Below are 54801 nucleotides of genomic sequence, written 5' to 3'. Positions count from 1 at the left end.
TATCGCGCGGTGCGGTCCGGGGAAGAGGTCGAGATCATGGCCCCAATGGCAGACGGCTGAACCGGGGTTTCACCCCGGACCCCAGGATATTTTGACACGGCTGATGGACCTAGAGCGCGAGTAGCCGGCGGATGTCGTCAGGGGTCGCGCCGTCCTGACGAAAGGCGCGGATGGCGCGGGCATCGTCGCGTTTGGCGAGGCGTTTCCCAGCGTCGTCGCGGATCAGGCGATGATGGTGGTAAACTGGTGTCCGATACTGAAGTAATTTTTGAATTAATACATGTATGTATGTTGAATCAAAAAGATCTTTCCCTCGTGTGATCAGGTTGATCTGCTGCGCGGCGTCATCCACCACCACCGCGAGGTGATAGGAGGTGCCCATGCCGCGACGGGACAGGATGACGTCACCGATACCGTCAAGAAATTCGTCGCGGGTCAGGGCATGGTCATGGCCAGGCATGATCTCGCGATCGCGAAAGCTGATCCGCTCCAGGCCAAGCGCTTCAAAGGCCCGCGCCACGTCAAGCCGGATCACGTCATCCGGGCCAGCATCGGACATCGGGCGATGGCGACAGGTGCCGGGATAGATCAGCCCGTCCGGGCCTGCGGGCAAGCTGCCCTCTTGCGGGGCTGACAGGGCGGCGCGGATATCGCCGCGGCGGCATCGGCAGGGATAGCTCAGCGGGGCCAGCCGATCCAGCGCTGCGTGATAGGCCGCCATCCGGTCGGATTGGCGCATCACTGGCAGGGGCCAGTCGAGGCCAAGCCAGTGCAGATCCTCGTAGATCGCGGCCTCGAACTCGGGTTTGCAGCGGTCGCGGTCGATATCCTCGATGCGCAGCAGGAATTTTCCGGGTGTGGCCTTGCGTTCGGCCGCGAATGCCGCATAGGCGTGGCCGAGGTGCAAAAGCCCTGTGGGCGAGGGGGCGAAGCGGGTTACTGTGTCGCCAGCCATGCGCGGAAATCGTCCTTGGCGCGCTGCGTATAGGCCGGATAGCGGTCCTTGCGGCCCCTGCGGCCACCGCGCGCCTCGTCCAGCGGCGGGAAGAGGCCGAAATTCACGTTCATCGGCTGAAAGGTTTTAGCCTCGGCGCCGCCGGTGATGTGGCTGACCAGCGCGCCCATCGCGGTGGTATGATGCGGCGGCGGCAGGTCGGCGCCCTTGGCCTGTGCGGCCGCCATCCGACCCGCAAGCAGGCCCATGGCGGCGCTTTCGACATAGCCCTCGACACCCGTGACCTGCCCGGCAAAGCGCAGGTTCGGACGCGTCCGCAGGCGCATCCGGTCATCCAGCAGCGTGGGGGAGTTGAGGAAGGAATTGCGATGGATGCCGCCAAGCCGGGCGAAGCTGGCGTTTTGCAGGCCGGGGATCATCCGGAAAACCTCGGTCTGCGCGCCGTATTTCATCTTGGTCTGAAAGCCGACGATATTATACAGCGTTCCCAATGCATTATCGCGGCGAAGTTGAACGACTGCATAGGCTTTTTCGGCGGGGTTGTGGCTGTTGGTCAGGCCCACGGGCTTCATCGGACCATGGCGCAGGGTTTCGCGGCCGCGTTCGGCCATGACCTCGATAGGCAGGCAGCCGTCGAAATAGCCCGCCGTCTCGCCTTCGCGAAATTCCGTTTTGTCGGCGGCCAGAAGCGCGTCGATGAAAGCCTCGTATTCCGGTTTCGTCATTGGGCAGTTGATATAGGCGCGCTGCTCGGCCAAAGTCTCGCCCTTGTCATAGCGCGACTGTTCCCAGGCAACCGACATGTCGATGGTTTCGGCATGAACGATGGGGGCGATGGCGTCGAAGAAGGCCAGTGCCTCGGTTCCTGTCAGCCCCCGGATCGAGCCCGCCAGCGCGTCCGAGGTCAGCGGGCCGGTGGCCACGATCCAGTTGCCGTTTTCGGGCAGGTCGCGGACCTCGCCCGGCACGATCTGGATCAGCGGATCAGCCTGAAGTGCCGCGGTGACGGAAGCCGAAAAGGCATCGCGGTCGACGGCCAGGGCGCCACCGGCAGGTAGCCGGTGGCGGTCGGCCATGGCCATGATCAGCCCGCCCGCCGCCCGCATTTCCCAATGCAGCTGGCCCACGGCATTCATCTGGTCGTCATCCGAGCGAAAACTGTTCGAGCAGACCATCTCGGCGCAATCGCCGGTCTTGTGGGCAAAGGTCGCGACCTGCGGGCGCATCTCGTGCAGCAGGACGGGCACGCCGGCACGGGCGATCTGCCAGGCGGCTTCGGATCCGGCAAGGCCGGCGCCGATGATGTGAACGGGTTCCATGCGCGTCCTTCCTTGGTCTGCGGCTCAGGTAGCAACGGCGATGCGCTGCCGCAACCCCGCAAGGCTGGTCGGGGGTGCCCAAGGCCTGCTATCAGGTGAGGGTTGCGGCAGGCAGGACAAGATGAACAGCACCAATTTCCCCGGCGCGGTCGAGATCTTTCAGATTGACGGGTTTCGGATCGAGGTTCCGGTCGAAGCCCTGTCGCCCCCGCTGCGCGAGCGTCTGCAATCGGGCCAGTTCGAGGTGTCAGAGCGCGCTTTGCTGACACGGTTCATCCGGCCCGGCGACCGGCTGCTGGACCTTGGGGCCGGGTCCGGGCTGGTAAGCCTGACGGCGGCGCGGATCCTTGGTCCGCAGGCGGTCACGGCGGTCGAGGCCAATCCGCAGATGCACCAGGCCCTGCGTCGTAATTTTCGCCTTAACGGAGCCGATGGCATCCGGCTGATCAAGGGCGCGGTCGTTGGCGCGGATCATCCGGGCGACACGGCCACCATGCATATCAATCCGGGCTTCTGGAGCGGCTCTGTGCATCCCAATCCCCGCCTGCGCAGCCAGCCCACCGAGGTGCCGGTCAGGCGGCTGCGGCAGCTTCTGCGCGGCAGCGGGGCAACGGCGATCATCATGGATATCGAGGGGGCCGAGCGCGAGGTGCTGCGCGACCCGCTGCCGCCGCATCTGCGGCTGGTCGTCGTGGAACTGCATCCGGTCGTCTACGGGCCAGAGGGCATGGACGAGATCACCCGGCTGATGCTGGATCAGGGATTTGATGCGCATCACAACCGCAACTATCGTGGGGTTTCGGCTTTTCTGCGCATGGGTTCGGCGGACAACACCGGGCAATGAAAACGGGCGGCCACGATGGGCCGCCCGTTCAATCCGAAAGCCATCGCAAGCGGTGCGGGGCTTATTCTTCTGCCGTGGCCTCGACGGCTTCCTCGTCCGCGTCGCCCGAATCATCGCTGGAACGCAGCGCCGAGGGGGCGGCGATGTTGGCGATGGCGAAGTTGCGGTCGATGGTAGCCTTGGTGCCGGCGGGCAGGGTCACGTCGTGGATGTGGATGCCGTCGCCGACTTCCAGACCCGACAGATCGACGGTGATGTGATCGGGGATGTCACCCGCGGTCACGACCAGCTCGACCTCGGGACGAACCGTCACCAGCGTGCCGCCCTTGCGCAGGCCGGGGCACTTGTCCTGGTTGATGAATTCGACCGGGATGAACAGGTTCACTTTCGAGGTCCGGCGCAGGCGCATGAAGTCGATATGCGTCGGCAGGTCCTTGACCACGTCCTTCTGCACGCCGCGGCAGATGACGCGAACGTCTTCCTGGCCTTCGACCTTCAGGTTCCACAGCGTGGACATGAAGCGACCGGCGCGCAGCTTGGTCAGAAGCGAGTTGAATTCGAATTGAACGGTAACCGGGTCCTTGTGGTCACCATAGACGATACCGGGCACCTTGCCTTCACGGCGAGCTTGACGGGCGGCCCCCTTGCCTGACCCCGCGCGTGCCTCGGCCACCAGATCAGGGATCTCTTTGGCCATTGCTTTATTCCTTACATTGCGTTTGGCGGCCGTCCTCCAAGGGTGCACGACCGAAGCCGGGCCTATAGCGCGGGTTGGGCCGTTTGGAAAGCGGAAATCTGGCGGTTCAGGGTCGGAACGCAGGCGCTCTGTATCTGCCAAACCGCCACATCGACCTGCCAGAGTGCGAAATCATGCGATTTCGGGCTTGCGGCGTATCCTGTAATCGTTATCAGCCGCTCAGGGCTTGACGGCGCGGCGGCGCCTGATCGGGGGATTCGCAATGAGTTTCGTGGATGATCTGCGCCAGTCGAGGGCGCCGGCGGCAGGGCTTGTCGCCATTGGCCTGTTCTGGGGTGCCTTCGCGGGCTGGCTGCCGGATATCAAGATGCGCGCGGGCGTGTCGGATGCGCAATTCGGTGCGCTGATGATGCTGTCTGCAGTGGGTGGCATGACGGCCATGTCCATCGCCCCGCGCCTGCGCAAGCATTTCGGTCATGGGCTGCTGCCCGCCAGCGGGCTGGCTGTGGCCGTGGTCGCGCTGTTTCCAGCGCTGATCGGGTCGCGATGGGAATTGGGTCTGGTCCTGCTGGTTCTGGGCATGACCATGTCGCTTTGCGACATCCTGGCCAATATCCGCATTTCGGAAATCGAGGCCCGCGTCGGGCATTCGCTGATGAACCTGAACCACGCGCTGTTTTCCTTTGCGCTGGCGCTGTCGGCCGGGATGGTGGGTGTGGCGCGGCAATTGGGGATCAGCCATGGCGTCACCGTCATCATCGTCTCGCTGGCGATCTTCGCGCTGGTGCCGCTGATGCGTCGCCGCCGCCCGCGCACGGCTGACCCCGATAATGACGCCAGCAAATCCAGCATGCCCGCGCCCTGGCTGATCGTGCTGCCGGGTGCCGCGATCCTGTGGCTGTGCTTTCTGGCCGAAAACGGCACCGAAAGCTGGGCGGCCATCCATATCGAGCGCACGCTGGAAGCCGAGGGCGGTCTGGGCGCATTCGGGCCCGCCATGTTCGCCCTGTCGATGGGCTGTGCGCGGTTGGCGGGGCAATGGCTGGCCGTGGTGCTGGGTGAAGTGCGCCTGATCGCGGTTTCGGTGATCTTCGCGACGATCGGGGCGTTGCTTCTGGCCTTTGCGCCCGGTCTTGGGCTGGCACTGATGGGGGCGGCGGCCCTGGGGCTGGGGGTGGCGGTGGTGGTGCCCACCGCCAACAGCCTGATCGGCCGGACCGTGCCCGATACGCAGCGCGCCAGCGCCATCGCACGGGCCTGGATGATCGGCTTTACCGGCTTTTTCATCGGCCCGCCCGTGATGGGTCTGGTCAGCGAGACCATGGGCCTGCGCGTGGCCTTTGGCCTGATCGCGCTGCTGGTGGCGGCGATCCTGCCCTGCCTGTGGCTTCTGGCACGGCGGCTAAGGCCGGCCGGGGCCTGACGGCAGGGCCGGCCGGATCAGCCCTTCGGCCCAGAGCCCGGCCAAAAGCCGGGCAATGTCGCGGGCCAGGCGCCGCCGGGGCTGATCGGGAAAGATCTCGGCCAGAATTTCGGCCATCCCCGCCGCGCTGCCCGGATGTTCCAGCATCATCCAGACAGCCAGCGCGGTGCGGTCCAGGGTCCAGATCGTCGCGCCATCCTTGCGGGCAAGAAACCCTGCCGAGCCGCGCTGATGAAGGATCGTCCCCTCGATCCGCTGCCATGATCGCGCCGGATCGACCGGAATTTCCCGAACCAGCGGTTGCTGGACCAATTGCCGCGCGGGGCCGACAGGCAGGCCCTCGGGCAGCATCCGCTCGCCGCCAAAGGCCCGGCGCAGCAGTGATACCGCATCTTCCAGATCCGAATAGACCAACCGCAGCGCCGGGCCCGCGGCGGCAAGGGTCTGGGCCCGTGCCATGGCCTCGGCGCTGCTGCGATTGACGGCGACGTTCTGCAACAGCATCAGCCGCGTCATGCTGCCCGGATCCAGCCATTCCAGCCGTGCCGGGCCGTCATCGTCACTTCGGTCCAGCGCGATAACCGCGCGCAACGGTGCCATCGCGCCATGTGGCACCTGATTGGGGGGCGCGAGATAGCTGTAATCGGCATCCGCCGGCCCTCGGTATCGGGCGACATGATCGACAAGCCGCGCGCTGGCGCGGGGTGGCAGCGGCAGGCGCAGGCGGGTCGCAAGGCCAAGCGCAATGGCCGTGCCATCGGGGGCGACGGGCAGGATATCGTCGCAGAAGATCGCGATATCGGGTTCGGCCGACAGCCGCGCGATCAGCGTGGACTTGCCGCTGCCCGCCTCGCCCGTCAGGGCGATCAGCCGGCCGCCGATCACCGCGCCCCCGGCATGCAGACCCGACAGATCGGGGCGGCAGGACAGGTAGGATTCGATCAGATCGGCATTGATCGCACAGATCGTGCCAGCCAGGCCCAGCCCCTCTAGCGGCTGATCCAGATGCCTCGACCACAGCGCATAGCTGCCACGCGGCCCTGTCTTGACCAGGGCCAGTTCCGGCATGCTGATCGGGTCGGGGCAGGCCGTTGCCGGCCAGCCACCCTGTGTTGCGGCAAGGCCACCGATCAGCGCCGGGTCGTCGGGGATCAGCACCGGCGCATCGGTGCCCTGCCAGCGCAGCCGCAGCCGCAGCCGGGGGTGCGGCGCACCGCCCGGCACGGCGCCCTGTTCGTCAGTTTGGGGTTTCGCCTGCATCTGACGCCTGCCTGCCTAGCGCGAGGGACGGTTGCGGCGGATCACCCGCCTGCGGCGAACCGGCCGCGACGGCCGCGAGGCATGCGCCCTGCGCCGCACACGGGCGCGGCGACCCCGGCGGGGACGGCTGGGGCGCGAGGCCTTGCTGCGGCCGCGACCCGCCCGGCCGGGGCGGCTGGCCCCGTCGGCATGCGCCGCGTCGATCCCGACGATGACCGGCGCCAGATAGGCAGCGCCCAGCCCAAGGCCCAGATTGCGCAGCAGGCGCCGCCGGGCCAGTTTGATGTCGTCACGATGTTCATCGCTCATGGTCTTGCCTTTCCCTTTGCTCAGCAGCATTCAATCCGCTGCAAAGGGAAGACGGGCGAGCCGGTGAAATATTCCCGACGAGGTTGCCGCCCTGCGCCGCAGGGTCGGGGCGTCAGGCGTAGCTGTCAGAAAAACCCTTCGGTATCAGGACATTATGCCTGCCGATCTTTTTCACATCGCGTTCACCACACAGCGCCATGCTGATGTCCAACTCCTTGTGGATCACCTCCAGCGCCTTGGTGACGCCGGCCTCGCCCATGGCGCCAAGCCCGTGGATGAAGGCCCGCCCGATCCAGGTCGCATGCGCCCCAAGCGCCAGCGCCTTCAGCACGTCCTGACCCGAGCGGATGCCGCTGTCCAGATGGATCTCGATCTTGTCGCCCACGGCCTCGACGATCTCGGGCAGCATGCGGATCGAGGACAGCGCGCCGTCCAGCTGCCGGCCGCCATGGTTCGACACCACGATTGCATCGGCCCCGAAATCGGCGGCGATGCGGGCGTCCTCGGCGTCCAGAATGCCCTTGAGGATCAGCTTGCCACCCCACATGTCGCGGATCTTGGCGACCTTGTCCCAGTCAAGCTGGGGGTCGAACTGTTCGGCGGTCCAACTGGACAGGCTGCCCATGTCACCGACGTTCTTGGCATGGCCGACGATATTGCCGAACTGGCGGCGCTTGGTGCCCAGCATGCCCAGACCCCACCTCCATTTCGTCGCCAGATCAAGCATGACTGGCAGCGTCAGCTTGGGTGGCGCAGACAGCCCATTTTTCAGATCCTTGTGGCGCTGACCGAGAATCTGCAAATCCAATGTCAACACCAGCGCGCTGCAATTCGCTTTCTTGGCGCGTTCGATCATGCCGGCCAGAAAATCCTGATCGCGCATGACATAAAGCTGGAACATGAAGGGTTTCGTGGTGTTTTCCGCCACATCTTCGATCGAACAGATCGACATCGTGGACAGACAGAAAGGCACACCGAATTTCTCGGCCGCCTTTGCCGCCAGAATTTCGCCATCGGCATGCTGCATGCCGGTCATGCCGACCGGGGCCAGGCCGACCGGCATCGAGACGGGCAGCCCCACCATCGTCGACGCCGTCGAGCGGTTCGACATATCGACCGCGACCTTCTGGCGCAGACGGATATCGGCAAAATCCGTCGTGTTCTGGCGGAAGGTCTGTTCGGTATAGCTGCCCGATTCGGCATAGTCATAGAACATCCGGGGCGTGCGGGCCCGGTGCAGGCGCTTGAGGTCCTCGATACAGGTGATGACGGGCATGGGCGACACTCCTCAGCGTGCGGGTTCGGAACATTCTGGCGTTGCGGCGCCAGTTTGGCAGGCATCGGCCGGCGCGGTGGATTCGCTGCGCAGGGCGTCGGCGCGGCGGCGCAGATCGGCGGCCCGCGCGGCAAGGTCGCGGCCATCGGCAGGATCGGCGATCGTACCGGCACGGGCCTGTGTCGCGGCACCCCGGGCCTGAACCGCCTGGCGCAACGGGTCGGCATTGTCGGTGATCGGCCCGGCATGATCGGGCAGCGAGGGTTCCGCCAGAATCTGCTGCGTGGGCAGCAGGCGCGGGTAATCGGCCGCGTCATCGGAGCAACCGGCGGCGGCAAGGCAAACTGTCGTGATCATCAGCGCGCGAAACATGGCATCACATTACGCCGCCCGACAGGGGTTCACAACGGGGCCGCGGCACCGCATTAAGGGGCATGGCACGCACCCAGGGTTCCCGCGCTGAAATCACCGGTCCGCTGATCCGTCAGGCGGCGCTGCGGCTGTTTGCGCGGCACGGATATGCGGCGGTCTCGATGCGCCAGATCGCCCGCGAGGTCGGCGTTCAGGCCGGCGCGCTTTATGCCTATACGCCCGACAAGCAGGCATTGCTGTGCGATCTAATGGAATCGCATATGGCGCGACTTCTGGGCAGCTGGCACGACGATCCGGCAGGTCCGCCGCTGATCCGGTTGGAACGGTTCGTCCGTTTTCACATCGCCGACAGCCTGGATCACAGCGACGCGGTTTTCCTGTCCTATATGGAGCTGCGCAATCTGACCGATGAAAATCATCGTAAAATCAGTTCTATGCGTCGTGAATATGAGAAAATGCTGGAAGTTATCCTGCGTGATGGCCAGCAATCCGGCGATATCCGTGTCGAGGATACCCGCCTTAGTGCGATGGCGCTGATCGGCATGCTGACAGCGGTGACGAACTGGTATCGTGACGGTGGCCGGCTGGACCGCGACAGGATCGGCGATATCTATTGGGGCCTGGCCAGGGGTGCTGTCGGGGCCTGAGCCGCCGTCCGCTCCTATGCCTGGTGACAAGACGAAAAGGAAAGTCAGATGGGTCTTGATATCCTGTGCCTGGGCGAGCCGATGATGGAGTTCAACCAGCAACCCGACGGCAGCTATCGCGCGGGTCATGGTGGCGACACGGCCAATTGCGCGGTCGCAGCCGCAAGGCAGGGTGCGCGGGTCGGGATGCTGACGCAATTGGGCAAGGATGCCTTTGGCGAATCTTTCCTGAACCTGTGGCGGGCCGAGGGGGTCGACATCTCGGCCGTGCGGCAATTGCCCGATGCCCATACCGGGATCTATTTCGTCACCCATGGGCCGGACGGGCATGAATTCAGCTATCTGCGCGCCGGATCGGCGGCCAGCCGGATGGGGCCGGCGGATCTGCCCGACCAGGCTCTGACCTCGGCGCGGATTCTGCATGTGTCGGGGATCAGCCAGGCGATCTCGACCAGCGCGGCCGATGCGGTTTTTGCGGCGATCGAACGGGTCAGGTCGGCAGGTGGCCTGGTGTCCTATGACAGCAATCTGCGGCTGAAACTGTGGCCGCTGGATCGTGCGAGGGCGGTCATTCACGCCGCGATGGCGCAATGCGACATCGCGCTGCCGGGCATGGATGACGCGCAACTGCTGACCGGCCTGACCGATCCCGAAGCGATTGCGGATTTCTATCTGCATCTGGGCGCAAAGGTCGTGGCGCTGACGCTTGGGGCCGATGGCTCGCTGGTGGCCACCCCCGACCGGCGCGAGCGGGTGGCCGGGCGCAAGGTCCGCGCGGTGGATGCGACCGGGGCGGGCGATACCTATGACGGAGCTTTCCTGGCGCGGGTCGCGGCCGGCGACGATCCCTTTGCCGCCGCACGCTATGCCAATGCGGCGGCGGCGCTGGCAACCCAGAACTATGGCGCGATCGAGCCGATGCCCCGGCGCGAGGCGGTCGAGGTCTTTCTGGCCGCCGTCGACTAGGGCCACCGACCAGGGCCGTCGACCAGGGCCACCGACCAGGATCGCCAGTCGGGATCGGGGCCGGGATCAGGCGGCCGTCTGGCACTTGCCCGGCGCTTCAGATGGGCCGATAATCCGCGCCATGAGTCTGCCTCCCGGTTTCCTTGATGAATTGCGCAACCGCGTCCCGATCAGCCGTGTGATCGGGCCTCGGGTCGTGTGGGATCAGCGCAAGTCGAATCAGGCGCGGGGCGACTGGTGGGCGCCTTGCCCGTTTCATCAGGAAAAATCAGCCAGCTTTCATTGTGATGACCAGAAGGGCTTTTATTACTGTTTTGGTTGCCACGCCAAGGGCGACGCCCTGACCTTCCTGCGCGAACTGGACGGGCTGGAATTCATCGAGGCCGTCAAGGTCCTTGCCACCGAGGCCGGGATGCAGATGCCCGAACCCGACCCCCGCGCGCGGCAGCGGCAGGATCGCCGCACGCAACTGCTGGAGGTGACCGAGGCCGCAAATCGCTGGTTTCGCCTGCAATTGAACACCGGCGTGGCGGCCGAGGCGCGCGACTATCTTGCGCGGCGCGGGCTGGATCAGGCGGCGCTGGACCGCTTCGAGATCGGCTTTGCGCCCGACAGCCGCGTCGGGCTGACCGCCGCACTGCGCGAAAAGGGGCTGGACGAGGCGCTGATCCTGGAAGCCGGCATGTCGGCCAAGCCCGACGATGGCCGTCCGGCCTATGACCGGTTCCGCGACCGGATCATCTTTCCCATCCGCGACGCGCGCGACCGCATCATCGGTTTCGGCGGCCGGGCGATGGCGGCGGATGCGCGGGCGAAATACCTCAACAGCCCGGAAACGCCGCTGTTCGACAAGGGGCGCAATCTTTACAATATCGCGCCTGCGCGGGCGGCGGTGGCCAAGGGCGCGACCCTGCTGGTGGCCGAGGGCTATATGGATGTGATCGCATTGGTGCGGGCGGGGTTCGGTGGCGCCGTGGCGCCCCTTGGCACCGCGATCACCGAGGATCAGCTGCGCCTGATGTGGCGGATCAGCCCCGAGCCGGTGATCATGCTGGATGGTGACGCGGCCGGCCAGCGCGCGGCGCTGCGGCTGATTGACCTGGCGCTGCCGATGACCGGGCCGGGGCAGGCGCTGCGCTTTGCCGTTCTGCCGGCCGGGCAGGATCCCGACGATCTGATCGCCGCCGAAGGTGCTGCTGCCATGGCGCAGATTATCGGCGCCGCGCGGCCTCTGGTCGATCTGCTGTGGACGCGCGAAACCGAGGGCCGGGTCTTTGACAGCCCGGAACGCAAGGCTGCGCTGGATCAGGCGCTGCGCAAGGCGATTGCGGTCATTCCCGACGAATCGACGCGCAACCACTATGCCGCCGAGATCCGCGACAAGCGGGCGGATCTGTTCGGGTCCGGGCGCGGAGGCAGGCAGGGGCGCGGTAACGGGCCGGCGGATCGGGGGCAGGGCGGCTGGCAGCCTGGCGGCCGTGGCAAGGGGCGGGCGCCGGTGACGCAGGCCCGGCCACAGACCCGCGCCTTGGCCCTGACGATGCGCGACGGCGGCGATGCGCTGCTGGAAGGTGCCGCGCTGATCATCTGCGCCGCCCATCCGGTGCTGGCACATGACCACGAGGCGCGGCTGGAACGGCTGACGCCCTCTGATCCGGACCGGGCCGCGCTGCTGCATGATCTGATGGCCGGTGGCACAAGCAGCGAGGCCGGTCAACGCGCCCTTGAAAGCCTGAAATCCGATGCCCATCTGGGCCTGATCCCGGCCGTGACCGACCCCGACGACCCGCAAAAAGCCGAAACCATCCTTCTGGGTGTGTTGGAACAATTGGAAGTGCGGCGTGCGGCGCGGCTGGAATTGCCCAGGGCTGAAACCGAAATGACCGGCGATGCCGACGAGGGGCTGACATGGCGCGTGACCCAGATAACCCGTGCCCGTCAGCGCGCCGACAACCCCGAGATGGAGGATCTGTCCGATCTGGGTGAAAATCGCGACGAACTGTCAGCGCAGCTGAACGATTTCGTCTCGGGTGAAATCTGGCGGAAGGGCAGGAAATAGGCCGTTTCACCGATTCGACCGGGTGATTCGCGACCTGCGAATCATTAACCCCTGTGCCCTTTGATTCGGGGGGCGCGGGCCTTATATGTAACCTTTGACCGAACTGATTCGCCCGAGCACGAATCACCGCGCCTCGAGAAGGAGCCCTGGATGGCCGCCAAGGACGACGACGACCAGAAGAACGACAAGGACGACAACGCGCATTCGCTGGACATGAGTCAGGCAGCGGTCAAGAAAATGATCGCCGAGGCGCGAGAACGCGGCTTCATCACCTATGATCAGCTGAACACGGTCCTGCCGCCCGAGCAGGTCAGCTCGGAACAGATCGAGGATGTCATGTCGATGCTGTCCGAGATGGGCATCAACGTGATCGAGGATGAGGACGAGGCCGAGGAGGCCGATAATCAGGGCGGCGACCTGACGACGACCAGCACCACCGGTCGCGAGGTTGCCGTGGCCACGGCGCAGGCCGAAAAGCTGGATCGCACCGATGATCCGGTGCGCATGTATCTGCGCGAGATGGGCAGTGTGGAACTGCTGTCGCGCGAGGGCGAGATCGCCATCGCCAAGCGCATCGAGGCCGGGCGCAACACCATGATCGCGGGTCTTTGCGAAAGCCCGCTGACCTTCAAGGCCATCACCATGTGGCGCCAGGAACTTCTGGACGAGGACATTCTGCTGCGCGACGTGATCGACCTGGAAACGACCTTCGGTCAGTCCATGGGCGACGAGGACGAGGGCGAGGAAGTCGAGCTGGAAGCACAGCCCGCCGCCAGCCAGTCCGAGGACACGCAAGAGGTCGATGCCGACGGCCGCCCGATGCAGTCTGAAGATGATGACGAGGATGACGGCGCCAACCTGTCGCTGGCCGCGATGGAAGCCGCGCTGAAGCCCAAGGTTCTGGAAACCCTGAACATCATCGCCCGCGACTATGAAATGCTGGCCGATATGCAGGATCAGCGCATGTCCTCGACGCTGAACGAGGATGACAGTTTTTCGGTCAAGGACGAAACCGCCTATCAGAAGCTGCGCGGCGAGATCGTGGCGCTGGTGAACGAACTGCACCTGCATAACAACCGGATCGAGGCGCTGGTCGATCAGCTTTACGGCATCAACCGCCGGATCGTCACCATCGACAGCGGCATGGTCCGTCTGGCCGATGCCGCCCGCATCAACCGCCGCGAATTCATCGACGCCTATCGCGGCGCCGAACTGGACCCGACCTGGGTGGACCGTATGGCGGAAAACGCCGGTCGCGGCTGGCAGGCGCTGTTCGAACGCTCGCGCGATCAGGTCGAGACGCTGCGTTCCGACATGGCCATGGTCGGCCAACATGTCGGCGTCGATATCGAGGAATTCCGCCGCATCGTGAACCAGGTTCAGCGCGGCGAGAAAGAGGCACGTCAGGCCAAGAAGGAAATGGTCGAGGCGAACTTGCGCCTGGTGATTTCGATCGCCAAGAAATACACGAACAGGGGCCTGCAATTCCTTGATCTTATTCAGGAAGGCAATATCGGCCTGATGAAGGCCGTCGACAAGTTCGAGTATCGCCGGGGCTATAAGTTCAGCACCTATGCGACCTGGTGGATCCGTCAGGCGATCACCCGAAGCATTGCCGATCAGGCGCGCACGATCCGTATTCCGGTCCATATGATCGAGACGATCAACAAGCTGGTGCGCACCGGCCGCCAGATGCTGCATGAAATCGGCCGCGAGCCGACGCCGGAGGAACTGGCCGAAAAGCTGCAAATGCCGCTGGAAAAGGTTCGCAAGGTGATGAAGATTGCCAAGGAACCGATCAGCCTTGAAACCCCCATCGGGGACGAGGAAGACAGCCAGCTTGGCGATTTCATCGAGGACAAGAACGCGGTCCTGCCGCTGGATTCCGCGATTCAGGAAAACCTGAAGGAAACCACGACCCGCGTTCTGGCCAGCCTGACGCCCCGCGAGGAACGGGTTCTGCGGATGCGTTTCGGCATCGGCATGAACACCGATCACACACTGGAAGAGGTCGGCCAGCAGTTCAGCGTCACCCGCGAACGTATCCGGCAGATCGAGGCGAAGGCCCTGCGCAAGCTGAAGCATCCCTCGCGCAGCCGCAAACTTCGGTCATTCCTTGATCAGTGATCCGCTGGCGGTCCATGGGGCCGATGATGGCGACCTGACCCATTTCCTTTACCGCAGCAATGCGCGCGAGGGGCTGGGTCAGGACGACATCGACAGCATCATCGCCCAGGCACGCATTCGCAATGACCAGAGCGGTCTGACCGGTTGCCTGCATTTCGAAGATGGGCTGTTCTTTCAATGGCTGGAAGGCCCGCGCGCCCCGCTTGACGCGGTCATCCGGCTGATCCGCAGCGATCCGCGCCATTCCGACATCGCCGATCTGTCCTATGGTCCGCTGAAGCGTCGCCATTTCGCTGACTGGCAGATGCGCGTGACGAATCGCGATTCTGGTTCGCTGATGGATTGGGTGGCCTCGAACGAGGTGTCGACCATCGACCGGGGCGCCTATGCCGGCACGGTCTCTGCTTTCCTGGTCGCGATCAGCCGTTAAAAGCCGACGCAACTGCGCTGCTGTCCGGCACTGGCCTGCGCCGGCAGAACGCGGTACAAAAGGGAAACATTGTGCCGATGGAACGAGCAGGTGAGGCAATGCCACAAAGCTTGACAGCGCGCCTTCAGGCGTGGACGGGGGATCTTTCCGCCATGCAGAACGCGCTGGCCCTGGCGATGGTGCTGCTGGCCGTGGTGCTGGTCTTGTATTGGGTGTCGCGGCGGCGGCTGGCATCGGCACAGGCGGATGCGGGCTGGCTGCGCGATCAGAATCGCCAGCATGAGGGCGAACTTGAACGGCGGGCGCAACGGATCGCCGTGCTTGAACCGCAGCTGGCGGCCGAGACGCAGGCGGGGCGCGATCATGCGCTGCGGGCCGGTCAGCTGGACGTTCGGCTGGAAGCGCGCGATGGCAGGCTGGCGGAATTGACCGAGGAACGCGATGGGCTGACCGACGCGCTGCATCAGGCGCGCCAGCAGGCAAGCCGGCTGGAATCCGATCTGGGGAAATTGCGGCTGGCTGCCGAAAAGGATCGCGAGACCGCCGCCCGCGAAATCGCGACGCTGCGCGAATTGCGCGAAGAAATGTCACGAAATTTCAAGCTGATGGCGCAGGAAACCTTGCGTGTTCAGGGTGCCGACATGCAAAAGGTTCAGGGCGAGCAGCTGAATGCGCTGCTGACGCCCTTTCGCGATCAGGTTCATCGCTTTCAGACCGAATTGCAGGCCCGCAACAAGGTTCTGGACGAAGAGGGCGCGCGCCTGCGCGAACAGATCGAGGGGCTGCATCGCCGGTCCGAGGAGATCAGCCGCGAGGCGGTGGAGCTGACCCGTGCGCTGAAGGGCGAAAAGCAGCGTCAGGGTGCCTGGGGCGAGATGATCCTGCAACGCATCCTTGAGGAAAGCGGATTGCAAGAGGGCACGCATTACGATCTGCAATCCAGCTTCCGCGACGAAGGCGGCACGCTGTGGCGGCCCGATGTGGTCGTGCGGATGCCGCGCGGCAAGGTTCTGGTGATCGACAGCAAGGTGTCGCTGAATGCCTATGAGCAATCGGTGAACGCCCCGGAACCTGCCGATCGCGAAGCCGCGCTGAAACGTCATGTCGCCGCCATCCGTGCCCATGTGACCACCCTGTCCGACAAGGGCTATGAGGCGATGGACGATGCATCCGTCGATTACGTGCTGATGTTCATACCCATCGAGGGCGCCTTTTCCGAGGCGCTGCGGGTCGACCCTGATCTGGCCAGTTTCGCGCTGGACCGCCGCGTCGGGCTGGCAACACCGACGACGCTGATGCTGACGCTGCGCACCGTCGAACATATCTGGATGGTCGAACGGCGCGAAACCAATGCGCTGGAAATCGCCCGCCGTGCGGGGGCGATCTATGACAAGGTTGCGGGCTTTGTCGACAGCATGGAATCGGTGGGCAAGTCGCTGGATGCCGCATCCCGTGCCCATGGTCAGGCGATGGACCGGCTGTCACGAGGGCAGGGTAACGTCATCCGTCAGGTGGAAATGCTGCGCGAGCTGGGTGCGCGAACGCAAAAGCGGATCGGTCTGGATCACGATGGAGGCGACAGTGCCGAGACGCTGCCCGCCCCGGATGACGCGGCGGACAGATCACGCGACGCCGCTGAATGAACTCCATCTTCACCATCCGGACCCACGGCCCCGCCTTCCACGATTTCACCCGACAGGTCGCCGACTGGCTGCGTGACATCGGCGCGGGGGACGGTCTGGTGACGCTGATGGTCCGCCACACGTCGGCCAGCCTGCTGATCCAGGAAAATGCCGATCCCGATGTGCAGGTCGATCTGCTGAACTGGCTGAACCGGATCGCCCCGCCGGGTGACCACCCCTCGATGTCCTGGTTGACGCATGTGCTGGAGGGGCCAGATGACATGCCTGCCCATCTGAAAGCGGCGGTGCTGCCGGTCAGCCTTCAGATACCGGTCGCGGGTGGGCGCATGATGTTGGGCATGTGGCAGGGTATCTATCTTGTCGAGCACCGAACAGCGCCGCACAGCCGACAGGTGGCGGCGCTGTTTCAGCGGTCCTGAGCGCCCCTAGTCGTCCAGAACGAAGGTCACCATCATATTGACGCGATAGCTGCTGATCCTGCCGCCATCACAATCGACTGTCTGTTCCTTGACCCATGCACTTTTGACATTGCGCAGGGTGTCATTTGCGCGGGCCAAGCCTTGTCGGATCGCATCCTCGAAGCCTTTGTCCGAGGTGGCAGAAATTTCTGTGACACGGGCGATGGTCATCCTGTGATCCTCCGATTGTTTGGGAAAGCCCAACGCGGCGGGGGCTTTGGGGTTTCACACCGGATGACGAGACATTCAGGCCACAGGTCGATTTCTGCATCTTGTGCCCTGTGGATAACACTACCCAAGCCCTGCGTGCCGGCCTATAGTCCCGGTGGATCGGCACCGGAGGGGACATATCAGGATGCGCTGCCCGTTTTGCGGAAATAGTGACACGCAGGTCAAGGATTCCCGCCCCGCCGAGGATAATGTCGCAATCCGGCGACGTCGGTTGTGCCCGGCCTGCGGTGGGCGCTTTACCACCTATGAACGTGTGCAACTGCGCGATTTGGTCGTGGTCAAGACCAACGGCAAACGCGAGGATTTCGACCGCGACAAGATGGCGCGGTCCATCCGCATCGCCATGCAGAAGCGTCCCGTGGATCCCGAACGGATCGAACAGATGATCAGTGGCATCGTGCGGCGGCTGGAAAGCACGGGCGAGACCGACATCCCCTCGAAGGATATCGGCGCCATCGTGATGGAGACGCTGTCGCGCATCGACAATGTCGCCTATGTGCGTTTCGCCAGTGTCTACAAGAACTTCCAGGACGCCGACGATTTCGACAAATTCGTGTCCGAACTGCGCCCCGGCGCCACCGAAGAGTGAGCGCCACAGGCGACGATCGGCATATGGCCCATGCGCTGCATCTGGCGCGGCGGGGTCTGGGGAATGTCTGGCCCAATCCGGCTGTGGGCTGTGTGCTGATCCGCGATGGCCGCGTCGTCGGCCGGGGCTGGACCCAGCCCGGTGGGCGCCCCCATGCCGAGCGGATGGCGCTGGATCAGGCCGGGGAAACCGCGCGCGGGGCCACAGCCTATGTCACGCTGGAACCCTGCGCCCATCATGGACGCACGCCGCCCTGCGCCGAGGCATTGGTGGCTTCGGGTGTTGCGCGCGTTGTCAGCGCCATGACAGATCCTGATCCGCGCGTGGCCGGGCGCGGCCATGCCATTCTGCGCGCGGCCGGGGTCGAGGTGGTCGAGGGCCTGCGCGAGGCCGAGGCACGGGCCTTGCAGATCGGATTTCTGTCCAGGATCCAGCGCGGGCGCCCGATGCTGACCTTGAAGCTGGCCGAGAGTTTCGACGGCCGGATCGCGACAGCCGGGGGCGAAAGCCAATGGATCACCGGGGCCGGGGCGCGGGCGCATGTGCATGCGCAGCGGCTGACCCATGACGCGGTGATGGTGGGGGGCGCGACCGCCCGCCAAGATCGACCGGGTTTGAACGTGCGTGGTTTTGGCGAGGTGCGCCAGCCGGTGCGGGTGATCGTGTCATCCGCTGCGCTGCCCGACCTGCCGGCCGAGGGTGTTGGCTTTGGACCACTATGGCAGGTCTCGGGCGATCCGGCCGTCATGATGGCCGACCTGGGCCAGCGCGGTTTGACGCGGGTGTTCTGCGAAGGGGGCGGCGTGCTTGCTGCGGCACTGTTGCGGGCGGATCTGGTTGATGAGTTGATCGGTTATACGGCCGGACTGATCCTGGGGGCCGATGCCCGGCCGGCGGTCGCGCAGATGGGTCTGGCGGCGCTGCGCGATGCGCCACGTTTCCGGTTGATCGAAACGCGGCAGATTGGCGATGACCTGTTTCATCGCTGGCATCGGGCTTAGGGGGCTTTGCCCCCGTCCCTGCGGGACTCCCCCAGGATATTTATGGACCAAAGCAGGCCTATCTGCGCCAGAGCCAGCTGTGCCCGGCAAAGGCGCCCTGAAACTTGGCCAGAAGGCGCAGGCTGGGGCCTCCGCGTGGTGTCTCTGGGTCCGAAAGGCGGTGCAAAGCTGTTTCGGGCGGGCAGGGCAGGCCAGTGACCGGATCAGTATAGCGGGGATAGGCGATCAGCACCGCATGGGCCAGCGCCGCAAGGCTGGGCCGGGCCGTCCGGCGTGCTGGCACCGGACCCAGATCACGGGTCAGGCCCCAGCCCGCATAGAAGGGCGCGCCGAGCGTGGTGACGGGGATGTTGCGGATCAGCGCCTCGAAACCGAGGGTTGAGGTCATGGTCCAGACCTCGTCACTTTGTTCGAGCAGGGCGATCGGGTCGGCGCGGCGGGCTATGTGGTTGGCAAGCCGTTCCAGATCGGCATCGGTGATGGTGCCGGGGCGCAAGCCGGCCTCGACATCGGGATGGGGCTTGTAGACGATGCAGGCGGCGGGGTTTTCGGCGCGGACCCGTTCGAGCAGGGCCAGGTTGCTGCGCTCTGCCCCGGCGCCGAGGCGGATCGAGGCGTCATCCTCGACCTGGCCCGGCACCAGGATGATCCGGGCCTTGCCCTTCGGCAGGCGCTCGGTTTCGCCGCTCAGGTTATATTTCGAAAGCCGGGCCTGGCGGATATGCCCGATCAGGGCGGCAGCGCGCGCTTCGCCTGCGGGTGGTGGGCCATGGTCGATCAGCCGTTCCAGCCGGCTTTCGTGGGTCGGGTCGTAATAGATTCCAAGGTCATCGGCGACCAGCGACAGCGCCGGGGTCAGTTCCGCGCCCAACCCACGCGAGCGCAGGAACCCGTCCTCGACGCGGATGGCCTGTGGCACGTCGCCCCCCCGATTTGCCCAGCAAAGCGTGACGCTTGCCGATGGTTTTCGGGTAAAGCGGACGCCTTTTCCGTTGCCGAATGTTCGGGCCATGCCAGCGCGTTTCCACAGCCTGATCCCATAGGCCAGATGTCCGGCATGATCCTGACGCCAGGCGCGGGCTTCCGCCTCGATCTGGTCCAGCGCACCGCTGAAATCGGTCAGCCGATCACGGCAGGGGTCATACCAGACCGGCGCCAACAGGTGACTGGCGGCGAACAGATCGCTGATCTCGGCCTTGCCGCGTGGGGCCGCTGTTTCATCATCGCTAAGCCCCCAGCCCGCGTAGAAGGGGCTGCCGAACAGGCGTGGATGATGGCCGGCCAGCAGCGCCTCGTATCCCAACTGGCTGCTGACGGCATAGACGGCATCGGCATTTTCGACCAGCGCCCATGGCGATACGGGCGCATCGCAAAGCATGTCGCCGGCGCGCAGGTCATCATGGGTGAAATGGCCGGGCCGCAAGCCGGCAGCGGTTTCGGGATGGCTGCGAATAACGATCCGGCGGCCAGGGTTTTCATCCCGTGCGACAGTCAGCATGTGCAGAAAACTTCCGCGATCCGCGCCCATCAGCGAGGCATCACCGCGGGTCTGGTCAATGACCAGAACATATCCCGGTGCTGGCAGGGCAGTCTTTGGCAGGTGGCCGTTATATTTCGAAAGGTTGGCTGCGCGCAGCCGGACCAGCGCTTCGGTTGCGGCATCACGATATGTCCCGGCATCAGCGACAAGCGTGGTGATCAATGAGGGGCGAGACGGATCGAAATGCAGCCCGATCGGATCGACCAGCAGCCCGATCGGACCGCGCCGCCCGATGGGGCCGGGGGTGCGGCCAGGTAGGACCGAGCGCAGAAAGGCATCCTCGACGGTGACAATCCCGGCGTGGCGCCGCGCGGCGATGTGGCGGCCGCGCCAGGCTGTTGGCGACGCGCCCCAGATACCGACCTTGTCACCAGGGCCGGGCAGGCCGGTGGTGACGTTCCAACCGGCCAGCGACAGGATTCGTCGCAGCCTTGGCCGCAGCCAGAAGCCGCCATTATAAACGAAAAGCCGCCGGGCAGGTGGCCCGGCGGCATCTGTGCCGGTTTGCGGCATGGCGCGTTAATTGCCGATGCTGGACAGGCTGTCTGCCGTCGTGGCGCCGCCGGTGATGGCCGACAAGGTCTTTTGCCATTGGACATAAGGCGCCTCGGTCACATAGACCGTATCCCCGTCGCGGATCAGGAAGTCGCGCGCCAGGAACAGCCCGTTCGGACGTGTCAGATCCAGCACATAGGCCATGCGCTGCGTGCCATAGATCGCCTGGCCCAGAACCTGCGATGCGACCGATTCCGGCTCGTCGCGCAGGATGAACACGCCGGTCGGATCGGCCAGGCTGGAGTTTAGGCCGCCGACCATCGCAATCGCCTCGACCGCGTTGATGGTTTCGTTGCCCAGGGGCACGCGGGTCTGCCCGCCCAGTGCGCCAAGCGCCGTAAAGCTGCGCTGATCTTCCTCGACCAGGATGATATCACCGGGCCGTAGCGCAATGTCATTGGCCGGAACCGACCACAGTTCCGGCATGCTGACCTTGCCGGACTCGGATCCGCGCTTGACGGTCACGACGGCGATTTCCGGTTCGATCGAAACGCCACCAGCACGTGCCAGCATGGCCGACAATGTGCGGGTCGGCCGCTCGATCGGATAGACGCCCTGCGCCATGACCTTGCCGATGACCGAGACGGTGGCACCATCGCCGGCCACCCTGGTCACGGTGACCTGCGGATCCGGGGTCTGCGAGGACAGCCGTTCCGTGATCGTCTGGCGCAATTGGTCGGGTGACGAGCCGGCAGCGCGGACAGTGCCGGCATAGGGCACGAAGATGTTGCCCTGGCTGTCGACCTGGATTTGCTGCAACTGGGTCGAACTGGCGCCGAGCGAGGTCAGCAGCCCGTCATCGACGTTTTCCCAGACTGCGATCCCCAGGACGTCGCCCGAGCGGATTTCATCCGCACCGACGGCACTTGCACCGCGAAAGGCCGAGGAAAAGCCATAGGAGGGCGCGAAATTCGCCGTTCTGGTGACGTGATTGTTGACATAGATGACATGCGCATCGCCACCGCGCTCGACCGCGCCGGCGTAAATCTCGTTCTTGTTCGGGCCAGAGCGGGGAAGGCCGCAAGCCGCCAATGCGCAAACCGCGGCCAGCATGGCCAACCGCAGCGCCTTGACGCGGCCAATTCTCGGGACTGTCACCTCGAAATACTCCTGTATCCGGTTCACACCCCTCTTTTACGGGGGCTCTGACGCAGACTAGCCCGTGTGGCCAGCCAATGCCATCAATTTAAGGGGTTACGCGGGTTGATCGGCAAGTTGTTGTCGATGTGCCGCACATCCGTCGGCCAACGCCTGATAGGGGTCCCGATCCGCCAGCATCAGATCGACGACGTGGCGCAGCGCATGGGCGCGCGACCGCGCGGCATAGAAGCCGCCGGGAACCTGGCTGGTATGCAGCAGATAGGACCGGTAATTGCGGTAATCGCGCGGATTGGGGGCCTGCGGGTTCTTCAGGAAGTCGGCCATGTCCTGATCCGAAACCAGTTCGGGCTTGCCGAAAACGGCCGTGCCGAGGGCCTTGACCGGCAGGCCGCGCCACAATGCCTGTTGCGCCGCGGTCGAGTTGACCGTGATCGCCGAACGTGCCTGGGCCAGCAGCATGGCCAGCTTGCCGCCGCGAACATAATGCACCCGCTCGGATATCCCCAGCTCGGCCGCCTTTTCAGTGATGTTGCGGCGGTTTCCGGCGCGGCCATCCTCCAACGGATGTGCCTTGAAGACGATGTGATGATGCTTGGGTGCGTGGCGGGCAAATTCGTCCAGACACAGATCGGTAAATTCGTGCATCCGCTCGAAGGGCGAATGGGCCTGGAAGCTGGAATCATGTTCCAGCTGCATCAGCACCAACGCGTAAGGAAAGCCGCCGCGCCGAATCTGGCGTTCGGCCCACCAGCGCTGGACCGCATGCACCGGGCTTAGCAACAGCCGGCGCAGTTGCAGCCGGAATTCCTGCATCACACCGATCGAGCGATGGCTGCGATAGCCGGGAAAACGGCGGTTCGCCATCAGCACCATGAAGTGATACAGCGCGCCATAGAACTTGTGCTGCCGCATGTCGCCCCAGCTTGCAGGTGGGCGCAGCATCTCGTCATCGACATCCTTCAGCGCCCCGCGCATCTCGGGGATCGAGATGCGCATCAGCGGGGAATGCCCGTTCGAGCCGCCGCGTTCATAGGTCAGCCAATAGGGGCGAAGGTAACCTTCCTCGAACACATGCAGGGTCAGCCCGTGCCGCCAGGCAGCCCGTCGCGCCGCCGCATGGACGGGTCGGACATCGCCATAAAGCACGATGTCGGTCACGTGCCGTTCGGCAATGATACGTTCCAGATGTGCCGGCCAGTCCTCGACCGGGCCGGCATGCCGGATGAAACGCGCCTTGTCCGACCAGAAAAATTCGTCGCCGGCATTGAAGCCGACCCGCCAGACACAAGCGCCAGCTGCACGCAACTGTTTGCCAAGCCTGTTGAAGAAAGGCCCGTGAGGACCCTGAAGCAGCAGGAATACTCTTTGCTGGTCGGGGTCACGCCGCCGAAGCGAGTGCACAAGGTCATAGTGCTTCTGGTACATTTGCCTACAGAGTCAAAGGAATACAACACAAGTTTCGGAGTGCAGGCGGGCAAATTCGCCGATCCGGGTTACGCTGTGAAATTTGCATGTATCCGCAAAAAAATCCAGACGGCAATTTGCCGAACTGTCTAAAATGACAGGTATCGTGCCGAAAATGCCGCGCTTGCAGCAAGGCACGCCACACCCTACTTGATGGGCAACGGATCTGACGGGCGGAGAGGCAGCATGTTCACGGGAATTGTCACGGATATAGGCACGGTTCGCCAGGTCGAGCAGCGCGGCGACATGCGTGCGCGGATCGCCTGTTCCTATGACATGGCGGGGGTCGATATCGGTGCCTCTATCGCCTGCGAGGGGGTCTGTCTGACGGTTATCGCCAAGGGCGAGGACTGGTTCGATGTCGACATTTCGGCCGAAACCATCGGCAAGACGAATATCGGCGCGAATGGCTGGTCGGTGGGTCGCCGCCTGAACCTGGAACGGGCGTTGCGCGTGGGCGACGAATTGGGCGGCCACATCGTCAGCGGGCATGTCGATGGCGTCGCCGTCATCGAAGAAACCCATGACGAGGGCGATTCCGTTCGCTTCAGCTTTTCCGCGCCGCCGGAACTGGCGCGGTTCATCGCCTCGAAAGGGTCGGTTGCGCTGAATGGCACATCGCTGACCGTGAACGAGGTCGAGGGCAACCGTTTCGGCGTCAATATCATCCCCCACACCCAGGAGGTGACGACATGGGGGGATGCCAAGACAGGCGATCCGGTCAATCTTGAGATCGACACCCTCGCCCGTTATGTCGCCCGCCTGGCCGAGGCCGGCTGATGGGGCCGGCTGGCATTGGCCATAATCGTGGCCCCGTGATCGAGGGGGCGACGTGGCGGGCGCAGTGCTGGCGCCGGGCAAGGGCCGAACTGCTGGGCCCCCGCCTGCCGGTCGAGGTGGTGCGGTTGCGGGTGGCGCGGGCAAGGGCCTTGGGGCTGGATTACAAGACCTATGCCGGGGTCCGGGCAACCACCGGGCGCGATCTGGTCGCGTTTCTGTTTTCTTCGAACGGTGTCGGGGTCTTTCGGGACGGACAGGCCATTGCCGGTGATCGGGCCGACCGGATGGCCAAAGTGGCGGCGGCGCGGCATCTGGGCTGCGCGCCGGGGCTGGACGCCGAGAAACTGGGGCGGCGAATCGCGGCTGTCTCCGCCCGCAGCCTGCCGGTTTTTGGCAGCAACTGGGCCGGGATGCGCGATGACATGAAGGGCTGGCTGCGGGCGCAGGGCCTGCCGGGCGATGCCGTGCTGATGATCGGCGAGACGGATCACGAGCGTGAATTGATGGCCGCGGGCGGGCTGGCCGGCTTTGTCACCGGGCATGACTATTTCAGCCCAAGGGTTTGACGCGGCGGCCGCTCTGGCTCTTTGATGCGGCATGGGATAGAGGCTGCACAGCAGCGAAGGGGCGAGGCATGCAATACGAACAACCCGGACCGGTCGAGGCCGACTGGTCAGACGCCATTTCCAGCATCGAGGACATTATCGAGGACGCCCGGAACGGCCGGATGTTCATCCTTGTCGATCACGAGGATCGCGAAAACGAGGGCGATCTGGTGATCCCCGCTCAGATGGCCACGCCCAATGCGATCAATTTCATGGCCACCCATGGGCGCGGGCTGATCTGCCTGGCGCTGCCGCGCGAGCGGATCGACGCGCTTGGGCTGACCCTGATGAGCCCCAAGAATTCCAGCCGCCACGAAACCGCCTTCACCATGTCGATCGAGGCGCGCGAGGGTGTGACGACGGGGATTTCGGCGCATGACCGTGCCCGCACCGTGTCAGTGGCGATCGACCCGACCAAGGGCGCGTCCGACATCGCCACGCCGGGTCATGTTTTCCCGCTGCGCGCCCGTGAAGGCGGCGTGCTGGTGCGGGCCGGCCATACCGAGGCTGCGGTGGATATTTCCCGGCTGGCCGGGCTGAACCCCTCGGGGGTGATCTGCGAAATCATGAACGAGGACGGCACCATGGCCCGGCTGCCCGATCTGGTCGGCTTTGCCCAGAAGCACGGGCTGAAGATCGGCACGATCAGCGATCTGATCGCCTATCGCCGCCGCCATGACAACCTGATCGCGGAACGCGCGCAACGCGCCGTCTGTTCGGTTCATGGTGGCGAATGGATGATGCGTATCTTCGCCGATGAAACCCAGGGCGCGGAACATATCGTGTTGACCAAGGGCGATCTGACGGCGCCGGGGCCGATACTGGTGCGCATGCATGCGCTGGACCCGCTGCATGACGTGCTGGGCATCGGCCGCGAGAGTGCCGGCACCATCGGCACCGCCATGGAAGAAATCGGGAAAGAGGGCAGGGGCGTCGTCGTCCTGATCCGCGACCTGACCAATGTGGTGGTTCAGCCCGGCGATGCCTCGCCCCATACGCTGCGCCAATACGGGCTTGGGGCGCAGATCCTGTCGGCGCTTGGGCTGTCGGAACTGATCCTGCTGACCAATTCGGCGCCGGTAAAGGTCGTGGGACTTGACGCCTATGGTCTTTCGATCCATTCCACCCGACCGATTCCCAAGGATTGAACTGAAATGGCCTCGAACACCGAACATCATCAGCTAGACCTACCGCAATTCGATGCGCCCGTGCGGTTGCTGATCGTGGTCGCACCCTATTACAAGGCGATTGCCGAGGGGCTGATCGCAGGTGCGCGCGCAACGGCCGAGGCCGCGGGTGCCACCGTCGACCTGATCGAGGTTCCGGGGGCGCTGGAAATTCCGTCGGCCATCGGGATTGCCGGGCGGCTGGCCAATTACGACGGCTTCGTCGCTCTGGGCTGCGTGGTGCGCGGTGAGACGACGCATTACGACACGGTCTGTAATGACAGCTCGCGTGGGCTGACCCTGCTGGGGCTGAACGGGCTGTGCATCGGCAACGGCATCCTGACCGTCGAGAACATGGAACAGGCCGAGGTGCGCGCCGATCCCAATGGCCAGAACAAGGGCGGCGGGGCGGCAGCGGCTGCCCTTCACCTGATTGCCCTGACCCGCAAATGGGCCAGCGGGCGCAGCCCCGACGCCGCGCGGCGGGATCATGACGTGATCCGCCTTGCCGGCGAAATGGAAGGGTCGGGCCGGGCATGAGCAATCCACGAGCCGAGGACAAGCGCGCCCGCAGCACGGCCGCGCGCCTTTATGCCGTTCAGGCGCTGTTCCAGATGGAGGCGTCCGGCCAATCCGCCGACCGCGTTCAGCGCGAATTTCAGGACTATCGCATCGGTGTCGAGCACGAGGGCGAGATCAGCCCCGAGGCCGACGAGAACCTGTTCACCCGGATCACCGATGACGCGGTCACCTGGCAGTCGAAGATCGACCAGTCGACCGATCGGGCGCTGGTCGCGAAATGGCCAATCGAGCGGATCGACCCGGTGCTGCGCGCGCTGTTTCGCGCCGCCGGCGCCGAACTGGTGACGCCGTCCACCCCGCCTCGGGTTGTCATCACCGAATATGTGCGGCTGGCGCAGGCCTTTTTCCCCGATGGTCGCGAGCCGAAATTCGTCAATGCCGTGCTGGATCACATGGCCCATTCGCTGCGCCCCGAAGCCTTCAACTGATCGCACGGCCCCGGCTGTCGCCCCAGACCGGCCGATTATATTCGAAAACCTGCCCGAGATTTCGGCCCGACTCACTGTGAAAAGCGTGGGCCGGGCTGTTTCATGGCCGTTTTCGACAGTCGGTGAAGGCCTTTTGCGATTGTGGCCGTGAAACAGCGGCCAGCAGTAGTGTCGATCCTGCAACAGAACGCCTCGGCGCGATCGTTGCGACATTGCCTAAAATTTTCGCAATGCCCCGACGCTCACGAAACTGTTTCAGTCGGATTTGCTGGGGGCGACGGCAGAAGGGCGACTAGCCGACTGACTTCGCTTGGGTAAGTCAACATAGGCCCGGTTCCATCAAGTTTTATTGCATCCTTAAGTTGAGCTTAAACACGCTTATCCCGGAAGTTTCGGTGTTTGATCAATTTTTTGAGAGTGAATGGCGAATTTCTCGCCTCTTAACCGGACCATCCCAAGCGCCTAGGTCAAGTCTCGCAGTGATGCTCTGGCGCCGCAGTGACAGCGCCACGATCAACCCAATGGATATTGTGGAGTGAAAGATGAAAAAGCTTGTTCTTCTGACCAGCGCCACCGCCATCGTCGCGGCCCTGTCGGTCCCCGCCTTCGCGCAGACCGAACTTGCCGCCGGTGCCAACGCGACCGGCGTGGGTGCGGTCGATGACACCATCACCGATATCGAGGATGCGGTGATCGACGATTTCGACCGCAGCCGCGATGCCGACCGCTTTGGCCCGGCAGATCGCCGCCAGGGTCTGTTTGGCTCGATGGCGCTGAGCTATAGCGGCTCGACCGGCAATTCCGAGGCGCAGGATCTGGGGATCGCAGGCCGTGTGTCCTATAATCAGGGCCCGTTCGCGCAATCGGTCGGCCTTGCCATCGAGTTCGGTGAAAACGACAGCGGCGACAAGGACAAGGAAGAGGTCAGCGCCATCTATGATGCGCAATATTACTTCAATGACCGCTTCTATGCCTTCGCCCTGGGCCGGTTCAGCGTTGATGGTCTGGTTGACGGCGTTGCCGACTATGCCGGCGATGACGTTGCCGAGGAGCTGACCGATCTGCGTCGCGACGGCTTCCTGGGCTTTGGTCCGGGCTATCGCATCATCAATACCGATAACACCGCATGGCGTGTGCAGGCAGGTATCGGTGTGCGCTATACCCAGACCGGGCAGCAATATATCGACGATGAATCGGATACGGATACCGGCTATATCGTGTCGTCGCGGCTGTATCACCGCTTCAACGACATGGTGTTCATCACCAATGACACCGACTATCTGACCTCGGACGCCAATGACGTCGCCACCAACCAGTTCGGTGTGAACTTCCGGATGTCCGAGCAGCTGGCCACCAAGGTGAGCTATACCACCGAGTATCAGTCGGATCGCGACATCCGCACCGACAATACGCTGGGTGTCTCGCTGGTCTACGGCTTCTGATCCTCGATCCCTCGGATCACAAGTCTCTCTGCGAAAGGCGGGCCATTGGGTCCGCCTTTCTGCATTGCCGGGCCGCGCGCAGGAAAACGCCGCCCGCGGCGCGAACCGGGGCGGCGTTGTCATGTGGCGGGAACCGCAGCAACCGCGGCAGCGTCAGATTTCCCGAAAGCCTGAACAATCAGGTGGGCGCCGGGTAACCAGGCCAGGGCCAGGACAGAGCCAGCTCCCTCGGAAAATTTATAGGCCAGTGGAAAAAAGGCCGCACGCGCGAAGAGCAGAAGCCCGCCGGCTGGAAAAATAGGCGGGCGTCGCCTGCGTTTCAAGCGGGCAATGGATATTTGAATGAAGAAGAACGGGCTTGTCCGGTGTTTTCGTTTCGTTCATGTTCGAGCGATGGATGAGACGCTTCCCTTGATGGCCGGTCAACGTCTGGCGCGCGGCGTGGCGCGGATGCTGCGCAGTCTGGATCATGCCGTGATCCCGGAATTCGTGCCAACTCGCGGTTTGCGGGTGGACCTGATCAGCCTTGGCCCAAAGGGCGAGATCTGGATCGTCGAATGCAAAAGCTGCCGCGCCGATTTTGCCGGTGACCGCAAATGGCAGGGATATCTTGATTGGTGCGACCGCTATTTCTGGGCTGTCGATCGTGATTTTCCGGCCGAATTGCTGCCAGAGGATACCGGACTGATCCTGGCCGATCCTTACGGGGCCGAGATACAGCGCATGGCACCGGAAACCCGGTTGCCGGCCGCGCGTCGCAGCCGCCTGATCCGTGATTTCGGCCGGGCGGCAGCGATGCGGTTGCATGGGTTGGCCGATCCGGTCGGTCTGGGCGACGGGGCCGTTTAAGGCCAGATGCAATGGCGGCCCCGGTGGTGGACCCGCGCCGGATCAGCGCCGCTGCGGCTTGCCCTTGCCGGGCTTGCCGCCGGCACCGGGGCGGGGCCGGCCCATGCCGCGAACCGCTTCGGCGGCGGCCAGCAGTTCCTCGGCGATTTCGGTCGCCTCGTCGGGATCGAAATCCAGCGGCAGGTCGATGCCATCGGCCTCGATATAGATGCGGACCATGCCCTGATCGGTCGGTCCGATCTGCAAATTGGCGGCGATGTTGCTTTCGCTGTTGATGCCCATGGCGGTCGTCCTTTTTTCAGGTGCCTTCCATAGCGCGGGACAAGATTTCGGGCAAGTCGGGCTTGCATCGGAGGCGGGCGGGGTTTAGAGACCGGCTCTGTGCCGCCTTAGCTCAGTTGGTTAGAGCGCTAGATTGTGGATCTAGAGGTCCCCCGTTCGAGCCGGGGAGGCGGTACCATCCTTTCCCAGCCCAGTTACGCCCATTGCGCCGGAAACCGCGATTGCGGAAAATTATGTCCGGTTCCATGGAACAATGGGCATCGGCCGATTGTTTTCCGACAGAACAGGACAAGCAGCCACAGAAAGGAACTGTGACATGGCAGATCGCAACTATTCCGCCGAGGACGCCAAGCGCGACGTGAAAGCGGCCGCCTCTGAAACCGCGGCAGAACTGCGCGAGGGGGCCCGCAAGGTCGCCGATCAGGCGCGACAGACCCTGGATGACATGGCCCATTCCGAATCGGTCGAACGGGTCAAGGAACGCGGTGCCGAACTGGCCGATGCGGCGCGTGAAACCGGCCGGGAATATGCCGACCGCGCCCGCCACGAGGCGGAACGACTTTACGAAGAGGGCCGCCGCCGCGCCGGCGAAGTGGCCGGACATGCCGAGGAATACTATGACGAGGTGTCGGATTATGTCCGGCGCAAGCCGGCGCAGGCTCTTGGCATCGCTGTGGGGGTTGGTTTTCTGGTCGGCCTGATTCTGGCCCGCCGCTAGGTCCGCGACAGCCGACCAGCCGCTTGTTCCCGCGCCTCGGTCATACAGACCGGGCCACTGATACCGGAGAGCTTTCCGAATGTTCGACTATGCGCGCAATATGCAACTGGCGCTTCAGGATCTGGCACGCCGGTCGGCGCTGAAGATCGGCGCGGGCGTCGTCGTGCTGATCGGCCTTGGCTTCCTGCTGGCCGCCTTGTGGAGCTTTCTTGCCACGGGGCTTGGCTGGGGCGCGGTGAATGCGTCGCTGGCGATCGGCGGGGGCTTTCTGGCGATCGGTGTCGTCCTGCTGCTGGCCGGCGGCAGGGTCGCGCATCCCGCCCCCACCACCGAGGATCTGAAACGCGAGGTCGAGGCGCGGCTGACGCTGGCCGCCGATGCCGCCGCAGACCGTGCGCGCAGCGAGGTGATGCGGGTGGTCGACGGGGCGGCGGACCGGGCCAATGCGCTGCTGGGCCGGGCGGGCGATCAGGCCAGCCGCGTGGTCGGCGAAACCGGCGATGCGATCCGCGATACGGCGCGGATGGCCGGATTGTCGCCCGAGAATATCGCGGCCGCGAAGGAAAGCGCGAAAGACTATACCCGCAAGGCCGGCGCGGCCGCGAACACCAATGCCGGCAGTATGGCCAAGCTGATCGGCGCCTTTGCCATCGGGGTCACGCTGGCCTCGCAGTTGCGAGAAAGGCGGCGATCGCAGGTCGATGACTTCGATGACGATTATTACGCCTGAATGCCGGTCCGGGCACGCCGCCGTTCAATGGGTGACACTGTTTGAAAACAGGTTGACCACAACGACGCCGGCCACGATCAGGCCCAGACCGATCACTGCCGCCAGATCCAGCTTTTGGCCGAACAGGACCAGCCCGATCAGCGAGACCAGCACGATGCCCAGCCCGCTCCAGATGGCATAGGCGATGCCAAGGGGCATGGTGCGCAGCACCAGCGACAGGAAATAGAAGGACGCCGCATAGCTGAGTGCCATGATCAGCGTCGGACCCAGCCGGGTGAACTGCTCGCTGCGTTGCAGGAACGAGGTGCCGATCACCTCTAGCGTGATGGCGGTGAAAAGCGTGGCATAGGTCAGAATGTTCATGGTGCTACCTCTTGTCTCATCGCTGATCTAGTGATCTGCGAAAAGCCTGTCACGCTCACGAGGTCGTGATTGCAGCCCTGGCCTTGAATGCGCGGTGCCGAAGGATTATCCCACTGGCTTGCGCCAAACATCCATGAAGGACCGACCCCGTGAAATTTCTTGATCTGGCCAAGGTCTATATCCGTTCGGGCGGAGGGGGCGCGGGCTGCGTCTCGTTCCGGCGCGAGAAGTTCATCGAATATGGCGGCCCTGATGGCGGCGATGGCGGGCGTGGCGGCGATGTCTGGGCCGAGGCGGTCGAGGGGCTGAACACGCTGATCGACTTTCGCTATCAGCAGCATTTCTTCGCCAAGTCGGGCCAGCACGGCATGGGCAGCCAGATGACCGGCAAATCGGGCGAGACCGTAACGCTGCGCGTGCCCGTCGGCACCGAGATCCTGGAAGAGGACGAGGAAACCGTCATCGCCGACCTGACCGAGCCGGGCCAGCGTGTGCTGCTGGCCAAGGGCGGCAATGGGGGCTGGGGCAACCTGCATTTCAAGACCTCGACCAACCGTTCGCCCCGCAATGCCAATCCGGGGCAAGAGGGCGTCGAGCGCACCATCTGGCTGCGGTTGAAGCTGATCGCCGATGCGGGCCTGATCGGGCTGCCGAATGCCGGCAAGTCGACTTTCCTTGCGGCGACATCGAACGCGCGGCCCAAGATCGCGGATTATCCCTTTACAACGCTGCATCCGAACCTTGGCGTCGTCGGCATCGACGGGCGCGAATTTGTCATGGCCGATATTCCCGGCCTGATCGAGGGCGCCAGCGAAGGCCGCGGCATCGGCGACCGTTTCCTCGGCCATATTGAACGCTGCGCGGTGCTGTTGCACCTGATCGACGGCACCTCGGAAGATGTGGTGGGCGATGCCCAGACCGTGCTGACCGAGCTTGAGAAATATTCGCCACTGCTGGCGAAAAAGCCGCGCGTGACGGCGCTGAACAAGGTCGATGCGCTGGATGACGCGGAAATCGCAGAAAAGCAGGCGGCGCTGGAAGCGGCGCTTGGCGGCAAGGTGCTGTTGCTGTCGGGCCATGCGAAACAGGGCGTGACCGAGGTGTTGCGGGCGCTGTGGGATCAGATCCTGCGGCATCGTGCGGCCGAGGCTCCGGTGCAGGCGGACAGCAAATGGCAGCCCTAGCGTCGTCGCCGGCCCCCTCGCTGGCCAAGGCGCGACGGCTGGTCGTCAAGATCGGCTCGGCACTGCTGGTCGGACCCGAGGGGTTGCGCGGCGACTGGCTGCGCGGCCTTTGCGATGACGTGGCCGATTGGCGTGCGCGTGGCAGCGATGTGGTGCTGGTCTCGTCCGGCTCCATTGCGCTTGGGCGGCGGGTGCTGGGCCTGCCCGCAGGCGCCTTGCCTCTGGAACAGGCGCAGGCGGCCGCTGCCGTGGGGCAGATCCGGCTGGCGCGAGCCTATGAAGAGGCCTTGGCGCCGCATGGCGTGACCACCGCACAGGTGCTGCTGACGCTGGAGGACAGCGCCGACCGCCGCCGCTATCTGAACAGTCGGGCGACGATGCAGACGCTGCTGGGCTTGGGCGTCGTGCCCATCGTCAATGAAAACGACACTGTGGCCACGGATGAGATTCGTTTCGGCGACAATGACCGGCTGGCCGCGCAGATCGCGGTGACGGCGGGGGCGGATCAGCTGCTGCTGCTGTCCGATGTGGACGGGCTTTACACCGCCAATCCCAAAACCGACCCCGCCGCCGTGCATCTGCCGGTGATCGAGCGGCTGACGCCTGAAATCGAGGCGATGGGCGGCGATCCGGTCTCGGGTCTTTCCAAGGGCGGGATGAAGACCAAGCTGATGGCCGCGCGCACCGCTGTTGCGGGTGGCTGTGCGATGGCGATTGCTGAGGGCTCGGTCATCCGACCGCTATCGGCGGTGGCCAATGGTGCCCGCGCAAGCTGGTTCCTGCCCGAGGGCGACCCGCAGGTCGCGCGCAAGCGCTGGATTGCGGGGATGAAGCCGCGCGGCACGGTTATGATAGACGCGGGCGCGGTCAGGGCGCTTCAGAACGGCAAATCGCTGCTGCCCGCCGGTGTCACACAGATTTCCGGCGATTTCGGGCGCGGCGATCCGGTCGCCGTCACCGGCCCTGCGGGTGAGACATTGGCGCACGGCCTGATCCGCTATACCGCCGAGGAATCCCGCCGCATCGCCGGCCATCAAAGCGCCGAAATCGAGCGTATCCTGGGCTATATCGGCCGCGCCGCGCTGATCCATCGCGACGATCTGGCGATCTGACGTTCAGGCGGGGGGATGGGCCTCACGGCTGTCGCCCGGCGCCTGATCGCGGTCGAACATGCCGTAATCGCGGATCACGCTGGCGATGCGCAGGCGGTAATCCGTGAACACGCCGCCCCGCCCCTTTGCCTGCGCCCGGCGATGCGCCATCAGGTTGCGCCAGTGCTGCACAGCAGCCTCGTCCTGAAAGAAGGACAGCGACAGGATCTTGCCCGGCTCGGTCAGGCTTTGAAACCGCTCGACCGAGATGAAGCCCGGCACCTCGGCCAGAAGCGGGCGCAGATCGGCGGCGATGTCCAGATAGTCGCCCTTGCGGCCCTCGGCGGGCCAGACTTCGAAGATGACGGCGATCATTCGGGCGCTCCGTGCGGGGTTGAGGCGAGTTTCAGGAAGGTCCGATCCTCGCGCAGGATGAAGTTTTCGCGCATGGCGAAATCGTAATTCTCGCGGCCAAGCGGATCGGCGGCAAGGCGGGCGCGATAGACCTCATATGCGGCCAGGCTGGGGATGTTGTAGATGCCATAGGCCAGGGTCGAGGATCCCTCATGCGGGGCGTAATAGCCGATCAGGTCGGCGCCGCAGCGCGGAATGGCTTGGCCCCAGTTGCGGGCATAGTCCTGAAATTGCGCCTTTTTCGTAGGGTCGATTTGATAACGGATGATGCAGGTCAGCATGGCGTGCCTTTCGGGTTTCGATGGCACGGCAATAGCGCGGATCGCAGGCCTTATGTTTCGATGCAAGCCAAAGTGTTGGCGTCAGGCGGTGGTCCGCCGCGGCTTGGCCAAGCGGGTGACGCCATGTGCCCGTGTCAGGCGCGGGGCGTCCTTGGCGGGTTCGGGCAGCGACAGGACGGCATCGCGCAGAAGTTCGATCGCCTCTTCGCTGCTGCGGGGCAGGGTGGTGGGGTCGATCGGCGCCCCGATGGTGATGCGATAGGGCTGACTGGCCTTGTTCAGGACTTCGTTGAACAGGGTGACGTCACGCAGGCTGGCATGGATGCGGTCCAGCGCATAGAACAGCGCCGAGTTTCGCGCCCGGATGTGCAACGGGATCACCGGAACCCCGAACTTGCGCGCGATCATCGCCGCGCTGGCCATCCAGGGGCGCTCATGCAGCGTCAGCCAGCGCCGTTTCGCCAGCCGGCCCGAGGGGAAGATCAGCCCGATCCGCCCCGCCGACAGGGCCGCGCGGGTATAGTCCATCGTCGTGCGGGTCTTGGCATGGCTGCGCTTTTCCAGCCGCCATTCGACGGGCGCGATCAGATCCTGGGTCTGGGGCAGGACCCGGATCATGTCGTGATTGGCATAGATGAACAGGTCATCGCGCAGTTGGCTGATCAGCGCATGCAACACGATCCCGTCGGCAATGCCGGTCGGGTGGTTCGAAACGATCAGCGCCGGGCCGGTGGCGGGCAGGTGTTCCATCCCCGCGACCTGCACGTCGCGGACCATCATCGCCTGGATGCGACGCATGATCTCGGCCGTGGGCAGGTCGCGATACTCGGCGGCCAGCCGCAGCGTTTCGGGATAGCGCAGCAGCCGCATCATCACGGCCCGCGCCAGCGCATGATGAGGCAGCCCGGAATAGAACCACGGCGCCCGCTCTTCGATCAGCGGGTCGATCCGGGCCTGCATCTCTTGCCGGGCATCCATCATGGGCAATCCTAGCTGGCGGCTGCGATCATCCGCGAGACCATTTCACTTGTATTCCGCGACAAACCCGGCGTGGCGGCAATGCGTTCCAGCGCGGCTCCGGCTTTTTTGCGCCGGCCGGCATCATAGCGGGTCCAGGTCTCGAAGGCCGAGGACATGCGCGCCGCGATCTGCGGATTGGCGGCATCCATGCGGATCAGCCAGTCGGCGGTGACATCATAGCCGCCGCCATCGCCGGCATGAAAGCCGGCATGATTGGCCGCCAGCCCGCCCAGCAGCGCCCGAAAGCGGTTGGGGTTCTTCCAGTCGAAATCGGGGCGGTCGGCCAGGTGCCGGGTGATTGCCGCCGCCTGATCGGGGCGGCTGGCGGCGGGCTGGATCATGAACCACTTGTCCATCACCAGCCGGTTGGCGCTGAATTCGGACTGGAAACGCGCCAAGGCATCATCGGCCTTGCCGGCCCGGATCAAGGCGGTCAAGGCGGCGAAACGCTCGGTCATGTTGCCGGCCGTATCGAACATCTGCGCCGCGCGGGCGCCATCATCCAGCAGGCTGAGGCGGGCCATGGCAACCGTCCGCAGCGCCCGCCGCGCCGCATCCGTCGCATCGGGGGCATAGGCGCCGGGCACCTTCATCTCGTGATACAGCCGATCCAGCAGGGGTTCATGGGCCTCGGCCACGGCACGGGCCAGATGCCCATGGGCGGCATGGATGGCATCGGGATCGGGCGTCACGCCGGCATCGGCCAGACGCGAGGCGACCTCGTCCTCGGGCGGCAATTGCAGGCACAGGGCGCGAAAGGCCGGGTCGGCCGTATCATCGCCGGCCAGATGGCCGATGGCGTCGATATAAGCCGCGTCGATACTGCCGCCGGTGGCCATGGCTTGCAGCGCGTTCAGCGCCAGTCCGCGCCCCGATTCCCACCGCACGAAGGGATCGGTGTCATGGGCCAGAAGAAAGGCCCGCCCGGCATCGTCCAGATCGCGATCCAGCACCACGGGCGCCGAAAAGCCGCGCAGCACCGATACGGCCGGACGCGCGCCAAGGCCATCGAAGCTGAAGCTTTGGCTGGGTTCGGTCATCTCCAGCACCTCGGTGGGCCGGACCTCGTCGCCATTGGGACCGATCAGGCCCAGAGCGATGGGAATGACACGCGCCGGCTTGTCGGCCTGGCCCGGCGTCGGCGGGGTATGCTGGGTAAAGCGCAGGGTCAACCGGCCGTCCGACCAGTCCTCGTCCATGCGCAAGCGCGGTGTGCCGGCATCCGTATACCAGCGTTTGAACTGGGTCAGGTCGCGATCTGTCGCGTCCTCGAACACCTTCAGCCAGTCCTCGATGGTGGCGGCATGCCCGTCATGGCGCGTGAAATACAGGTCCAGCGCCTTGGCATAGCCGTCATCGCCCACCAGTCGCTTCAGCATGCCGATCACTTCGGCGCCTTTCTCATAGACGGTGGCGGTGTAGAAATTGTTAATTTCCTGATAGTGATCGGGCCGCACCGGATGGGCCAGTGGGCCCTGATCCTCGCGGAACTGGCGGGCACGCAGGGTCTGCACATCCTCGATCCGCTTCACCGGCGCGCTGCGCATGTCCGAGGTGAACTGCTGGTCGCGGAAAACGGTCAGCCCTTCCTTCAGGCAAAGCTGGAACCAGTCGCGGCAGGTGATGCGGTTGCCGGTCCAGTTGTGGAAATATTCATGCGCGATGACGCTTTCGATGCGCTCGTAATCAGCATCGGTCGCGGTTTCGGGGCTGGCCAGGACCAGTTTCGAGTTGAAGATGTTCAGCCCCTTGTTTTCCATGGCCCCCATGTTGAAATCATCGACCGCGACGATATTGAACACATCCAGATCATATTCGCGGCCATAGACATCCTCGTCCCATTTCATCGACTTGATCAGCGATTCCATCGCAAAGCCAGCGCGGTCCTGATCGCCCGGACGCACCCAGACATTCAGCGCCACCTTGCGACCCGACCGGGTGGTGAAGCTGTCGCTGATCGCCACCAGATCGCCGGCGACCAGCGCGAACAGATAGGCCGGCTTGGGCCAGGGGTCATGCCATTCCGCCCGGCCGGGTTCCTGGGCCAGGGGGTTGCCGTTGGACAAAAGCACCGGCTGGTCGCCTTCGACGATGACGCGGAAGGGCGCCATGACATCGGGCCGGTCGGGGTAAAAGGTGATGTGGCGAAAACCCTCGGCCTCGCATTGGGTGCAGAACATCCCGCCGGACAGATACAGCCCCTCGAAGGCCGTATTGGCGCCGGGGTCGATCATCACGCTGGCCTCGAAGGTAAAGCCGCCCGCGGGCAGGGCGCTGTCAGCGATGGTCAGCGTCTCGCCCTCGCGGGTGAACTGATCCGGGGCCAGATCACGGCCGTCAATCGCCAGCCGCAGCAGCTTCAGCCCGGCGCCGCCGTCCAGAACCAGCGGCCCCTCGGCCTGCCGGGTCAGGTCCAATTGGGAATCGACCACGGTGGCATGATCGTCCAGGCGAAAGCGCAGCCGCGTTTCATGCAACCGGAACGGGTAGGGGCGATAGTCGGCAAGATATTGCGTCTGAAAGGCATTTTTCTGCGTCATGACCGCTCTCGTCTGAAAAAGATGTTGCACTTCGGGAACTTGTCCTTGATCGGAGTGTTATTCGGCTAAGTGCCGGGTCGCAAGTCGGGCGGGTTTGCCCTCGGTCGTGCGGCGCAGCTTTGCCGAGCCCCGGCACGACAAACGGGCCGGTATTCAATAGGAAGTGAATGGAGGCCAGTATATGACTTACGATCCGAACGATCCCAAACGCAACGATGCCAGCACACCCGCCGATCGTGATCCGGCCAAAGCCAGCGAAACCTATGTAGAACCTGTCGAGCGTCGCGCCTCGCCTCTGCCACTGATCATCGGTGTGCTGCTGGCTCTGGCGCTGGCCTATTTCGTGTTGCAGCGCTTCATGACCGGTGATGAGGTCGCAACCGAGGGTGACACCGCCGTGACGGTCGAGGAAACCACGACCGAAGCCGAGGCCGCCGTCGAGGAAACCGCGACGGAAACCGAAGCTGCCGTTGAAGAGGCTGCCAGCGACGTAGGCACCGCCGCCGAAGAGGCTGCTGCCGATGTCGAGGCCGCAGCCGAGGACGCCGCCGCCGATGTCGAGGCAGCGGCTGATGCCGCCGCAACCGAGGTCGATGCCGCCGCCGAAGACGCGGGCGCCGATGCCGCCGCCATGGCCGAGGAAGCCGAGGCCGCAGTTGAAGGTGCCGCCGATACCGCCGCTGACACGGCATCTGATGCGGTCGATGCCGCCGGTGACATGGCGTCGGACGCGGCCACGGCCGTTCAGGACGCTGCGTCAGACGCCGTCGATGCGATCGAAGGTGCCGCCAGCGACGCCGCCGAGGCGATCAACGATGCGGTCACCCCTGACGCCCCCGCAGCCGACAGCACGACGACCACGGTGCCGCCGGCGGCTGATACAACCACTGGCGAGACCACGGCCCCAAGCAACTAAGCCTTGGGCCAATGCCGGCTCTGTCCCGGCGAACCAATCAGCCGCGCGGGTGAAATCCTCGCGCGGCTTTTTCGTGGATGCGGCGGGGACGCGGCGGGATGGTGCCGATCGGGCGAATTGGGTGCCGCAATGACGGGGCCGGGTCCGCATAGGTTTCGAAAGAACGGGAACGCACGCTCTTGTGAAAGATTGTTGCGCAATGTTACAGGTGCTGCGACTGCGAACGGACCGGGGGAGACGTCATGAAGATCGGAGCCTTGAAAGAAACACAGGAAGGCGAGGCGCGCGTTGCGGTAACGCCTTCTTCTGCGGCCCATCTGCAAAAGCTGGGCCATGAGGTTTTTGTTCAATCCGGCGCGGGCATCGCCGCCGGCTTTTCGGATGATGCCTATCGCAACGCCGGGGTGACCGTCGAAAAGACCGCCGCCGCGCTGACCAAGGCGGTCGATGTGGTGGCCAAGGTCCGCGCCCCAAGCGAGGCCGAGATCAAGCGGATGCATGACGGCCAGACGCTGATTTCGTTCTTTTACCCGGCGCAGAACCAGCAATTGCTGGAACTGGCGAAAGATCAGGGCGTCACGACCATCGCCATGGACATGGTGCCTCGGATCAGCCGCGCGCAGAAGATGGATGCGCTCAGCTCGATGGCCAATATCGCCGGCTATCGCGCGGTGATCGAGGCCGCGAACAATTTCGGCCGCTTCTTCACTGGGCAGGTGACGGCCGCGGGCAAGGTGCCGCCGGCCAAGGTGCTGGTCGTGGGGGCAGGGGTCGCAGGTCTGGCGGCGATAGGCGCGGCCGTGTCGCTTGGCGCGCAGGTCTATGCCTTTGACGTGCGCCCCGAAGTGGCCGAACAGATCGAGTCGATGGGCGCCGAATTCGTCTATCTGGATTTCGAAGAGACGCAGACCGACGGCGCCGCGACGGGCGGCTATGCCGCGCCCTCCAGCCCGGAATTCCGCGAAAAACAGCTGGAGAAATTCCGCGAGCTGGCCCCGCAGATGGACATCGTCATCACCACGGCGCTGATTCCCGGTCGCGATGCGCCCAAGCTGTGGACCAAGGATATGGTCGAGGCGATGAAGACCGGCAGCGTCATCGTCGATCTGGCCGCCGAGCGTGGCGGCAACTGCGACCTGACCGTGCCCGACCAGCGGATCGTGACCGATAATGGCGTTGTGATCATCGGCTATACCGATTTCCCCTCGCGCATGGGCGCGCAATCGTCCGAGCTTTACGGCAATAACATCCGTCATTTCATGGCCGACCTGACGCCCAAGAAAGACGGCGTGATCGCGCATAACATGGAAGATGACGTGATCAGGGGCGCGACCGTGACCCATGATCACGAAATCACCTATCCGCCACCGCCGCCGAAAATCGCGGCCATCGCGGCGCAGAAACCCAAGGAAAAGAAGAAGGAACTGACCCCCGAAGAACGCCGCGCCGCCGAGGCCGCCGCCTTCAAGGCCGAGACTCGCAGCCAGTTGATGCTGCTGGGCGGGGGCGGCATTCTGCTGCTTCTGGTGGGTCTGGTCGCGCCGGCCAGCTTCATGTCGCATTTCATCGTCTTCGTGCTGGCCTGTTTCGTCGGCTTCCGGGTCATCTGGAACGTCGCCCATTCGCTGCACACGCCGCTGATGGCGATCACCAACGCCATTTCCTCGATCATCATCTTGGGCGCGCTGATGCAGATCGGCTCTGGCTCGTGGCTGGTGGTGATCCTGGCGGCGCTGGCGGTGCTGATGGCGGGCGTCAACATCTTTGGTGGCTTCATGGTCACCCGGCGCATGCTCGCCATGTTCCAGAAATCGTAAGGAGGGGCAGATGGAAATGGGATTCACCACCGCCGCCTATGTCGTCGCGGCCATTCTGTTCATCCTCTCGCTTGGCGGGCTGTCGGGTCAGGAAAGCGCGAAACGGGCCATCTGGTACGGTATCGTCGGCATGGCGCTGGCGGTTGTCGCCACGCTGTTCGGCCCAGGCTCGGGGAACTGGCTTCTGTCGGTCATCATGATCGCCGCTGGCGGCGCCGTGGGCTGGGTCGTGGCCAAGCGCGTGCAGATGACCGAAATGCCGCAACTGGTCGCCGCCATGCACTCGCTGGTCGGTCTGGCTGCGGTATTCGTGGGCCTGAACGCCCAGCTTGAAATGGGTCGTGTCGTGCGGGCCATGGCAAACGGCACGGCCGAGGGCTTTCGCGGTTTTGCCGAGGTTCTGACCCACAAGACCCCGGCCGAGCTGAACATGCTTCAGATCGAGGTCTTTCTGGGCGTTTTCATCGGCGCGGTGACCTTTACCGGCTCGATCGTGGCCTTTGGCAAGCTGGCCGGCCGGATCAGCGGCACGCCGAAGAAACTGCCCGGCGGCCATCTGCTGAACGCCGCCGCCGCTGCCGGCTCGCTGATCCTGGGGCTGCTGTATTGCGCCGATATCGGGCCGGGCATGCTGTGGCTGCTGCTGATCATGCTGCTGGCTTTCTTCATCGGCTGGCACCTGATCATGGGCATCGGCGGCGCCGACATGCCGGTCGTGGTGTCGATGCTGAACAGCTATTCCGGTTGGGCGGCTGCGGCCATCGGCTTTACCCTGTCAAACGACCTGCTGATCGTGACCGGCGCGCTGGTCGGTTCGTCCGGTGCGATCCTCAGCTATATCATGTGCAAGGCGATGAACCGGAATTTCGTTTCGGTTATCCTGGGCGGTTTCGGCGGCGAGACCGGACCTGCCGCCGCCATCGAGGGCGAACAGATCGCCATCGACGCGGATGGCGTGGCCGCCGCGCTGAACGAAGCCGACAGTGTCATCATCGTGCCGGGCTATGGCATGGCGGTGGCGCAGGCGCAGGGCGCGGTGTCGGAACTGACCCGCAAGCTGCGCGCCGCGGGCAAAGAGGTCCGTTTCGCGATCCACCCGGTCGCGGGCCGTCTGCCGGGCCATATGAACGTGCTGCTGGCCGAGGCCAAAGTGCCCTATGACATCGTGCTGGAAATGGACGAGATCAACGAGGATTTCCCCTCGACGGATGTGGTCATCATCATCGGCTCGAACGACATCGTGAACCCGGCCGCGCAAGACGATCCGAACAGCCCCATCGCCGGGATGCCGGTGCTGGAGGTCTGGAAGGCCAAGCAGGTGTTCGTGTCGAAACGCGGTCAGGGCACCGGCTATTCGGGGATCGAGAACCCGCTGTTCTTCAAGGACAACACGCGGATGTTCTATGGCGATGCCAAGGATTCGGTGAACAAGCTCTTGCCGATGATCGACTGATCGACCGGCTCTTTGGGCAAACGACAAGGCGGGCCGCTGCGGCCCGCCTTTTTGGTCTGCGTCGACGTCGTTGACAATGCCTCAGATCAAGGGGCCGAGATTATCCTGCCCATGATCGGCAAGGATACCGCTTCCAGGACAGCAGCCGCGCTGCGCGCCTTTCGGTTTCTTCTTCACCGAAATATCCCCGCCGGAGGCAAAAATCCCGCCCGCTGCCCCAAAAGGCCGACGGGTCAGGTCCGATCAGGGGCGGATCAGGATGGGGGTGCCGTCTTTGACCATGGCATAGACATCCTCGATTTCGTCATCGCTGATGGTGATGCAGCCTGCCGTCCAGTCCCAGTTGCTGCCGACCTTGGCATTGCCCTCGGGTCCGCGACCGTGGATGAAGATGTCGCTGCCGGCGCTGCGGCCGATCGCCGCCGCCTCGGCCACGTCGCGCTGGTCGGGGAATGAGATACCGATGGACAGGTGATATTGGCTGTTCGGGTTGCGGCGGTCGATGAAATAGGCGCCTTCGGGCGTGCGGCCATCACCTTCGAACATCTTGTCGCCGATGGGTTCGTTGCCCAGCCCGATATCATATTCCTTGATCGCGGTATTGCCGCTGATCAGCCACATCTTGCGGTCGCTTTTATCGACCAGGATCTGCGTGACCTGCGGGCCGACATAGGTCTTGAACTTCGAGGGGCCGGCGCAGGCGACCAACAGGAACAAGGTTCCAAGCAAGGCAAGGTTTCTGGCTGACGGTCGCATCTGTGTCCCTCTTGTTTTTCCGGTGCCATTCTGACCGCAGATCGGCGCAGCGGCAATCGCATGGGCGATCACGAAACCACGATCCTGCGACGAACAGGCGGCTTGCGGCGCGGCGGGCCAGCCCGCATGATGCGGCCATGAAACCAGAAGACGATCATCCACTGCGCTATGAGCTTGTGAACGAGCTGCATGCCCGCCCCTCGCCCAGGCTGGGGGCGCCGGCTACGGTCGTCTATGTCGCCTTCAAGGAACCTGACCGGGCGGTTACGCGCGATCACCGGCGCGACGATGATCATCTGACCTCGCTGGTCATGCGCCATGGCGGGCAACGCCCCGATCCGCAGGCGAACCACTATGCCGGACAATTGGGGCGCCATAAGCTGCGGTGGGAACGCCATACCGAGTTTGTCAGCTATACCGCCTATACGCCAGGCCTGCCGCCGCGCCCCTTCGATCCGTCGGCCGGCGCGATCTTTCCCGAGGACTGGCAGGCGGCGGCGCCCGGCAAGCGTGTCGCGGCGGTGATGGTGCAGATCCTGCCCATGCCCGAGGATCCCTCGGACATGCTGACGGTGCTGGAAAGCTGGTTCGTGACAGATGGGCTGGTGGCTGCCTGGGTGCTGGAGCAGTCGGCACTGGTCGCGGGTGATTTCCGCATCGACCCGGCCGGCTGGATGCGCTTTGCGGTCTTTATCCGCGCCGGCGAGACCGAGGGCCGCGTCGGCCGGATCGTCCAGCGCATCCTGGAGTTGGAAACCTATCGCGCGATGTCGATGATGGGGCTGCCTCGCGCGCGTGCCCTGTCATCGCGGCTGAACACCCTTGATCCGCAGCTAAGCGCCATTGTCGAGGGTATGGCCGACGGAACCCGCCCCGCCGACGAGGTCTTGCAGGACCTGCTGACGGTATCGGCGCGGCAGGAGGCCGAGGCGACGCAGCTGCATTTCCGCTTTGGCGCGACCAAGGCCTATGAGGCGATCGTCACCGACCGGGTCGACGTGCTGCGTGAAAGCCGCTTCATGGGGCGCCAGACCCTGACCGAGTTCATGGCCCGGCGCTATCAGCCGGCCATGCGCACGGTGCTGTCGACCGAGGCGCGGCTAAAGACCATGCTGGACCGGGCCGATCGCGCGGGCGAGTTGCTGCGCACCCGCGTCGATGTGCAGCGTTCGGCGCAGAATCAGGTGATTCTGGAACGCATGGATCAGCGTGCGGCGCTGCAATTGCGGTTGCAGCATACGGTCGAGGGCCTGTCGGTCGTAGCCATCAGCTATTATGCGGTGGGACTTATATCCTATGCGCTGGCGCCCCTGGCCGAGGCCGCAGGGATCGGCAAATCAGTGCTGTTGGCGCTGATGACGCCGCTGGCGGTCCTGGTCGTCTGGTGGGGCATGAGGCGCATTCGGGCCCGGCTTGGCCATGGATCCGATGGCTCTGCCGATGATGCGCATATGTGACTTGTGGCCGGGGCGGCTTCGTGTCGATATTGCGCCCGCGAACAGAACCAACAGGACCGATAATGAAGATCCTTCTTGCCCTTTCCGCCCTTGCAGCCCTGTCTGCCTGCGGCGTCCCCCTTGTCCCGCTTATCTGAGGCCATGATGTCGAAATCACTGAAGGTCTATGGTCTAGCGCATTGTTCAACCTGCCAGAAAGCGCAATCTGAACTTGAGAATGCCGGCTGGACAGTGCAGTTCCGCGATGTCCAGAAAGAGCCGCTGGATCAGGCGATGCGGCAGCGTCTGGTGGTCGAATGGGGTGACAAGGTCGTCAACCGGGCCAGCCTGACCTGGCGGGGCATGTCCGATGCGGAACGTGCCGCCGATCCGATAGCGATGATGGGCGAGAAACCAAGCGTCATGAAGCGCCCTGCGATCGAGGCGGGCGACCTGCGGCTTCTGGGATGGACCGCAAATGTCAAACGCGCCCTGGACGTGCCGGTCTAGCGGCACGGCCCGTCGCGCAGCGGGTCAGCCTTTGCGTGTGGCCAGGCTGGCCAGCATCGGCCGGATCGCTGTCAGATCATAGCCCGCCTTGGCCGCGATTTCCAGAATTTCAGCTTCCGGGCGCTTGCCTGCCTGGTTCAGCGCCCACAGCACCGTGCAGCGATTGCCGCTGCGGCAATAGGCGAAATGCGGACCGCGCCCGGTCGTGGCATCGGCAAATCCGGTCAGCAATTCTGGCGTGATCTGTCCCGGTACGAAGGGCAGATAGTAATAGGTCATCCCCGCAGCACGCGCGGCCTCGGCCATGACGGCGCTGTTCTCGTCGGCACCGACCTCGGCATCGGGGCGGTTGTTGATCAGCACCTTGAAACCGGCCTCGGCAAGGGCGGAAACGTCTTGCGGTGTGATCTGGCCCGAAACGGCAAGATCGGGGCTGAGCTGGCGCAGATCCATGGCAATCCTCACTGTGGTCGCCCCGCATTGACGCAAAAGCGCCTGCGAGGTCAAGCGCGATGACAGGGTTCAGGCTGTCACCACCCGCTCGATCAGCGCGGGCAGTTCGTCGAAATGGTCAAAGGCGGTGTGATGGGGCAGCTGCGACACGGGCGTCTTGCGATAACCGCCGGTGAACAGCATCAACGGCACCGGAACGGCGGCTGCGGTTTCGGCATCAACCTCGCTGTCGCCAACATAGATTGCCTGTGGATCTTCCGGCGCGGCGCCAAGCTGTTGCAGCGCTGCGCGCAGCGGGGCAGGGTGGGGTTTGCGCTCGCCCAGGCTGTCGCCGGCGATCACCACGGCGAACAGATCCGTCATGCCGAAATGATCCAGCACCGCGCGGGTCGGCTGCATTGGCTTGTTGGTGCAGATGCCCAGAGGGTGCCCGCGATCCAGCAAGGACGCCAAAGCCTCGGCTACGCCCGGATAGAGGCGCGTCAGGCCGGTGCTGCGGCTGTAGCGGGACATGAAGGACGCCAGAAAATCGCGGTGCCGGGCGGCGGGCAGGCCGGTGGCAGCAACCACGCGCTGCCACAACAGATCGACGCCACCACCGATGAAGCCCCGGATCTCGTCCAGAGTCAGTTGACGCGCGCCTTCATCACGCAGCACCGCATTGACGGCGGCATGGATATCGGGCGCGCTGTCAATCAGCGTGCCGTCCAGATCAAAGACCACGGGGCAGGGTGCATAACAGACGGTCATTTATGTCTTCCACTTGATCGAACAGCCCATGGAGGGAACCTGATCTGCTGGACCCCGGCCGGTTTCAGCGATCTGCAACATCGCCTCGTAAAGATCCCGCCTTGCGTCGGGCGGCCCCGGATTGCGGCCCGACGCATCCAGCCGCCCGCGATACTGCAATTCGCCTTCGGCGTTATAGCCGAAGAAATCCGGCGTGCATTCGGCGCCATAGGCCCGCGCAACCTGCTGGCTTTCGTCATACAGATACGGAAAGGTGAAGCCGTGGCGCCTGGCCTCGGTGGCCATGTTCTCGGGGCTGTCCTGCGGGTATTCGGCTACATCATTGGCCGAGATGGCGACCACCCCGATTCCCGCCGCCTGAAGATCGCGGGCATCACGGGTGATCCGATCCATTACGGCCTGAACATAGGGACAGTGATTGCAGATGAACATCACCAGCGTGCCACGCGGGCCACGAATATCGCCCAGCCCATAGCTAAGCCCATCCACGCCCGGCAGCGAAAAATCAGGGGCAGAGGCACCAAAATCGCAAACCGGCGGGGAAACGGCCATCAGTGATCTCCTGTTCTGGTCTTGCGATCACTAGCCTTTCAATCTGAACCAAGGCAAGCCCGTGGTGTTTGCAGACCTTTTACCGCATATGCCATCATGGCGTCAATGCATTGATTTCATTTATTATTATCAAAATTTTCAGCCATGTTCAACATTGCTTTTCTGATCCGCTTATCGCATGGACAGGCTTCACAGGCTTCACAGGCTTCACAGGCTTCACAGGCTTCACAGGCTTCACAGGCTTCACAGGCTTCACAGGCTTCACAGGCTACACAGGCTGCGCGGCAGGCTTTCACGTCGGCCGGCACGGATAGCCTGGTGGTTTTGCGCCATCGTTTTCCCTTTTGTCAGGATTTCGTCACTCGGTATCCGCGATGAATCATCGTCGCCAATTCCCGGCGCGCTGTCTGGATCGCACAAGACATACACCAATATTGTTCCATAATACGGATTATCAATATATCTGATCCATATGTTGCGCGCCATTCTAGGCCGAACTGATGCCCCCTGCGGCCCGTGCGATCAGCGCGATTCCCTCGGCAATCCGGTCCTCGCTGATCGAGCCATAGCCAAGCCGGAAGAACGGGCAGATTCCGGGTGGTGTTTCAAAGAACACCGCGCCTGGTTCGATCAGCACGCTGTCGGCCCGCAGTCGTCGCGCCAGGTCGCGGCTGTCGACTTCTTCGCGGCTACGCACCCAAACGCTGGAGCCGCCGGCCACAGGCGCGCCCGCAACATACAGGTCGGTCCGTGCTATCGCCGCCTCCAGCGCCTCGCGGCGCTGGCGCAGGGTCTGGCGCAAGCGAACGATATGGGCGTCGTAATGGCCGAGGCCCAGGAAATAAGCCGTGATGCGCTGCAAATGGCTGGGCGGATGGCGCAGCATGATGGATCGCAGCGCACGCGCCTGCGCGATCAGCGGTGCCGGGCCAACCATATAGCCGATGCGCAGACCCGGAAACAGCGATTTGGAGAAGCTGCCCAGATAGATGACTCGTCCTGCGTCATCCAGCGATTTCAGTGCCGGCGCTGGCGGCGCCAGATAGGACATCTCGAAGTCGTAGTCATCCTCGATGATCAGGAAATCCTGGGCCGAGGCGCGCGCGATCAACTCGTGCCGCCGGGCCAGCGGCATGGTCGCGCCGGTCGGGATATGGTGGCTGGGCGTGGCGATGACCAGCCTGGTCTTGTCGGGCAGATCGGCGGGATTCAGCCCCATATCGTCCACCGGCAAAAACGTCGTGGGGCTTTGGGCGCGGCGCAGGGTTTCGGCGAAATCGGGATAGCCGGGATCCTCGGTCACGGCCAGCCGGTCCAGCCGGGCCAACAGCTCGACCGCGAGGAACAGCGCGTTCTGGGCGCCGAGTGTTACCAGAACCTCGTCGGGCCGCGCGGTGATGCCCCGGCGTGGCAGCGTGTTCGAACAGATGTAATCGACCAGCAACGGGTCATCGGCGCCATAGCGATCGGCCGCCAGATCGGCGAAATCGCGGGTGCCAAGCGCGCGGCGGGCGCAATCGCGCCAGGCATTGTGGTCGAACAGATCGGGGTCGGCCTGACCATAGATGAAGGGAAAGCGATAGTCGCGCCAATCCGCCGGCTTGCGGATCACCCGGCGCGGCAAATGGTGATCAGACAGCCAGTTGGGCCAGTCGGGCGGGCGCAGCCCCTGCCCTGCACTCTCTCCCTGCTCGGCCGCGCGCAGCCGCGCATGCGGCACGGTCGCGGCCACGGCGATGCCGGATCGCGGGATGGTTTCCAGATAGCCCTGGCTGATCAATTCCTGATAAACCAGCGTCACCGTCATCCGGGAAATGCCAAGCGTCGCAGCCAGTTGCCGGCTTGACGGCAGCCGCGTTCCGGGCCGCGCGCGGCTTTCCAGAACCGCCCGCACGACAGCCGCAGCCAGTCGCCCCTGCAACGTCGGCGCCTCGGCTTCGCGCAGGAAGATCACCTCGGGCGGAATGCGGTTCTGCATCTGGACCTATCTTTGCTCACATCTGGCCCTATCGTCAAGCGCACCCGCCTGCAACATTCCGTCGCGTGCCGGATCGACCCTAGCCGGCACCACCAAGGGAGGAATTTCAAATGACCTATATGACCAGCCTGCTGGCCGGCACCACATTGGCACTGTCGCTAGCGCTGCCCGTCGCCGCCACCGAATATCGCGTCGCCGTGGGCGATGGCGCCGGTGGCACGCAAGAGGCGCTTGGCAAGGCATTCGCCGCCGCACTGGCCGAAGAATCGGGTGGCGCGATGACCGCCAAACTGTTTCTGAACGGCCAATTGGGCGACGAACAGGATACCGTGACCGCCGCCGCCACCGGCACCCTGGATTTCTCGATCCTCGCGATCAACAACATCACGCCATTTTCGCCCTCGGTCGGCACGCTGACCCTGCCCTATGTGATCCTCAGCCAGGAGGATGCCGATAAGGTCACGCAGGGCGAGATCGGCCAGCAGATGATCGACCAGACCATCGAGGATGCCGGCGTGCGCATCATTGGCTGGGGCTATTCCGGTTTCCGCGTGCTGACCAATTCGAAAAAGCCGGTTGCGACCGTGGCCGATCTGTCGGGCCTGGTGGTGCGCGTACCGAAGAACGAAATCATGATCGAGACCTATAAAAGCTGGGGCATCAACCCGACCCCGATGGCCTGGGGCGAGACCTTTGCCGCCCTTCAGCAGAAGGTCGTGGACGGTCAGGACAACCCCTACATGACCATCAACGCGATGAAATTCGACGAGGTGCAGAAATATGTCACCAATCTGCGCTATATCTTCTCGATCGAGCCGCTGATCGTCAGCGAGGCGCTGTTCGAGGGCCTCAGCGAGGAAGAACAGGCGCAGGTGCTGGCCGCTGGCCAGGCCGCTACCCAGGCTTCGGCCGCGTTCCTGCGCGCCGAAGAGGCGAAGATCCGCGAGGATCTGGTCGCCCGCGGGATGGAGATCACCGACCCCGCCGATGGCGAGCAGGAATTCATCACCCGCGCCACCACAACCGTCTGGCCGAAATTCTATGACCAGATCGGTGGCAAGGAAGTGCTGGATCAGGTTCTGGCCTCGCTGGACCGGCCCACCGCCCAATAGCGCCCTGCCCGCGCCGCCATCCGCCCTTCCCGCCCCTCCCGCAAGAGGCCCGTCATGTCCGCGCTCTGGTCCTTTCTGGACAGGTTCGAAAGTCATGTCTGCCGTGTTCTGTTGGCCGTGTTCGTCACGCTGCTGTTCGTGCAGATCGTCGCCCGCCAGATCTTTGGCGTCTCGATCACCTGGATCGAGGAACTCTCGGTCATCCTGTTCGTCTGGTTCGCCTATTTCGGTGCCTCTTACGCCGCGCGAATGGCGGCGCATAACCGCGTCACCTTTCACCTGAACCTGCTGCCCCGCCCCAAGGCCCGCATCGTCGAGGCCATCGGCGACGCCTTCTGGATCGCCTTCAACGTCGTCTTCATCTGGCAATCCATCGAATTCATCAGCCGGCTGAAGCCCTTCGTGAAGGCGCAGACCCTGGGCTGGGAAATGCGCCATGTCTACCTGGCCCTGCCCATCGCCTTCACGCTGATGACCATCCGCATCCTGCAAGTGAACTACCTCAAGCTGGTGCTTGGCATTGATCCCCGCGACCCAGACCAGATCGAGGTCGACGAGATGCTGGACCTGGCCGAGGCCGAAAAGCGCGCCTTCGAGAAGGGGAACCACTGATGGACAGCCTGCTGATCGAAATACTGTTTGGCACCTTCTTCGGCCTGATGGTCCTGGGTGCGCCGATCACCGTGGCGCTTGGCGTCTCGTCGCTGGCCGCGATGCTGTATCTGGGAGACAACCCGATCAAGATGGTGCAGATGGCCTGGTCCTCGGTGGGGTCCTTCCCGCTGATGGCGCTGCCCGCCTTTATCCTGGCCGGTGCGCTGATGGAGGCCGCAGGCCTGTCGCGCCGCCTGATCGCGGTGGCGGAAAGCCTGGCCGGGCCTTTCACCGGCGGGCTGTCGGCAGCCACCGTCATCGCCTGCCTGTTCTTCGGGGCCATCTCGGGTTCCGGCCCCGCCACCACCGCCGCCGTTGGGATGCTGATGATCCCGGCGATGGTGCGTCAGGGCTATGGTCCGGGCTACGCGGCCTCGGTCACGGCGGCGGCGGGCGGTCTGGGCATCATCATCCCGCCCTCGATCCCGATGGTCATCTTCGGCATCTCGGCGATGGGCCTGCAACCCGATCCCGCCGCCATCGAGGCGCATGGCCAGTTCCAGACCGTCTCGATTTCCAAGCTGTTCATCGCCGGTTTCCTGCCCGGCGTGGTGATGGCGGGCGGGCTGCTGATCATGAATTATATCCGCTGCCGGATGCGCGGGTTTCACGGCTCGGCCGAGCCGCTGTCGCTGCACCGCGTGTTGTCGGCCTGCTATCACGGCTTCTGGGCGCTGATGGCCCCGGTGGTGATCCTGGGCGGCATCTATTCGGGCTATTTCACCCCAACCGAGGCCGCCATCGTCGCCATCTTCTACACCCTGTTCGTCGGCACCGTGATCTATCGCGAGATCGACCTGGGCGAGGTGGTGAAGTCGCTGGACACGACCACCTGGCTGGCGGGCCGCGTCCTGCTGGTGCTGTTCACCGCCACCATCTTTGGCCGCATCCTGGTTGAAAACAACATCCCCGGCGTGATCGCGGGCGGCATCCTGTCGCTGACCGACAACCTCTATGTCATCTGGGCCATGGTCATCTTCATGCTGCTGATCGTCGGCATGTTCATGGAGACGCTGGCCGCCATCATGATCCTCGTGCCGGTGATGCTGCCCGTGGCTTACATGATGGGCATCGACCCGATCCACTTTGGCATCGTGATGATCTGCACGCTGTCGGTGGGCTTCCAGACCCCGCCTCTGGGCGAGAACCTGTTCATCGCCTCGGGCATCTCGGGCGTCTCGATCGAGCGGATCAGCCTGCGCGCCCTGCCCTTCGCGCTGGCCTCTATCACCGCAATCTTCATCATCGCCATCTTCCCCGGCATCACCCTGTGGCTGCCTCGGATGATGGGCTACTGACCGGAAGGAATAGTCCCATGTCCCACCATTTCACCGCCGCCGATCTGAAGGCCACCTTCGACGGCTTCAACCGCCACGACATCGACGCCGTGATGACCCATTTCGCCGATGACTGCGTGTTCTTCACCGTTGCGGGCGACAACGAATACGGCAACCGGATCGAGGGCCGCGCCGCCATCGCCAAGGCTTTCGAAGGCGTCTGGACCGCCATGCCAGACGTGCAATGGGCCGATCACGAACATTTCCTGTCCGCAGACGGCACCCGTGGCGTCAGCCAATGGACCTTCCGCGCCACCAATCCCGACGGCACCCGGACCGAGGTGCAGGGCGTCGACCTGTTCCGCATCAAGGACGGCCAGATCGTCGAGAAACAGGCGATCCGCAAGCAGCGCCCTGCCGTCCCGGCGAAGTGAGGCAGCCATGAACGCGCGCCACAACTCTGCCAGCAAGGGTCGCGGATCGGTCCCCTTCGATCCCCATTACGACCCGATGACCGCCCCCGCGCTTGGGCCGCACAGCGACTATGCCCCGACCTATTGGATCGCCACGGCGGGCCCCGCCCCGCAGGATGACGGCCCCGTCACCGGCGATATGGACGCGGATGTTGCGGTGATCGGCTCGGGCTATACCGGCCTGTCGACGGCGATCCACCTGGCCAAGATGCACGGCATCAAGGCCGTGGTGCTAGAGGCCAACGGCGTCGCCTATGGCTGCTCGACCCGCAATGGCGGGCAGGCGCAGATCAGCTCGGGCCGGCTGAAGCGCAGCCAGTGGATCGACCGTTGGGGTCTGGAGGTGGCGCGCGGCATGCATGCCGAAGTGACCGAGGGGTTCGATCTGTTCCGGGGTCTGATCCGCGACCACGCCATTGATTGCGAGCCTCAGGATGGCGGGCATTACTATATCGCGCACAAGGCCTCGGTGCTGCCGGGACTGGAGGCCGAGACGCGGCTCTTGAATGACACTTTCGGCTATGGCGCCCGGATGCTGAGCCGCGACGAGGTCCATGACACCGTCGCCCGCGACATGGAGGCCCACGGCGCCATGTGGGAACCCGACGGCACCGGCATCCACGCGGCCAAGCTGGCCTTCGGCTATCTGCGCGCGGCCCGCGAATTGGGGGCCAGGGTCCATACCGACAGCCCGGTGCAGCGCTGGACGATGAAGGGCGGCATCCACCACCTGCGCACCCCCGGCGGCACCGTCCGTGCGCGGCGGGTGGCGGTGGCGACGGCGGCTTATGCGCCGCGCAACCTGCATCCGCGGCTGAAGGACCGGCTGATGCCGATCATGTCGAACAGCGTGGTGACGCGGGTGCTGACCGATGACGAACTGGCTGCCGTGGGCATCCAGAAGCTGTCACCCCTGACCGACACCCGCACCCTGCGCCACTACTATCGCCTTCTGCCTGACAACCGGCTGCAAATCGGCTCTCGCGCCGCCATCACCGGGCGCGATGCCGCCAACCCCGCGCATCTGAACGCGCTGCGCGAGGGCATGGCCCGCAAGTTCCCCGCCCTGCGCGGCGTGGAACTGGATTATTCCTGGTGGGGCTGGGTCGATGTCAGCCATGACATGATGCCCCGCATCACCGGCCTGCCCGATCTGCCCGGCGCCTTCTATGCGCTTGGCTATGGCGGCAACGGGGTCATGTATTCGGCCATGGCCGGCCGCCGCATGGCGCAACTGGTCGCGGGCGAGCCTGTCCCCGACCTGCCGATCTTCAATTCCGAACTGCCCCATGAGGGCTGGAAAACGCCGTTCCGGCGGCTTGGCCAATGGGGCCTCTATCACCTCTACCATTACCGCGACGAACGCAAATAAGGAGCGACGCCAATGAAAATGACCACCGAAGAAGCCTTCGTCAAAGTCTTGCAAATGCACGGGATCGAGCATGCCTTTGGCATTATCGGCTCGGCCATGATGCCGGTCTCGGACCTGTTTCCCAAGGCGGGGATCACCTTCTGGGACTGCGCCCATGAAACCAATGCCGGGCTGATGGCCGATGGCTTCACCCGCTCGACCGGAAAGATGTCGATGGCGATCGCCCAGAACGGCCCCGGCGTGACCGGCTTCGTGACCCCGATCAAGACCGCCTACTGGAACCACACGCCCCTGCTGCTGGTCACCCCGCAGGCCGCCAACAAGACCATCGGTCAGGGCGGCTTTCAAGAGATGGAGCAGATGCGCCTCTTCGCCGATAGCGTCTGCTATCAAGAGGAAGTCCGCGACGCATCCCGCATCCCCGAGGTGCTGAACCGCGTGATCATGCAGGCCTGGCGCAACTCGGCGCCGGCGCAGATGAACATCCCGCGCGATATGTGGACGCAGGTGATCGACGTCGACCTGCCCCAGGTCGTCGCATTCGAGCGTCCCGCCGGTGGCGAAACCGCCGTCGCCGATGCCGCCCGCCTGCTTTCCGAGGCGAAATTCCCGGTGATCCTGTCCGGCGCGGGCGTGGTCCTGTCGGGCGCCATCCCCGATCTGGCCGCCCTGGCCGAGCGTCTGGATGCCCCTGTGGCCTCTAACTATCAGCATAATGACAGCTTCCCCGGCTCGCACCCGCTGGCCGTCGGCCCCTTGGGCTATAACGGCAGCAAGGCCGCGATGGAGCTGATCGCCAAGGCCGATGTCGTGCTGGCGCTTGGCACCCGGCTGAACCCCTTCTCGACCCTGCCCGGCTATGGCATCGACTATTGGCCGAAAGAGGCCAAGATCATCCAGGTTGACATCAATGCCGACCGCATCGGGCTGACCAAGAAAGTGACCGTCGGCATTCAGGGCGACGCGGCCAAGGTGGCGCGCGGAATCCTGTCGCAACTGTCCGCGACCGCCGGCGACGAGGGCCGCAAGGAACGCCGCGACCTGATCGCGACCACGAAATCGCGTTGGGCGCAGGAACTCAGCAGCCTCGATCACGAACAGGACGATCCCGGCACCGAATGGAACGCCGAAGCCTGCAGCCGCGATGCCGATCTGATGTCGCCCCGTCAGGCCTGGCGCGCGATCATGCAGGCGGTTCCGGCCGAGGCGATCGTGTCCTCGGACATCGGCAATAACTGCGCCATCGGCAATGCCTATCCCGCCTTCGAAAAGGGCCGGAAATACCTGGCGCCAGGCCTGTTCGGTCCCTGCGGTTATGGCTTCCCGGCGATCCTCGGCGCGAAGATCGGCAACCCGGACACGCCGGTCATCGGCTTTGCGGGCGACGGCGCATTCGGCATCTCGATGAACGAGATGACGGCTTGCGGCCGCGACGACTGGCCGGCGATCACGATGGTGATCTTCCGTAACTACCAATGGGGCGCGGAAAAGCGCAACACGACGCTGTGGTATCACAACAACTTCGTCGGGACCGAGCTTGACCGCGACACC

The 54801-nt window shown here is 64.3% G+C and carries 56 protein-coding genes and 1 tRNA gene (2 of these 57 running past the window's edge); 35 read left to right on the top strand and 22 right to left on the bottom strand.

Annotation, left to right across the window (positions count from 1 at the left end; genetic code table 11):
- Nucleotides 1-60: the final stretch of a phosphoribosyl-AMP cyclohydrolase gene (gene hisI / locus FNJ84_RS13305; RefSeq protein ID WP_143793626.1), read on the top strand. Its footprint begins 300 nt before the window's first position; only the last 60 of its 360 coding nucleotides appear in the window; the start codon falls outside the window, past its left edge; its stop codon occupies nt 58-60.
- A 49-nt stretch (nt 61-109) separates the two neighbouring features.
- On the opposite strand, the gene gluQRS is transcribed toward hisI, so the two are convergent.
- Complete coding sequence (gluQRS, locus tag FNJ84_RS13300; RefSeq protein WP_143793625.1) at nt 110-955, bottom strand: tRNA glutamyl-Q(34) synthetase GluQRS; 846 nt, start codon at nt 953-955, stop codon at nt 110-112.
- A complete protein-coding gene (gene trmFO, locus FNJ84_RS13295; RefSeq protein ID WP_143793624.1) occupies nt 937-2274 on the bottom strand; it encodes a methylenetetrahydrofolate--tRNA-(uracil(54)-C(5))-methyltransferase (FADH(2)-oxidizing) TrmFO in 1338 nt (445 codons plus the stop codon). The genes gluQRS and trmFO overlap by 19 nt, the downstream gene beginning before the upstream one ends.
- Nucleotides 2275-2395: 121 nt before the next feature.
- On the opposite strand from trmFO, the gene FNJ84_RS13290 reads away from it, so the two are divergent.
- Nucleotides 2396-3118 (top strand): FkbM family methyltransferase, encoded by a 723-nt coding sequence (locus FNJ84_RS13290; RefSeq protein ID WP_185968526.1) that lies wholly within the window; start codon nt 2396-2398, stop codon nt 3116-3118.
- A gap of 61 nt (nt 3119-3179) precedes the next feature.
- Here FNJ84_RS13290 and FNJ84_RS13285 read toward each other — a convergent pair whose 3' ends face one another.
- A complete protein-coding gene (locus tag FNJ84_RS13285; protein WP_143793622.1) occupies nt 3180-3815 on the bottom strand; it encodes a 50S ribosomal protein L25/general stress protein Ctc in 636 nt (211 codons plus the stop codon).
- A 262-nt stretch (nt 3816-4077) separates the two neighbouring features.
- Between FNJ84_RS13285 and FNJ84_RS13280 the strand changes: the two genes are divergently transcribed.
- Complete coding sequence (locus FNJ84_RS13280) at nt 4078-5238, top strand: MFS transporter (RefSeq protein WP_143793621.1); 1161 nt, start codon at nt 4078-4080, stop codon at nt 5236-5238.
- On the opposite strand, the gene FNJ84_RS13275 is transcribed toward FNJ84_RS13280, so the two are convergent.
- The 4 genes from FNJ84_RS13275 to FNJ84_RS13260 all read right to left on the bottom strand — a co-directional run bounded on the left by FNJ84_RS13275 (nt 5218) and on the right by FNJ84_RS13260 (nt 8455).
- On the bottom strand, nt 5218-6498 hold the full coding sequence (locus tag FNJ84_RS13275) for a PqqD family peptide modification chaperone (RefSeq protein WP_143793620.1): 1281 nt from the start codon (nt 6496-6498) through the stop codon (nt 5218-5220). The genes FNJ84_RS13280 and FNJ84_RS13275 overlap by 21 nt on opposite strands.
- Nucleotides 6499-6513: 15 nt before the next feature.
- Nucleotides 6514-6807, bottom strand: a complete 294-nt coding sequence (locus FNJ84_RS13270; protein ID WP_143793619.1) for a hypothetical protein — start codon at nt 6805-6807, stop codon at nt 6514-6516.
- Between the two features lie 112 nt (nt 6808-6919).
- Nucleotides 6920-8083: an alpha-hydroxy acid oxidase gene (locus FNJ84_RS13265; protein WP_143793618.1), complete on the bottom strand. Its 1164-nt coding sequence runs from the start codon at nt 8081-8083 to the stop codon at nt 6920-6922.
- Between the two features lie 12 nt (nt 8084-8095).
- Nucleotides 8096-8455 carry a hypothetical protein gene (locus FNJ84_RS13260; protein WP_185968525.1) on the bottom strand — a complete coding sequence of 120 codons (360 nt, stop codon included), beginning with the start codon at nt 8453-8455 and terminating at the stop codon, nt 8096-8098.
- Nucleotides 8456-8517: 62 nt separating this feature from the next.
- Here FNJ84_RS13260 and FNJ84_RS13255 point away from each other — a divergent pair, with 62 nt between their 5' ends.
- From FNJ84_RS13255 to FNJ84_RS13225, 7 genes are all read left to right on the top strand, one after another.
- Nucleotides 8518-9102 (top strand): TetR/AcrR family transcriptional regulator, encoded by a 585-nt coding sequence (locus tag FNJ84_RS13255; protein WP_143793616.1) that lies wholly within the window; start codon nt 8518-8520, stop codon nt 9100-9102.
- 48 nt (nt 9103-9150) lie between these two features.
- Nucleotides 9151-10068 carry a sugar kinase gene (locus FNJ84_RS13250; protein ID WP_143793615.1) on the top strand — a complete coding sequence of 306 codons (918 nt, stop codon included), beginning with the start codon at nt 9151-9153 and terminating at the stop codon, nt 10066-10068.
- Nucleotides 10069-10189: 121 nt separating this feature from the next.
- Nucleotides 10190-12127 carry a DNA primase gene (gene dnaG / locus FNJ84_RS13245; RefSeq protein WP_143793614.1) on the top strand — a complete coding sequence of 646 codons (1938 nt, stop codon included), beginning with the start codon at nt 10190-10192 and terminating at the stop codon, nt 12125-12127.
- 150 nt (nt 12128-12277) lie between these two features.
- Nucleotides 12278-14254: an RNA polymerase sigma factor RpoD gene (gene rpoD / locus FNJ84_RS13240; RefSeq protein WP_143793613.1), complete on the top strand. Its 1977-nt coding sequence runs from the start codon at nt 12278-12280 to the stop codon at nt 14252-14254.
- Nucleotides 14244-14684, top strand: coding sequence for a BLUF domain-containing protein (locus FNJ84_RS13235; RefSeq protein ID WP_185968524.1), 441 nt, complete (start codon nt 14244-14246; stop codon nt 14682-14684). The genes rpoD and FNJ84_RS13235 overlap by 11 nt, the downstream gene beginning before the upstream one ends.
- A 110-nt stretch (nt 14685-14794) precedes the next feature.
- Nucleotides 14795-16327 (top strand): DNA recombination protein RmuC, encoded by a 1533-nt coding sequence (gene rmuC, locus FNJ84_RS13230; RefSeq protein ID WP_255471202.1) that lies wholly within the window; start codon nt 14795-14797, stop codon nt 16325-16327.
- Entirely contained in the window at nt 16324-16746 is a 423-nt protein-coding gene (locus tag FNJ84_RS13225; RefSeq protein WP_143793610.1) for a secondary thiamine-phosphate synthase enzyme YjbQ, read from the top strand. The genes rmuC and FNJ84_RS13225 overlap by 4 nt, the downstream gene beginning before the upstream one ends.
- 6 nt (nt 16747-16752) lie before the next feature.
- Here the strand turns inward: FNJ84_RS13225 and FNJ84_RS13220 are convergent, their stop codons facing one another.
- Nucleotides 16753-16956 (bottom strand): dodecin family protein, encoded by a 204-nt coding sequence (locus FNJ84_RS13220; RefSeq protein WP_143793609.1) that lies wholly within the window; start codon nt 16954-16956, stop codon nt 16753-16755.
- A gap of 184 nt (nt 16957-17140) precedes the next feature.
- Here FNJ84_RS13220 and nrdR point away from each other — a divergent pair, with 184 nt between their 5' ends.
- Both nrdR and ribD read left to right on the top strand, forming a co-directional pair.
- Nucleotides 17141-17605 carry a transcriptional regulator NrdR gene (gene nrdR, locus FNJ84_RS13215; RefSeq protein ID WP_143793608.1) on the top strand — a complete coding sequence of 155 codons (465 nt, stop codon included), beginning with the start codon at nt 17141-17143 and terminating at the stop codon, nt 17603-17605.
- Between the two features lie 23 nt (nt 17606-17628).
- On the top strand, nt 17629-18606 hold the full coding sequence (gene ribD, locus FNJ84_RS13210; protein WP_143793760.1) for a bifunctional diaminohydroxyphosphoribosylaminopyrimidine deaminase/5-amino-6-(5-phosphoribosylamino)uracil reductase RibD: 978 nt from the start codon (nt 17629-17631) through the stop codon (nt 18604-18606).
- A 58-nt stretch (nt 18607-18664) separates the two neighbouring features.
- Here ribD and FNJ84_RS13205 read toward each other — a convergent pair whose 3' ends face one another.
- The 3 genes from FNJ84_RS13205 to FNJ84_RS13195 all read right to left on the bottom strand — a co-directional run bounded on the left by FNJ84_RS13205 (nt 18665) and on the right by FNJ84_RS13195 (nt 23107).
- The gene (locus tag FNJ84_RS13205) at nt 18665-20659 is read right to left on the bottom strand and encodes a capsular polysaccharide biosynthesis protein (protein ID WP_143793607.1); all 1995 of its coding nucleotides are present in this window, start codon (nt 20657-20659) and stop codon (nt 18665-18667) included.
- Nucleotides 20660-20665: 6 nt separating this feature from the next.
- The gene (locus tag FNJ84_RS13200) at nt 20666-21754 is read right to left on the bottom strand and encodes a polysaccharide biosynthesis/export family protein (protein WP_143793758.1); all 1089 of its coding nucleotides are present in this window, start codon (nt 21752-21754) and stop codon (nt 20666-20668) included.
- 141 nt (nt 21755-21895) lie between these two features.
- Nucleotides 21896-23107 (bottom strand): capsule biosynthesis protein CapA, encoded by a 1212-nt coding sequence (locus FNJ84_RS13195; RefSeq protein WP_363323859.1) that lies wholly within the window; start codon nt 23105-23107, stop codon nt 21896-21898.
- A gap of 345 nt (nt 23108-23452) precedes the next feature.
- On the opposite strand from FNJ84_RS13195, the gene FNJ84_RS13190 reads away from it, so the two are divergent.
- The 7 genes from FNJ84_RS13190 to FNJ84_RS13160 all read left to right on the top strand — a co-directional run bounded on the left by FNJ84_RS13190 (nt 23453) and on the right by FNJ84_RS13160 (nt 29118).
- The gene (locus tag FNJ84_RS13190; protein ID WP_143793756.1) at nt 23453-24046 is read left to right on the top strand and encodes a riboflavin synthase; all 594 of its coding nucleotides are present in this window, start codon (nt 23453-23455) and stop codon (nt 24044-24046) included.
- Complete coding sequence (locus FNJ84_RS13185) at nt 24046-24612, top strand: hypothetical protein (protein WP_143793605.1); 567 nt, start codon at nt 24046-24048, stop codon at nt 24610-24612. The genes FNJ84_RS13190 and FNJ84_RS13185 overlap by 1 nt, the downstream gene beginning before the upstream one ends.
- Before the next feature lie 68 nt (nt 24613-24680).
- Entirely contained in the window at nt 24681-25799 is a 1119-nt protein-coding gene (gene ribB / locus FNJ84_RS13180) for a 3,4-dihydroxy-2-butanone-4-phosphate synthase (RefSeq protein WP_143793604.1), read from the top strand.
- A 6-nt stretch (nt 25800-25805) separates the two neighbouring features.
- Nucleotides 25806-26357: a 6,7-dimethyl-8-ribityllumazine synthase gene (locus FNJ84_RS13175; RefSeq protein ID WP_143793603.1), complete on the top strand. Its 552-nt coding sequence runs from the start codon at nt 25806-25808 to the stop codon at nt 26355-26357.
- Nucleotides 26354-26827: a transcription antitermination factor NusB gene (nusB, locus tag FNJ84_RS13170; RefSeq protein ID WP_143793602.1), complete on the top strand. Its 474-nt coding sequence runs from the start codon at nt 26354-26356 to the stop codon at nt 26825-26827. The genes FNJ84_RS13175 and nusB overlap by 4 nt, the downstream gene beginning before the upstream one ends.
- Before the next feature lie 542 nt (nt 26828-27369).
- Nucleotides 27370-28269, top strand: coding sequence for a YdiY family protein (locus tag FNJ84_RS13165; protein ID WP_143793601.1), 900 nt, complete (start codon nt 27370-27372; stop codon nt 28267-28269).
- Between the two features lie 393 nt (nt 28270-28662).
- Nucleotides 28663-29118 carry an MmcB family DNA repair protein gene (locus tag FNJ84_RS13160; RefSeq protein ID WP_143793600.1) on the top strand — a complete coding sequence of 152 codons (456 nt, stop codon included), beginning with the start codon at nt 28663-28665 and terminating at the stop codon, nt 29116-29118.
- 42 nt (nt 29119-29160) lie between these two features.
- On the opposite strand, the gene FNJ84_RS13155 is transcribed toward FNJ84_RS13160, so the two are convergent.
- Nucleotides 29161-29400 carry a DUF6324 family protein gene (locus FNJ84_RS13155; RefSeq protein ID WP_143793599.1) on the bottom strand — a complete coding sequence of 80 codons (240 nt, stop codon included), beginning with the start codon at nt 29398-29400 and terminating at the stop codon, nt 29161-29163.
- A 101-nt stretch (nt 29401-29501) separates the two neighbouring features.
- Here FNJ84_RS13155 and FNJ84_RS13150 point away from each other — a divergent pair.
- From FNJ84_RS13150 to FNJ84_RS13140, 3 genes are all read left to right on the top strand, one after another.
- Nucleotides 29502-29578: transfer RNA gene (locus FNJ84_RS13150), tRNA-His, on the top strand.
- 138 nt (nt 29579-29716) lie between these two features.
- Complete coding sequence (locus tag FNJ84_RS13145; protein WP_143793598.1) at nt 29717-30118, top strand: YqjD family protein; 402 nt, start codon at nt 29717-29719, stop codon at nt 30116-30118.
- Between the two features lie 79 nt (nt 30119-30197).
- On the top strand, nt 30198-30848 hold the full coding sequence (locus tag FNJ84_RS13140; RefSeq protein WP_143793597.1) for a phage holin family protein: 651 nt from the start codon (nt 30198-30200) through the stop codon (nt 30846-30848).
- A gap of 24 nt (nt 30849-30872) precedes the next feature.
- Here FNJ84_RS13140 and FNJ84_RS13135 read toward each other — a convergent pair whose 3' ends face one another.
- On the bottom strand, nt 30873-31211 hold the full coding sequence (locus tag FNJ84_RS13135) for a multidrug efflux SMR transporter (protein ID WP_185968523.1): 339 nt from the start codon (nt 31209-31211) through the stop codon (nt 30873-30875).
- 149 nt (nt 31212-31360) lie between these two features.
- On the opposite strand from FNJ84_RS13135, the gene obgE reads away from it, so the two are divergent.
- Nucleotides 31361-32395: a GTPase ObgE gene (obgE, locus tag FNJ84_RS13130; protein WP_143793596.1), complete on the top strand. Its 1035-nt coding sequence runs from the start codon at nt 31361-31363 to the stop codon at nt 32393-32395.
- Nucleotides 32383-33507, top strand: a complete 1125-nt coding sequence (gene proB / locus FNJ84_RS13125) for a glutamate 5-kinase (protein WP_143793595.1) — start codon at nt 32383-32385, stop codon at nt 33505-33507. The genes obgE and proB overlap by 13 nt, the downstream gene beginning before the upstream one ends.
- Nucleotides 33508-33510: 3 nt before the next feature.
- Here proB and FNJ84_RS13120 read toward each other — a convergent pair whose 3' ends face one another.
- From FNJ84_RS13120 to pepN, 4 genes are all read right to left on the bottom strand, one after another.
- Nucleotides 33511-33861 (bottom strand): antibiotic biosynthesis monooxygenase, encoded by a 351-nt coding sequence (locus FNJ84_RS13120; protein WP_143793594.1) that lies wholly within the window; start codon nt 33859-33861, stop codon nt 33511-33513.
- Entirely contained in the window at nt 33858-34181 is a 324-nt protein-coding gene (locus FNJ84_RS13115; RefSeq protein WP_143793593.1) for an NIPSNAP family protein, read from the bottom strand. Before FNJ84_RS13115 ends, FNJ84_RS13120 begins: the two co-directional genes overlap by 4 nt.
- An 81-nt stretch (nt 34182-34262) precedes the next feature.
- Nucleotides 34263-35159 carry a 1-acyl-sn-glycerol-3-phosphate acyltransferase gene (locus FNJ84_RS13110; protein WP_143793752.1) on the bottom strand — a complete coding sequence of 299 codons (897 nt, stop codon included), beginning with the start codon at nt 35157-35159 and terminating at the stop codon, nt 34263-34265.
- A gap of 11 nt (nt 35160-35170) precedes the next feature.
- Nucleotides 35171-37741, bottom strand: a complete 2571-nt coding sequence (gene pepN, locus FNJ84_RS13105; protein WP_143793592.1) for an aminopeptidase N — start codon at nt 37739-37741, stop codon at nt 35171-35173.
- A 181-nt stretch (nt 37742-37922) separates the two neighbouring features.
- Between pepN and FNJ84_RS13100 the strand changes: the two genes are divergently transcribed.
- From FNJ84_RS13100 to FNJ84_RS13090, 3 genes are all read left to right on the top strand, one after another.
- A complete protein-coding gene (locus FNJ84_RS13100) occupies nt 37923-38657 on the top strand; it encodes a hypothetical protein (RefSeq protein WP_143793591.1) in 735 nt (244 codons plus the stop codon).
- A gap of 242 nt (nt 38658-38899) precedes the next feature.
- Nucleotides 38900-40474, top strand: coding sequence for a Re/Si-specific NAD(P)(+) transhydrogenase subunit alpha (locus tag FNJ84_RS13095; protein ID WP_143793590.1), 1575 nt, complete (start codon nt 38900-38902; stop codon nt 40472-40474).
- A gap of 10 nt (nt 40475-40484) precedes the next feature.
- Complete coding sequence (locus FNJ84_RS13090) at nt 40485-41927, top strand: NAD(P)(+) transhydrogenase (Re/Si-specific) subunit beta (protein WP_143793589.1); 1443 nt, start codon at nt 40485-40487, stop codon at nt 41925-41927.
- Between the two features lie 243 nt (nt 41928-42170).
- Here FNJ84_RS13090 and FNJ84_RS13085 read toward each other — a convergent pair whose 3' ends face one another.
- Nucleotides 42171-42683: a murein L,D-transpeptidase family protein gene (locus tag FNJ84_RS13085; protein WP_143793588.1), complete on the bottom strand. Its 513-nt coding sequence runs from the start codon at nt 42681-42683 to the stop codon at nt 42171-42173.
- A 137-nt stretch (nt 42684-42820) separates the two neighbouring features.
- Here FNJ84_RS13085 and FNJ84_RS13080 point away from each other — a divergent pair, with 137 nt between their 5' ends.
- Both FNJ84_RS13080 and FNJ84_RS13075 read left to right on the top strand, forming a co-directional pair.
- Entirely contained in the window at nt 42821-44140 is a 1320-nt protein-coding gene (locus FNJ84_RS13080) for a DUF3422 family protein (RefSeq protein ID WP_143793587.1), read from the top strand.
- Between the two features lie 144 nt (nt 44141-44284).
- Nucleotides 44285-44629, top strand: a complete 345-nt coding sequence (locus FNJ84_RS13075) for an arsenate reductase family protein (protein ID WP_143793750.1) — start codon at nt 44285-44287, stop codon at nt 44627-44629.
- 24 nt (nt 44630-44653) lie between these two features.
- Here the strand turns inward: FNJ84_RS13075 and FNJ84_RS13070 are convergent, their stop codons facing one another.
- The 4 genes from FNJ84_RS13070 to FNJ84_RS13050 all read right to left on the bottom strand — a co-directional run bounded on the left by FNJ84_RS13070 (nt 44654) and on the right by FNJ84_RS13050 (nt 48362).
- The gene (locus tag FNJ84_RS13070) at nt 44654-45082 is read right to left on the bottom strand and encodes a TIGR01244 family sulfur transferase (protein WP_143793586.1); all 429 of its coding nucleotides are present in this window, start codon (nt 45080-45082) and stop codon (nt 44654-44656) included.
- Nucleotides 45083-45151: 69 nt separating this feature from the next.
- Complete coding sequence (gph, locus tag FNJ84_RS13065) at nt 45152-45832, bottom strand: phosphoglycolate phosphatase (protein ID WP_143793585.1); 681 nt, start codon at nt 45830-45832, stop codon at nt 45152-45154.
- Nucleotides 45833-46384: a thioredoxin family protein gene (locus FNJ84_RS13060; RefSeq protein ID WP_143793584.1), complete on the bottom strand. Its 552-nt coding sequence runs from the start codon at nt 46382-46384 to the stop codon at nt 45833-45835.
- Nucleotides 46385-46871: 487 nt separating this feature from the next.
- Nucleotides 46872-48362, bottom strand: a complete 1491-nt coding sequence (locus FNJ84_RS13050; protein WP_143793583.1) for a PLP-dependent aminotransferase family protein — start codon at nt 48360-48362, stop codon at nt 46872-46874.
- 110 nt (nt 48363-48472) lie between these two features.
- Between FNJ84_RS13050 and FNJ84_RS13045 the strand changes: the two genes are divergently transcribed.
- The 6 genes in view from FNJ84_RS13045 to xsc are tightly spaced (at most 54 nt apart) and all read left to right on the top strand, a layout consistent with a single transcriptional unit that may run on beyond the window.
- Nucleotides 48473-49474 (top strand): TRAP transporter substrate-binding protein, encoded by a 1002-nt coding sequence (locus FNJ84_RS13045; protein ID WP_143793582.1) that lies wholly within the window; start codon nt 48473-48475, stop codon nt 49472-49474.
- A 54-nt stretch (nt 49475-49528) separates the two neighbouring features.
- Nucleotides 49529-50086 (top strand): TRAP transporter small permease, encoded by a 558-nt coding sequence (locus FNJ84_RS13040; RefSeq protein WP_143793581.1) that lies wholly within the window; start codon nt 49529-49531, stop codon nt 50084-50086.
- Nucleotides 50086-51426: a TRAP transporter large permease gene (locus FNJ84_RS13035; RefSeq protein ID WP_143793580.1), complete on the top strand. Its 1341-nt coding sequence runs from the start codon at nt 50086-50088 to the stop codon at nt 51424-51426. The genes FNJ84_RS13040 and FNJ84_RS13035 overlap by 1 nt, the downstream gene beginning before the upstream one ends.
- Before the next feature lie 17 nt (nt 51427-51443).
- Nucleotides 51444-51839 carry a nuclear transport factor 2 family protein gene (locus tag FNJ84_RS13030; RefSeq protein WP_143793579.1) on the top strand — a complete coding sequence of 132 codons (396 nt, stop codon included), beginning with the start codon at nt 51444-51446 and terminating at the stop codon, nt 51837-51839.
- A 7-nt stretch (nt 51840-51846) separates the two neighbouring features.
- Nucleotides 51847-53250, top strand: coding sequence for an FAD-binding oxidoreductase (locus FNJ84_RS13025; RefSeq protein WP_143793578.1), 1404 nt, complete (start codon nt 51847-51849; stop codon nt 53248-53250).
- Between the two features lie 12 nt (nt 53251-53262).
- A protein-coding gene (gene xsc, locus FNJ84_RS13020; protein WP_143793577.1) for a sulfoacetaldehyde acetyltransferase crosses the window boundary here: on the top strand, nt 53263-54801 show its 5' portion. Its footprint extends 246 nt past the window's final position; 1539 of the gene's 1785 nt are visible here — the first part of the coding sequence; the start codon lies at nt 53263-53265; the stop codon falls past the right edge of the window.

This window comes from Paracoccus sp. M683 (assembly GCF_007096355.1).
Lineage (GTDB): Bacteria > Pseudomonadota > Alphaproteobacteria > Rhodobacterales > Rhodobacteraceae > Paracoccus.
Note: the sequence above shows the minus strand (reverse complement) of the source record. Positions and strands in the feature narration are given on the sequence as shown.

What these genes read in the sequence shown, in the direction of transcription:
- gluQRS (WP_143793625.1), bottom strand. Translation starts at nt 955, where the DNA reads ATGGCTGGCGACACAGTAACCCGCTTCGCCCCCTCGCCCACAGGGCTT.
- trmFO (WP_143793624.1), bottom strand. Translation starts at nt 2,274, where the DNA reads ATGGAACCCGTTCACATCATCGGCGCCGGCCTTGCCGGATCCGAAGCC.
- FNJ84_RS13290 (WP_185968526.1), top strand. Translation starts at nt 2,396, where the DNA reads ATGAACAGCACCAATTTCCCCGGCGCGGTCGAGATCTTTCAGATTGAC.
- FNJ84_RS13285 (WP_143793622.1), bottom strand. Translation starts at nt 3,815, where the DNA reads ATGGCCAAAGAGATCCCTGATCTGGTGGCCGAGGCACGCGCGGGGTCA.
- FNJ84_RS13280 (WP_143793621.1), top strand. Translation starts at nt 4,078, where the DNA reads ATGAGTTTCGTGGATGATCTGCGCCAGTCGAGGGCGCCGGCGGCAGGG.
- FNJ84_RS13275 (WP_143793620.1), bottom strand. Translation starts at nt 6,498, where the DNA reads ATGCAGGCGAAACCCCAAACTGACGAACAGGGCGCCGTGCCGGGCGGT.
- FNJ84_RS13270 (WP_143793619.1), bottom strand. Translation starts at nt 6,807, where the DNA reads ATGAGCGATGAACATCGTGACGACATCAAACTGGCCCGGCGGCGCCTG.
- FNJ84_RS13265 (WP_143793618.1), bottom strand. Translation starts at nt 8,083, where the DNA reads ATGCCCGTCATCACCTGTATCGAGGACCTCAAGCGCCTGCACCGGGCC.
- FNJ84_RS13260 (WP_185968525.1), bottom strand. Translation starts at nt 8,455, where the DNA reads ATGTTTCGCGCGCTGATGATCACGACAGTTTGCCTTGCCGCCGCCGGT.
- FNJ84_RS13255 (WP_143793616.1), top strand. Translation starts at nt 8,518, where the DNA reads ATGGCACGCACCCAGGGTTCCCGCGCTGAAATCACCGGTCCGCTGATC.
- FNJ84_RS13250 (WP_143793615.1), top strand. Translation starts at nt 9,151, where the DNA reads ATGGGTCTTGATATCCTGTGCCTGGGCGAGCCGATGATGGAGTTCAAC.
- dnaG (WP_143793614.1), top strand. Translation starts at nt 10,190, where the DNA reads ATGAGTCTGCCTCCCGGTTTCCTTGATGAATTGCGCAACCGCGTCCCG.
- rpoD (WP_143793613.1), top strand. Translation starts at nt 12,278, where the DNA reads ATGGCCGCCAAGGACGACGACGACCAGAAGAACGACAAGGACGACAAC.
- FNJ84_RS13225 (WP_143793610.1), top strand. Translation starts at nt 16,324, where the DNA reads ATGAACTCCATCTTCACCATCCGGACCCACGGCCCCGCCTTCCACGAT.
- FNJ84_RS13220 (WP_143793609.1), bottom strand. Translation starts at nt 16,956, where the DNA reads ATGACCATCGCCCGTGTCACAGAAATTTCTGCCACCTCGGACAAAGGC.
- nrdR (WP_143793608.1), top strand. Translation starts at nt 17,141, where the DNA reads ATGCGCTGCCCGTTTTGCGGAAATAGTGACACGCAGGTCAAGGATTCC.
- ribD (WP_143793760.1), top strand. Translation starts at nt 17,629, where the DNA reads ATGGCCCATGCGCTGCATCTGGCGCGGCGGGGTCTGGGGAATGTCTGG.
- FNJ84_RS13205 (WP_143793607.1), bottom strand. Translation starts at nt 20,659, where the DNA reads ATGCCGCAAACCGGCACAGATGCCGCCGGGCCACCTGCCCGGCGGCTT.
- FNJ84_RS13200 (WP_143793758.1), bottom strand. Translation starts at nt 21,754, where the DNA reads ATGCTGGCCGCGGTTTGCGCATTGGCGGCTTGCGGCCTTCCCCGCTCT.
- FNJ84_RS13190 (WP_143793756.1), top strand. Translation starts at nt 23,453, where the DNA reads ATGTTCACGGGAATTGTCACGGATATAGGCACGGTTCGCCAGGTCGAG.
- FNJ84_RS13185 (WP_143793605.1), top strand. Translation starts at nt 24,046, where the DNA reads ATGGGGCCGGCTGGCATTGGCCATAATCGTGGCCCCGTGATCGAGGGG.
- ribB (WP_143793604.1), top strand. Translation starts at nt 24,681, where the DNA reads ATGCAATACGAACAACCCGGACCGGTCGAGGCCGACTGGTCAGACGCC.
- FNJ84_RS13175 (WP_143793603.1), top strand. Translation starts at nt 25,806, where the DNA reads ATGGCCTCGAACACCGAACATCATCAGCTAGACCTACCGCAATTCGAT.
- nusB (WP_143793602.1), top strand. Translation starts at nt 26,354, where the DNA reads ATGAGCAATCCACGAGCCGAGGACAAGCGCGCCCGCAGCACGGCCGCG.
- FNJ84_RS13165 (WP_143793601.1), top strand. Translation starts at nt 27,370, where the DNA reads ATGAAAAAGCTTGTTCTTCTGACCAGCGCCACCGCCATCGTCGCGGCC.
- FNJ84_RS13160 (WP_143793600.1), top strand. Translation starts at nt 28,663, where the DNA reads ATGGATGAGACGCTTCCCTTGATGGCCGGTCAACGTCTGGCGCGCGGC.
- FNJ84_RS13155 (WP_143793599.1), bottom strand. Translation starts at nt 29,400, where the DNA reads ATGGGCATCAACAGCGAAAGCAACATCGCCGCCAATTTGCAGATCGGA.
- FNJ84_RS13145 (WP_143793598.1), top strand. Translation starts at nt 29,717, where the DNA reads ATGGCAGATCGCAACTATTCCGCCGAGGACGCCAAGCGCGACGTGAAA.
- FNJ84_RS13140 (WP_143793597.1), top strand. Translation starts at nt 30,198, where the DNA reads ATGTTCGACTATGCGCGCAATATGCAACTGGCGCTTCAGGATCTGGCA.
- FNJ84_RS13135 (WP_185968523.1), bottom strand. Translation starts at nt 31,211, where the DNA reads ATGAACATTCTGACCTATGCCACGCTTTTCACCGCCATCACGCTAGAG.
- proB (WP_143793595.1), top strand. Translation starts at nt 32,383, where the DNA reads ATGGCAGCCCTAGCGTCGTCGCCGGCCCCCTCGCTGGCCAAGGCGCGA.
- FNJ84_RS13120 (WP_143793594.1), bottom strand. Translation starts at nt 33,861, where the DNA reads ATGATCGCCGTCATCTTCGAAGTCTGGCCCGCCGAGGGCCGCAAGGGC.
- FNJ84_RS13115 (WP_143793593.1), bottom strand. Translation starts at nt 34,181, where the DNA reads ATGCTGACCTGCATCATCCGTTATCAAATCGACCCTACGAAAAAGGCG.
- FNJ84_RS13110 (WP_143793752.1), bottom strand. Translation starts at nt 35,159, where the DNA reads ATGGATGCCCGGCAAGAGATGCAGGCCCGGATCGACCCGCTGATCGAA.
- pepN (WP_143793592.1), bottom strand. Translation starts at nt 37,741, where the DNA reads ATGACGCAGAAAAATGCCTTTCAGACGCAATATCTTGCCGACTATCGC.
- FNJ84_RS13100 (WP_143793591.1), top strand. Translation starts at nt 37,923, where the DNA reads ATGACTTACGATCCGAACGATCCCAAACGCAACGATGCCAGCACACCC.
- FNJ84_RS13095 (WP_143793590.1), top strand. Translation starts at nt 38,900, where the DNA reads ATGAAGATCGGAGCCTTGAAAGAAACACAGGAAGGCGAGGCGCGCGTT.
- FNJ84_RS13090 (WP_143793589.1), top strand. Translation starts at nt 40,485, where the DNA reads ATGGAAATGGGATTCACCACCGCCGCCTATGTCGTCGCGGCCATTCTG.
- FNJ84_RS13085 (WP_143793588.1), bottom strand. Translation starts at nt 42,683, where the DNA reads ATGCGACCGTCAGCCAGAAACCTTGCCTTGCTTGGAACCTTGTTCCTG.
- FNJ84_RS13080 (WP_143793587.1), top strand. Translation starts at nt 42,821, where the DNA reads ATGAAACCAGAAGACGATCATCCACTGCGCTATGAGCTTGTGAACGAG.
- FNJ84_RS13075 (WP_143793750.1), top strand. Translation starts at nt 44,285, where the DNA reads ATGTCGAAATCACTGAAGGTCTATGGTCTAGCGCATTGTTCAACCTGC.
- FNJ84_RS13070 (WP_143793586.1), bottom strand. Translation starts at nt 45,082, where the DNA reads ATGGATCTGCGCCAGCTCAGCCCCGATCTTGCCGTTTCGGGCCAGATC.
- gph (WP_143793585.1), bottom strand. Translation starts at nt 45,832, where the DNA reads ATGACCGTCTGTTATGCACCCTGCCCCGTGGTCTTTGATCTGGACGGC.
- FNJ84_RS13060 (WP_143793584.1), bottom strand. Translation starts at nt 46,384, where the DNA reads ATGGCCGTTTCCCCGCCGGTTTGCGATTTTGGTGCCTCTGCCCCTGAT.
- FNJ84_RS13050 (WP_143793583.1), bottom strand. Translation starts at nt 48,362, where the DNA reads ATGCAGAACCGCATTCCGCCCGAGGTGATCTTCCTGCGCGAAGCCGAG.
- FNJ84_RS13045 (WP_143793582.1), top strand. Translation starts at nt 48,473, where the DNA reads ATGACCTATATGACCAGCCTGCTGGCCGGCACCACATTGGCACTGTCG.
- FNJ84_RS13040 (WP_143793581.1), top strand. Translation starts at nt 49,529, where the DNA reads ATGTCCGCGCTCTGGTCCTTTCTGGACAGGTTCGAAAGTCATGTCTGC.
- FNJ84_RS13035 (WP_143793580.1), top strand. Translation starts at nt 50,086, where the DNA reads ATGGACAGCCTGCTGATCGAAATACTGTTTGGCACCTTCTTCGGCCTG.
- FNJ84_RS13030 (WP_143793579.1), top strand. Translation starts at nt 51,444, where the DNA reads ATGTCCCACCATTTCACCGCCGCCGATCTGAAGGCCACCTTCGACGGC.
- FNJ84_RS13025 (WP_143793578.1), top strand. Translation starts at nt 51,847, where the DNA reads ATGAACGCGCGCCACAACTCTGCCAGCAAGGGTCGCGGATCGGTCCCC.